The sequence below is a fragment of the Streptomyces sp. NPDC096339 genome, assembly GCF_044762985.1.
Lineage (GTDB): Bacteria > Actinomycetota > Actinomycetes > Streptomycetales > Streptomycetaceae > Streptomyces.
In genome coordinates, this window is record NZ_JBIWFI010000012.1 from 1 (window position 1) to 53,514 (window position 53,514).

At 72.3% G+C, this 53,514-nt stretch carries 56 protein-coding genes (1 of these 56 only partly in view); 21 read left to right on the forward strand and 35 right to left on the reverse strand.

Features of this window, described 5'->3' with window-relative positions:
* The first annotated feature begins 202 nt into the window (after positions 1–202).
* Positions 203–817 carry a hypothetical protein gene (locus ACIQ5Y_RS17600; RefSeq protein ID WP_403880652.1) on the forward strand — a complete coding sequence of 205 codons (615 nt, stop codon included), beginning with the start codon at positions 203–205 and terminating at the stop codon, positions 815–817.
* Here ACIQ5Y_RS17600 and ACIQ5Y_RS17605 read toward each other — a convergent pair.
* From ACIQ5Y_RS17605 to ACIQ5Y_RS17615, 3 genes are read right to left on the reverse strand one after another with little or no spacing between them, the layout of a single operon-like run.
* Positions 810–2,954 (reverse strand): bifunctional serine/threonine-protein kinase/ABC transporter substrate-binding protein, encoded by a 2,145-nt coding sequence (locus tag ACIQ5Y_RS17605; RefSeq protein WP_403880653.1) that lies wholly within the window; start codon positions 2,952–2,954, stop codon positions 810–812. The genes ACIQ5Y_RS17600 and ACIQ5Y_RS17605 overlap by 8 nt on opposite strands.
* Positions 2,955–2,960: 6 nt before the next feature.
* On the reverse strand, positions 2,961–5,117 hold the full coding sequence (locus ACIQ5Y_RS17610) for a bifunctional serine/threonine-protein kinase/ABC transporter substrate-binding protein (protein WP_403880655.1): 2,157 nt from the start codon (positions 5,115–5,117) through the stop codon (positions 2,961–2,963).
* The gene (locus ACIQ5Y_RS17615; protein WP_403880656.1) at positions 5,117–5,962 is read right to left on the reverse strand and encodes a hypothetical protein; all 846 of its coding nucleotides are present in this window, start codon (positions 5,960–5,962) and stop codon (positions 5,117–5,119) included. The genes ACIQ5Y_RS17610 and ACIQ5Y_RS17615 overlap by 1 nt, the downstream gene beginning before the upstream one ends.
* Positions 5,963–6,051: 89 nt before the next feature.
* On the opposite strand from ACIQ5Y_RS17615, the gene ACIQ5Y_RS17620 reads away from it, so the two are divergent.
* Both ACIQ5Y_RS17620 and ACIQ5Y_RS17625 read left to right on the forward strand, forming a co-directional pair.
* On the forward strand, positions 6,052–6,561 hold the full coding sequence (locus ACIQ5Y_RS17620) for a GNAT family N-acetyltransferase (protein WP_403880658.1): 510 nt from the start codon (positions 6,052–6,054) through the stop codon (positions 6,559–6,561).
* A gap of 58 nt (positions 6,562–6,619) precedes the next feature.
* On the forward strand, positions 6,620–7,882 hold the full coding sequence (locus ACIQ5Y_RS17625; protein WP_403880660.1) for a hypothetical protein: 1,263 nt from the start codon (positions 6,620–6,622) through the stop codon (positions 7,880–7,882).
* On the opposite strand, the gene ACIQ5Y_RS17630 is transcribed toward ACIQ5Y_RS17625, so the two are convergent.
* The 4 genes from ACIQ5Y_RS17630 to ACIQ5Y_RS17645 form a co-directional block, all read right to left on the reverse strand.
* Complete coding sequence (locus ACIQ5Y_RS17630) at positions 7,879–8,259, reverse strand: DUF6193 family natural product biosynthesis protein (RefSeq protein WP_403880662.1); 381 nt, start codon at positions 8,257–8,259, stop codon at positions 7,879–7,881. The genes ACIQ5Y_RS17625 and ACIQ5Y_RS17630 overlap by 4 nt on opposite strands.
* Positions 8,260–8,340: 81 nt before the next feature.
* Positions 8,341–8,895 carry a class I SAM-dependent methyltransferase gene (locus ACIQ5Y_RS17635; RefSeq protein WP_403880663.1) on the reverse strand — a complete coding sequence of 185 codons (555 nt, stop codon included), beginning with the start codon at positions 8,893–8,895 and terminating at the stop codon, positions 8,341–8,343.
* Positions 8,896–9,010: 115 nt separating this feature from the next.
* Complete coding sequence (locus tag ACIQ5Y_RS17640; protein WP_403880665.1) at positions 9,011–9,892, reverse strand: alpha/beta fold hydrolase; 882 nt, start codon at positions 9,890–9,892, stop codon at positions 9,011–9,013.
* A gap of 54 nt (positions 9,893–9,946) precedes the next feature.
* Entirely contained in the window at positions 9,947–10,711 is a 765-nt protein-coding gene (locus ACIQ5Y_RS17645) for an MBL fold metallo-hydrolase (RefSeq protein WP_403880667.1), read from the reverse strand.
* 179 nt (positions 10,712–10,890) lie between these two features.
* Here ACIQ5Y_RS17645 and ACIQ5Y_RS17650 point away from each other — a divergent pair, with 179 nt between their 5' ends.
* Positions 10,891–11,001 carry a hypothetical protein gene (locus ACIQ5Y_RS17650; RefSeq protein WP_403881012.1) on the forward strand — a complete coding sequence of 37 codons (111 nt, stop codon included), beginning with the start codon at positions 10,891–10,893 and terminating at the stop codon, positions 10,999–11,001.
* Between the two features lie 68 nt (positions 11,002–11,069).
* Positions 11,070–11,759 (forward strand): TetR/AcrR family transcriptional regulator, encoded by a 690-nt coding sequence (locus ACIQ5Y_RS17655; protein WP_403880669.1) that lies wholly within the window; start codon positions 11,070–11,072, stop codon positions 11,757–11,759.
* Here ACIQ5Y_RS17655 and ACIQ5Y_RS17660 read toward each other — a convergent pair.
* Positions 11,735–12,532 carry an SGNH/GDSL hydrolase family protein gene (locus tag ACIQ5Y_RS17660; RefSeq protein WP_403880671.1) on the reverse strand — a complete coding sequence of 266 codons (798 nt, stop codon included), beginning with the start codon at positions 12,530–12,532 and terminating at the stop codon, positions 11,735–11,737. The two genes, ACIQ5Y_RS17655 and ACIQ5Y_RS17660, sit on opposite strands and share 25 nt — an antisense overlap.
* On the reverse strand, positions 12,519–13,088 hold the full coding sequence (locus ACIQ5Y_RS17665; RefSeq protein WP_403880672.1) for a PadR family transcriptional regulator: 570 nt from the start codon (positions 13,086–13,088) through the stop codon (positions 12,519–12,521). Before ACIQ5Y_RS17665 ends, ACIQ5Y_RS17660 begins: the two co-directional genes overlap by 14 nt.
* Before the next feature lie 97 nt (positions 13,089–13,185).
* On the opposite strand from ACIQ5Y_RS17665, the gene ACIQ5Y_RS17670 reads away from it, so the two are divergent.
* A complete protein-coding gene (locus tag ACIQ5Y_RS17670) occupies positions 13,186–13,617 on the forward strand; it encodes a nuclear transport factor 2 family protein (RefSeq protein WP_403880674.1) in 432 nt (143 codons plus the stop codon).
* Positions 13,618–13,645: 28 nt separating this feature from the next.
* On the opposite strand, the gene ACIQ5Y_RS17675 is transcribed toward ACIQ5Y_RS17670, so the two are convergent.
* The 7 genes from ACIQ5Y_RS17675 to ACIQ5Y_RS17705 form a co-directional block, all read right to left on the reverse strand.
* Positions 13,646–14,578: a GNAT family N-acetyltransferase gene (locus ACIQ5Y_RS17675; RefSeq protein WP_403880676.1), complete on the reverse strand. Its 933-nt coding sequence runs from the start codon at positions 14,576–14,578 to the stop codon at positions 13,646–13,648.
* Positions 14,579–14,711: 133 nt separating this feature from the next.
* Positions 14,712–15,557, reverse strand: coding sequence for an ATP-binding cassette domain-containing protein (locus ACIQ5Y_RS17680; protein WP_403880678.1), 846 nt, complete (start codon positions 15,555–15,557; stop codon positions 14,712–14,714).
* Positions 15,554–16,528 (reverse strand): ABC transporter ATP-binding protein, encoded by a 975-nt coding sequence (locus ACIQ5Y_RS17685; protein ID WP_403880680.1) that lies wholly within the window; start codon positions 16,526–16,528, stop codon positions 15,554–15,556. The genes ACIQ5Y_RS17680 and ACIQ5Y_RS17685 overlap by 4 nt, the downstream gene beginning before the upstream one ends.
* Positions 16,528–17,445 (reverse strand): ABC transporter permease, encoded by a 918-nt coding sequence (locus ACIQ5Y_RS17690; protein ID WP_403880682.1) that lies wholly within the window; start codon positions 17,443–17,445, stop codon positions 16,528–16,530. Before ACIQ5Y_RS17690 ends, ACIQ5Y_RS17685 begins: the two co-directional genes overlap by 1 nt.
* The gene (locus ACIQ5Y_RS17695) at positions 17,442–18,425 is read right to left on the reverse strand and encodes an ABC transporter permease (protein ID WP_403880684.1); all 984 of its coding nucleotides are present in this window, start codon (positions 18,423–18,425) and stop codon (positions 17,442–17,444) included. The genes ACIQ5Y_RS17690 and ACIQ5Y_RS17695 overlap by 4 nt, the downstream gene beginning before the upstream one ends.
* Complete coding sequence (locus tag ACIQ5Y_RS17700) at positions 18,422–20,080, reverse strand: ABC transporter substrate-binding protein (protein WP_403880686.1); 1,659 nt, start codon at positions 20,078–20,080, stop codon at positions 18,422–18,424. Before ACIQ5Y_RS17700 ends, ACIQ5Y_RS17695 begins: the two co-directional genes overlap by 4 nt.
* Positions 20,081–20,160: 80 nt before the next feature.
* Positions 20,161–21,849: an amidohydrolase gene (locus tag ACIQ5Y_RS17705; RefSeq protein WP_403880688.1), complete on the reverse strand. Its 1,689-nt coding sequence runs from the start codon at positions 21,847–21,849 to the stop codon at positions 20,161–20,163.
* 122 nt (positions 21,850–21,971) lie between these two features.
* Between ACIQ5Y_RS17705 and ACIQ5Y_RS17710 the strand changes: the two genes are divergently transcribed.
* Both ACIQ5Y_RS17710 and ACIQ5Y_RS17715 read left to right on the forward strand, forming a co-directional pair.
* Positions 21,972–22,667: a TetR/AcrR family transcriptional regulator gene (locus tag ACIQ5Y_RS17710; protein WP_403880689.1), complete on the forward strand. Its 696-nt coding sequence runs from the start codon at positions 21,972–21,974 to the stop codon at positions 22,665–22,667.
* A gap of 142 nt (positions 22,668–22,809) precedes the next feature.
* Positions 22,810–24,492 carry a flavin monoamine oxidase family protein gene (locus ACIQ5Y_RS17715; protein WP_403880691.1) on the forward strand — a complete coding sequence of 561 codons (1,683 nt, stop codon included), beginning with the start codon at positions 22,810–22,812 and terminating at the stop codon, positions 24,490–24,492.
* A 33-nt stretch (positions 24,493–24,525) separates the two neighbouring features.
* On the opposite strand, the gene ACIQ5Y_RS17720 is transcribed toward ACIQ5Y_RS17715, so the two are convergent.
* On the reverse strand, positions 24,526–26,547 hold the full coding sequence (locus ACIQ5Y_RS17720; RefSeq protein WP_403880693.1) for a prolyl oligopeptidase family protein: 2,022 nt from the start codon (positions 26,545–26,547) through the stop codon (positions 24,526–24,528).
* A complete protein-coding gene (locus ACIQ5Y_RS17725) occupies positions 26,540–27,610 on the reverse strand; it encodes an AI-2E family transporter (protein WP_403880695.1) in 1,071 nt (356 codons plus the stop codon). Before ACIQ5Y_RS17725 ends, ACIQ5Y_RS17720 begins: the two co-directional genes overlap by 8 nt.
* A 152-nt stretch (positions 27,611–27,762) precedes the next feature.
* On the opposite strand from ACIQ5Y_RS17725, the gene ACIQ5Y_RS17730 reads away from it, so the two are divergent.
* A complete protein-coding gene (locus ACIQ5Y_RS17730) occupies positions 27,763–29,040 on the forward strand; it encodes an MFS transporter (protein WP_403881015.1) in 1,278 nt (425 codons plus the stop codon).
* Between the two features lie 369 nt (positions 29,041–29,409).
* Positions 29,410–30,810, forward strand: a complete 1,401-nt coding sequence (locus ACIQ5Y_RS17735) for a nucleobase:cation symporter-2 family protein (RefSeq protein ID WP_403880697.1) — start codon at positions 29,410–29,412, stop codon at positions 30,808–30,810.
* A 61-nt stretch (positions 30,811–30,871) separates the two neighbouring features.
* Here ACIQ5Y_RS17735 and ACIQ5Y_RS17740 read toward each other — a convergent pair whose 3' ends face one another.
* Together ACIQ5Y_RS17740 and ACIQ5Y_RS17745 are read right to left on the reverse strand one after the other, a co-directional pair.
* Positions 30,872–31,540 carry a helix-turn-helix domain-containing protein gene (locus ACIQ5Y_RS17740; protein WP_403880699.1) on the reverse strand — a complete coding sequence of 223 codons (669 nt, stop codon included), beginning with the start codon at positions 31,538–31,540 and terminating at the stop codon, positions 30,872–30,874.
* Positions 31,541–31,756: 216 nt separating this feature from the next.
* Entirely contained in the window at positions 31,757–32,710 is a 954-nt protein-coding gene (locus tag ACIQ5Y_RS17745) for an aldo/keto reductase family oxidoreductase (RefSeq protein ID WP_403880701.1), read from the reverse strand.
* Positions 32,711–32,986: 276 nt separating this feature from the next.
* Between ACIQ5Y_RS17745 and ACIQ5Y_RS17750 the strand changes: the two genes are divergently transcribed.
* On the forward strand, positions 32,987–33,733 hold the full coding sequence (locus ACIQ5Y_RS17750) for a class I SAM-dependent methyltransferase (RefSeq protein ID WP_403881018.1): 747 nt from the start codon (positions 32,987–32,989) through the stop codon (positions 33,731–33,733).
* A gap of 2 nt (positions 33,734–33,735) precedes the next feature.
* Here the strand turns inward: ACIQ5Y_RS17750 and ACIQ5Y_RS17755 are convergent, their stop codons facing one another.
* Positions 33,736–34,557, reverse strand: a complete 822-nt coding sequence (locus tag ACIQ5Y_RS17755; protein ID WP_403880703.1) for an inositol monophosphatase family protein — start codon at positions 34,555–34,557, stop codon at positions 33,736–33,738.
* A gap of 101 nt (positions 34,558–34,658) precedes the next feature.
* Between ACIQ5Y_RS17755 and ACIQ5Y_RS17760 the strand changes: the two genes are divergently transcribed.
* From ACIQ5Y_RS17760 to ACIQ5Y_RS17775, 4 genes are all read left to right on the forward strand, one after another.
* On the forward strand, positions 34,659–35,624 hold the full coding sequence (locus ACIQ5Y_RS17760; RefSeq protein WP_403880705.1) for an Lrp/AsnC family transcriptional regulator: 966 nt from the start codon (positions 34,659–34,661) through the stop codon (positions 35,622–35,624).
* Positions 35,625–35,716: 92 nt separating this feature from the next.
* Positions 35,717–36,922, forward strand: coding sequence for a sensor histidine kinase (locus ACIQ5Y_RS17765; RefSeq protein ID WP_403880707.1), 1,206 nt, complete (start codon positions 35,717–35,719; stop codon positions 36,920–36,922).
* Positions 36,919–37,584: a response regulator gene (locus tag ACIQ5Y_RS17770; RefSeq protein WP_403880708.1), complete on the forward strand. Its 666-nt coding sequence runs from the start codon at positions 36,919–36,921 to the stop codon at positions 37,582–37,584. The genes ACIQ5Y_RS17765 and ACIQ5Y_RS17770 overlap by 4 nt, the downstream gene beginning before the upstream one ends.
* A 133-nt stretch (positions 37,585–37,717) precedes the next feature.
* Positions 37,718–38,017 carry an SHOCT domain-containing protein gene (locus ACIQ5Y_RS17775; RefSeq protein ID WP_403880710.1) on the forward strand — a complete coding sequence of 100 codons (300 nt, stop codon included), beginning with the start codon at positions 37,718–37,720 and terminating at the stop codon, positions 38,015–38,017.
* A 16-nt stretch (positions 38,018–38,033) separates the two neighbouring features.
* Here the strand turns inward: ACIQ5Y_RS17775 and ACIQ5Y_RS17780 are convergent, their stop codons facing one another.
* The 3 genes from ACIQ5Y_RS17780 to ACIQ5Y_RS17790 all read right to left on the reverse strand — a co-directional run bounded on the left by ACIQ5Y_RS17780 (position 38,034) and on the right by ACIQ5Y_RS17790 (position 40,045).
* Positions 38,034–38,492, reverse strand: a complete 459-nt coding sequence (locus ACIQ5Y_RS17780) for a hypothetical protein (protein ID WP_403880712.1) — start codon at positions 38,490–38,492, stop codon at positions 38,034–38,036.
* Between the two features lie 72 nt (positions 38,493–38,564).
* Complete coding sequence (locus tag ACIQ5Y_RS17785; RefSeq protein ID WP_403880713.1) at positions 38,565–39,071, reverse strand: SRPBCC family protein; 507 nt, start codon at positions 39,069–39,071, stop codon at positions 38,565–38,567.
* Between the two features lie 68 nt (positions 39,072–39,139).
* A complete protein-coding gene (locus tag ACIQ5Y_RS17790; protein ID WP_403880714.1) occupies positions 39,140–40,045 on the reverse strand; it encodes a LysR family transcriptional regulator in 906 nt (301 codons plus the stop codon).
* Between the two features lie 148 nt (positions 40,046–40,193).
* Here ACIQ5Y_RS17790 and ACIQ5Y_RS17795 point away from each other — a divergent pair, with 148 nt between their 5' ends.
* Positions 40,194–40,763 (forward strand): dihydrofolate reductase family protein, encoded by a 570-nt coding sequence (locus tag ACIQ5Y_RS17795; protein ID WP_403880716.1) that lies wholly within the window; start codon positions 40,194–40,196, stop codon positions 40,761–40,763.
* A gap of 40 nt (positions 40,764–40,803) precedes the next feature.
* On the opposite strand, the gene ACIQ5Y_RS17800 is transcribed toward ACIQ5Y_RS17795, so the two are convergent.
* A complete protein-coding gene (locus ACIQ5Y_RS17800; RefSeq protein WP_403880718.1) occupies positions 40,804–41,709 on the reverse strand; it encodes a LysR family transcriptional regulator in 906 nt (301 codons plus the stop codon).
* 205 nt (positions 41,710–41,914) lie between these two features.
* Here ACIQ5Y_RS17800 and ACIQ5Y_RS17805 point away from each other — a divergent pair, with 205 nt between their 5' ends.
* Genes ACIQ5Y_RS17805 through ACIQ5Y_RS17815 form a run of 3 tightly spaced genes read left to right on the forward strand, consistent with a single transcriptional unit; the run spans position 41,915 to position 44,910 of the window.
* Positions 41,915–42,532 (forward strand): hemerythrin domain-containing protein, encoded by a 618-nt coding sequence (locus tag ACIQ5Y_RS17805; protein WP_403880719.1) that lies wholly within the window; start codon positions 41,915–41,917, stop codon positions 42,530–42,532.
* Positions 42,533–42,566: 34 nt separating this feature from the next.
* Positions 42,567–43,970, forward strand: a complete 1,404-nt coding sequence (gene lpdA, locus ACIQ5Y_RS17810; protein ID WP_403880721.1) for a dihydrolipoyl dehydrogenase — start codon at positions 42,567–42,569, stop codon at positions 43,968–43,970.
* A 43-nt stretch (positions 43,971–44,013) separates the two neighbouring features.
* Positions 44,014–44,910 (forward strand): SDR family NAD(P)-dependent oxidoreductase, encoded by an 897-nt coding sequence (locus tag ACIQ5Y_RS17815; RefSeq protein ID WP_403880723.1) that lies wholly within the window; start codon positions 44,014–44,016, stop codon positions 44,908–44,910.
* Positions 44,911–44,965: 55 nt separating this feature from the next.
* Here the strand turns inward: ACIQ5Y_RS17815 and ACIQ5Y_RS17820 are convergent, their stop codons facing one another.
* On the reverse strand, positions 44,966–45,472 hold the full coding sequence (locus ACIQ5Y_RS17820; RefSeq protein WP_403880725.1) for a hypothetical protein: 507 nt from the start codon (positions 45,470–45,472) through the stop codon (positions 44,966–44,968).
* Between the two features lie 232 nt (positions 45,473–45,704).
* On the opposite strand from ACIQ5Y_RS17820, the gene ACIQ5Y_RS17825 reads away from it, so the two are divergent.
* Together ACIQ5Y_RS17825 and ACIQ5Y_RS17830 are read left to right on the forward strand one after the other, a co-directional pair.
* Positions 45,705–46,529: a serine protease gene (locus ACIQ5Y_RS17825; protein ID WP_403880727.1), complete on the forward strand. Its 825-nt coding sequence runs from the start codon at positions 45,705–45,707 to the stop codon at positions 46,527–46,529.
* Positions 46,530–46,609: 80 nt separating this feature from the next.
* The gene (locus ACIQ5Y_RS17830) at positions 46,610–46,984 is read left to right on the forward strand and encodes a toxin Doc (RefSeq protein WP_384583513.1); all 375 of its coding nucleotides are present in this window, start codon (positions 46,610–46,612) and stop codon (positions 46,982–46,984) included.
* 6 nt (positions 46,985–46,990) lie between these two features.
* On the opposite strand, the gene ACIQ5Y_RS17835 is transcribed toward ACIQ5Y_RS17830, so the two are convergent.
* The 9 genes from ACIQ5Y_RS17835 to ACIQ5Y_RS17875 all read right to left on the reverse strand — a co-directional run.
* On the reverse strand, positions 46,991–47,377 hold the full coding sequence (locus tag ACIQ5Y_RS17835) for a hypothetical protein (protein ID WP_384583548.1): 387 nt from the start codon (positions 47,375–47,377) through the stop codon (positions 46,991–46,993).
* 348 nt (positions 47,378–47,725) lie between these two features.
* A complete protein-coding gene (locus ACIQ5Y_RS17840) occupies positions 47,726–48,643 on the reverse strand; it encodes a MurR/RpiR family transcriptional regulator (protein ID WP_403880729.1) in 918 nt (305 codons plus the stop codon).
* A 62-nt stretch (positions 48,644–48,705) separates the two neighbouring features.
* Complete coding sequence (locus ACIQ5Y_RS17845; RefSeq protein WP_403881021.1) at positions 48,706–49,338, reverse strand: NADPH-dependent FMN reductase; 633 nt, start codon at positions 49,336–49,338, stop codon at positions 48,706–48,708.
* A gap of 186 nt (positions 49,339–49,524) precedes the next feature.
* Positions 49,525–49,866, reverse strand: coding sequence for a TcmI family type II polyketide cyclase (locus tag ACIQ5Y_RS17850; protein WP_403880731.1), 342 nt, complete (start codon positions 49,864–49,866; stop codon positions 49,525–49,527).
* 58 nt (positions 49,867–49,924) lie between these two features.
* Entirely contained in the window at positions 49,925–50,407 is a 483-nt protein-coding gene (locus tag ACIQ5Y_RS17855) for an SRPBCC family protein (RefSeq protein ID WP_403880733.1), read from the reverse strand.
* 1 nt (position 50,408) lies between these two features.
* Complete coding sequence (locus ACIQ5Y_RS17860; protein WP_376656451.1) at positions 50,409–50,663, reverse strand: acyl carrier protein; 255 nt, start codon at positions 50,661–50,663, stop codon at positions 50,409–50,411.
* Between the two features lie 45 nt (positions 50,664–50,708).
* On the reverse strand, positions 50,709–51,950 hold the full coding sequence (locus ACIQ5Y_RS17865) for a beta-ketoacyl synthase N-terminal-like domain-containing protein (RefSeq protein ID WP_403880736.1): 1,242 nt from the start codon (positions 51,948–51,950) through the stop codon (positions 50,709–50,711).
* Entirely contained in the window at positions 51,947–53,218 is a 1,272-nt protein-coding gene (locus tag ACIQ5Y_RS17870; protein WP_403880738.1) for a beta-ketoacyl-[acyl-carrier-protein] synthase family protein, read from the reverse strand. The genes ACIQ5Y_RS17865 and ACIQ5Y_RS17870 overlap by 4 nt, the downstream gene beginning before the upstream one ends.
* Positions 53,215–53,514, reverse strand: the 3' portion of a protein-coding gene (locus ACIQ5Y_RS17875; RefSeq protein ID WP_403880740.1) for a cupin domain-containing protein. The gene runs 144 nt beyond the window's last position; 300 of the gene's 444 nt are visible here — the last part of the coding sequence; its start codon lies beyond the right edge, outside the window; its stop codon occupies positions 53,215–53,217. The genes ACIQ5Y_RS17870 and ACIQ5Y_RS17875 overlap by 4 nt, the downstream gene beginning before the upstream one ends.

Consider the following 53,514-nt stretch of genomic DNA (forward strand, 5'->3'; position numbering starts at 1 on the left):
TCCTCCCTCCTGCCCGCGATGGGGCGCGGGGGGGGGGGGGGGGGGCGGGGGGGGGCGGGGGGGCCCGCCGGGGGGGGGCGGGGGGGGGCGGCCCCCCCCCCCCCCCGGACCCCTCTTCCCGAGCGGAGACGCGACGATGCGCACCAAGATCGCTTTCCCGGCCGTACGAGCCACCACAACGGCCGCAAGGACCGTAAGGGCCATGGCCGCCGTATTCGCCGTATTCGGCATCGTGTTCCTGACGCCCGTCGCGGCCCACGCCCACGGGGACACCGTGAAGGTGGTGGTGACCGGGCAACGGGAGGGCCGCGTGACCGCCGACATCACCTGGGAGAACGACGGGGACGCCATCGAGGAGGCCGTCGCCGCCACCGTGAACGCGGCGAACCCCGACGGCTCGCGCACGCTCGGGCCCTGGCGCCTCGTCCGCGCCGCCGGCACCTCGCGGGCCGCGTGGACCACCGCCGAGGCCCTGCCTCCCGGTTCCTGGAAGGTCACCGTGGACGTGGGCTTCCCGGCCCTCGGGCACGGAGAACTCGACGTAGCCGTACCGGTGGTGGACCCGGCGCCGGCCACCGGCGCACCGGCCCCCTCGGTGGCGGCTTCGGCACAGCCCTCGGCTCCGGCCACTTCCGCCGCGCCCGTGACCGCTTCCACCCTCGCCGGTGCCCCGGCCACCGCGCAGGCGCCCGACCCGGCCGAAGACGACGCCGATTCCGGCCTGTGGTGGACGACCGCGGGCGTGGCGGTGCTCGCCCTCGCCGGGGCGGCCGCCGGGATCCTGATCCGGCGGCGGCGCCGGCTGCGCCTCAGGTGACTTCGGAGTAGAGGCCCAGGTAGCGGAACGCACCGGATTCGACGCGGTAGAGGTGCGACAGCCGCGTACTGGACAGCTCGTGGGTGTTGGCGTTGAAGGCCAGCGGCTTGGCCAGGCCCTGGTACGTCTGGCGGGGGTAGCGGCGGGCCAGGCCCGCCCTGTCCCGGGCGTCCTCCCCGAGTCCCGTCAGGCAGGCGGCCAGCAGGCCCACGCCGTCGTACGCCTCGGTGGCCCAGCGGGCGGGCGCCTCCCCGTAGGCGGCCCGGTACGCGGCGACGAACTCGGCGGCGGCCGGCACGCCCGCGGGGTCGGTGAAGAAGGCGCCGATCGCCCAGCCCTCGGCCGCCTGGCCGGCGGCGCCGATGAACTCCGGTTCCATGATCTCCTGGATGCCCGCCCGCGGACCCTGGAACCCGGCATCGGCCAGGGCACGGGCAAGCAGCCCCGCGCGCTGTGGCGAGGTCCCGGCGTAGACGACTCCCTCCGCCCCGGCCGCGGTCAGGTCGCGTACGGCCCCCGCGAAATCGGAGCCGCCCTCGGGAATCCGGTGGACGCTCACCGATCCCCCGGCCGGGGGGCTCTGCTGGAGCACGCGGGAGAGCCGCCAGCCCCCGTCTCCCCCGGCCGCGTCCTCCACGACCGCGGTCCGGCGCGAGGGCCGCACGACGGTCAGGTAGTGGATCACGGCGTTGGACACGTAGTCCCAGGGGGGACTGGTGGGGCAGATCGTGCGCCACCTGCGGACCTGCGCGTCCTCCAGGGAGTTGACCGACACCAGCAGCAGGGTGAGACCGGCCGTGTTGCACGTCTCGGCGAGGTCGGGCCCGGCGGCGGCCCAGGTGGGCCCGGCGAGCGCGAGCACCGCGGGGTCGGCGGCCAGTTCCTTGACGGCCTGCGCGGCGCGCGCCCGGTCGCCGCCGTCGTCGGTGACGCGCAGCGCCAGGCGGAACACGGAGTCCTTGGCGGCGTTGTGCTGGTCGACGGCCAGCCGCATGCCGCGTTCATGGGCCTGGCCGGTGGTCTTGCCCGGGCCCGTCAGATCGGCCTGGAGGCCCAGGGTGAGCACGGGCAGGTCCCGCCCGGAACCGGCGGGGGGTGTGCCGGTGCCGCCGCGCCCCCGCGTGGTGAACCAGGCGACCGGTGCTCCGACCGCTACCAGGGCTCCGCCCGCCGCGAGGAGCCGCCTGCGGGTGAACCTCCCCGCTCCGGCCTCCGGGGTGTCGATCCGGGTGGGCTCGGGGGCGGGGAGGTCCAGGGCCCGGGTTGAGCGCTCGGCGATCAGCCGGGGCAGCGGGGCCGGCAGCCAGTCCCGTCCGTCGTCCTCCTCCGGGCGGCCCCCGGTGAGCAGGACGGTGAGTTCCGCGAGGGTGGGCCGGGCCCCGGGCTCCTTCACCAGGCAGGCGCGCACTGCCTCCAGCAACTCGCCCGGCAGTTGCTCCAGTTCGGGTTCGTCGTGCACGGTGCGGAAGACCACCGCGGCCGCGTGCCCGCCGCCGAAGGGACCCCGCGCGGTCGCCGCGTACGCGAGGACGCACCCGAGGGAGAAGACGTCGCCGGCCGGGCCGGGCACCGGGCCGCCCGCGCGGGCCAGTTCCGGCGCCAGGTAGCCGGGGGTGCCGACGACCGCGTCCGCGGCGGTCAGGGTGGTCGCGCCGGCCGCCCGCGCGATCCCGAAGTCGATCAGGCGGGGGCCGTCCGGGGCGAGCAGTACGTTGCCCGGTTTCACGTCGCGGTGGACCAGCCCGGCCGCGTGCACCTCCGTCAGGGCCTCGGCGAGCCGCGCCCCGAGGATCCGTACGCTCCGGGCGGGCAGCGGACCGTACCCGGACACGGCCTCCGACAAGGACGGCCCGGGGACGAACGGGGTGGCCAGCCAGGGCTCGCGGGCCTCCGGGTCCGCCGCGATCACCGGGACCACCCACCGCCCGGTCAGCCCCGCCGCGGCCTCGGCCTCGCGGCGGAACCGGGCGCGGAAGGCGGGGTCCGCGCCGTGGTCGGCGCGGATCACCTTGACCGCGACGAGGGTCCCGGCGGGGGAACGGCCGAGGTAGACCGTGCCCATGCCGCCCGAGCCGAGGCGGCCCAGCAGACGGTTTCCGCCGATCGCGGCCGGATCGGCGGGCAGCAGGGGGCGCATCCGCCGCTACGCCGGCGAGGCCTGGCCGGCCGGGCCGGTGTAGCGGATCCGGCCGCCCTCCACCCGGTGGGCGAAGTACGTGTTGCCCTTCACCTGCCGGTACTCGTCGAAGACGTACTCCTTCGTCAGGCCGCGGAAGGATCCCTTGGCGAGGGCGGACAGCAGCTCGGCGCGGGCCGGCCGGGCGCCGCCGCCCGCCGCCGTCACGAGCCGGTCGATGACCAGACCGGCCGCGTCGTAGGCCTCGGCCGTCCACGCGTCGGGAGCCGTGCCGTACGCCGCCCGGTGGGCGCGGGCGATGTCGGCGACCCCGGGGGCTTCCGGCCCGGTGTACGGGGCGAGGAGTTGCCAGCCCTCGGCGGCCGGGCCCGCGGCGGTCAGGAACTCGGGGCCCACGATGGTGTAGTCGGCGGCCCGGGGCCCCTTGAAGCCCTCGGCGGCGAGCAGCCCGGCCACCTTGGCCGCGCCCGCCGCGGTGCCGGAGTAGAAGAACGAGTCGATGCCGTGGGCCAGCATGTCCTTGACGACCGGCGACAGGTCCCCGGTTCCGCGCGGCACGACCCGTCCGTACGAGGTGGCCTGCGGGGAGACGACGGTCAGGGTGCGGTTGCCCTGCAGGACCGCCTGCCAGCCCTCGACGTCGCCGTCCCGGTCGCAGAGCGCACCGAGGCGGCGCGCTCCCTGGCTGCCGACCAGCTGGAGGTTGACGGCGGAGCCCTGGCCCAGGGAGAGGGCGCTGGTCTGGAAGAAGCTGCGCCGGTCCGTGACGCCGAAGGAGGTCGCCAGGGCCGAGACGGTGAGCAGCGGCAGCGCGGCCTCGCCGTACAGCTCCAGGCAGGAGGTGACCGTGGCGTTGCCGGTCGGGCCGATGACGGCGAGGACGTCGCGGTTGGCGATGAGACCGGCGGCGGCGTCCGCGGAGCGGTCGGCCCGGCCCGCGTCGTCGGCGGTGGCGACGGTGAGCGTGAAGGGTTTGTCCTTGCGGGAGTTGAAGGCGTCGACGGCGAGCCGTACGCCGCGTTCCTGGGCCTGTCCGAGGGCCTTCTGCGGGCCGGAGAGGTCGGCCTGCACACCGATCACCCAGGGCCGGGGCGCGGCCGCCGTCTTCTTCGGCTCTGCGTCGTCGCGCAGCGCGAGCCAGGCCGCCAGGCCGCCACCGGCCGCGAGTACGGCGCCCGCGGCGGCGAAGCCGAGGAAGCGCCTGCGCGAGGGCGCGGGCCCGGCGCCGGGGGCGGGGGCCGCGTCCGGGTCGGCGGCGGTCTCGTCGATGCCGGGCAGGGCGAGCAGGGCGGCGGCCCGCTCCGCGATGGTGGCGACGACCGGGTCGGGCAGCCATGCGGTGCCCTCGCCCGGAGTGTCCTCGGTGAGCGCCTCGTCGAGTTCGGCGGCGGTGGGGCGGATGTCGGGGTGCTTGGCGAGGCAGGTGCGCAGCAGCGCGGTGAGTTCGGGGTCGGCGAGGACCTCCGGGCCGAACTCGGGCTCGTCGTGGACGGTGCGGTAGAGCACCGCCTCGACGGTGCCGTTGCCGAAGGGCAGCCGGCCGGTGGCGGCGTAGGCGAGGAGGCAGCCGAGCGCGAAGACGTCGCCGGCCGGTTCGGCGGGGCGGCCCTCGGCCTGCTCGGGCGGGATGAAGCCGGGGGTGCCGAGGACGGCGTCCGCGGAGGTCAGGGCGGTGTGTTCGCCGCCGCGCGCGATCCCGAAGTCGATGAGCCGGGGCCGGTCCATGCCGAGCAGGACGTTGCCGGGCTTGACGTCGCGGTGCACGAGGCCCTGCCGGTGCATCACCCCGAGGGCCTTGGCCATGGCCTTGCCGAGGACCCGTACGGCGCGCAGCGGGAGCGGACCGTGGGCCGCGACGGCTTCGGCCAGGGAGGGTCCGGCGACGAAGGCGGTGGCCAGCCACGGTTCGTGCGCGTCCGGGTCGGCGCCGGTGATCCGGACGGCCCAGGGGCTGTCGACTTCGGCGGCGATCTCCGCCTCGCGGCGGAACCGCGCCCGGAAGTCGGCCTCGTCGGCGTACTCGGCGCGGATCACCTTCACGGCGGCGAGCGCTCCGTCGTCCGTGCGGCCGAGGTAGACGACGCCCATGCCGCCCGCGCCGAGCCGCCCGAGGAGGCGGTGGTCCGCGATCCGGGAGGGGTCCGAGGGGAGGAGCCTTTCCATCAGCCCGCCGCCTTTCCGAGCTGCTGCCTGGCCTGGAGCATCATGCGGGAGGTGCCCTGGACGACGAGCCCGCTCAGCTCCTCCACCGTGAAGCCCGCCGCGCCCTTGCCGGCCACGGCGATGGTGACCGGCCCGAACTGCCCCTGGGACCAGAGGTAGGGGTGGGGTCCGCCGTCCTCCGCGCTGACGTACTCGCCTGATTCGGTGAAGGCGTCCTCGGTCCAGCCGTTCAGCTGCTCACCCTCGTAGAGGGAGGCTCCCCACAGGCCCTTGAGCTCCTCGCCCTCGCGCAGCCGCTGGTCGGGGCAGCGCAGGACCTCCTCCATGGCGTGGGCGGTCTCCCAACCGGAGTCCCGGCGGTCGCGGTGCACGGTGACGGTCACGTTGATCCGCACCCGTCCGCGGCCCTCCCGGGCGGGGAGCTGGAAGTAGCGGGTGCTGGTGGCGAGTACGTCGTCGGGCAGCGGCGAGGTCTGCCAGACGCAGGCCTCGTCGAGGACGGGCCAGCGGCGCGGATCGCTCTCGAACGGGGTCCTGCGCGTCATCTCGGGGCCGAACGCCTCCTGGCCGACGACGATGCGGCCGAGGAGGGCGCGCGCTTCGGCCGCCGTCCGGGGCTGCTTGGACTCGTCCAGCTCCGGGACGAGGGGGGCGGGCGGCGCGGTCGGCTTCGCGGACGTGGTGGTCCCGCTCGGGCTCCCGCTCGCCGTGCCGGCCGTCGCGGCCGGGGTGTGCTCGCCGGCGGCGCGCTTCCCCCCGCCCCCGGTCGAACAGCCCGCCAGTACCAACAGGCCCGCTGCCGCGCACCCGCAGGCGCGCAGCGCGGAGCCGCCTCTGTAGGTCATGTGTCCCCCCTCGGCAGCGATCGTACCCACCCCCGCAATGGATCAACTGGCTTACGGAAAAGGGATCTTGGGGTGGAACAATGCGGCCCATGCACATCAGAGCTGTACGCCGTGACGAACTGACGGCCCTCCAGGACATCGAGCGGGCCGCCGGGCTGTGCTTCCGGGACATCGGCATGCCGGAGATCGCCGACGACGAGCCGCCGCCCCTCGGGGAGCTGGCCCGGTACGCGGAGGCCGGCCTGGCCTGGGTGGCCGTGGGCGACGAGGAGGCGCCGCCGGTCGCGTACCTGATCGCCGACCGGGTGGACGGCGCCCTGCACGTCGAGCAGGTGTCGGTGCACCCGGACCACGCGCGCCGTGCCATCGGCCGGGCCCTGCTGGAGCACCTCGCGGAATACGCCCTGCTCGAACGGGTGCCCGCGCTGACGCTCACCACCTTCGCCGAAGTCCCCTGGAACGCCCCGTACTACGAGCGCTGCGGCTTCCTGCGCCTGGACGACGGCGCGCTCACTCCGGGACTGCGGGAGATCCGGGCGAGGGAGGCGGAGCACGGCCTGGACCGCTGGCCGAGGGTCTGCATGCGCCGGACGCTGTAGCCGTTCCGTTGCACTGCGCCCCTTCTGGCCTGCGGGGATCGGTCCTCATACTGGCGCCGTGAGCGACAACGTCAAGTACCTGCCCCCGGCCGCGATACCCAAGGAGGGCGTCGCGGACTGGGCCGTGGCCGATGCCCGGATCTGGTGGGCGGCCCGCACGCCGGGCTTCTTCTCGCCCGCCGCGGGCTGCTGGGCGCTCGCCCCGCTCGTGCTCGCCGGGATGATCCTGATCGAGCGGCACCAGCCGGAGGGCGGCGGCCAGGGGACCGGTTGGGCCAACTACTGGTACGTGGTCCTGCTGTTCTGCCTCCCGCTGTGGTTCCGCTTCCTGCCGGCGGCGGCCATGGTCTCGGCTTCGGTGCTCGCGGTGAGGACGGGCATCTCCCTGTCCGCGGCGCCTGCGGGCGACACCGCGGGCCTGGTGGGCGCGTGCCTGGTCATCGGGGGGTGTGCCTACGCCTTCACCGGCGCGCTGTGGCGCATCGGGTCCCGTGACCACCAGCGCAAACTCGCCCTCGCCGCCGCAGGCGACGTCCGCGTTCCGCTCCCCATGACGCTCCCCAAGGCGCACCGCCGCCGGGGCCTGCGGCCGATGCTCGTCGGCGGCGGGCTCTGCCTGGCCGCCGCCGCCCTGATCGGCTGGGGCCTGGTCCAGGACCTCGACGCCCGGCGCGCGGAGACCTCGTACGACGCGGCCGGGTGGCAGAGCCTCGCCATGCTCCTCCTGATCCCCGGCACTCCCCTGCTCGGCCGGGGCTTCACCGCCCGGCTGGCCGCCCGGCGGCTGCACAGGGGGCCGCAGCCCGTCATGCGCGTGGGGGTACGGGCCCGCCGCCCGAAGCACCTGTGGCTGTACCCGGACGCCCGCACCAGGAACGCCCCGGCCCTGATCGCCTTCCGCGACCGGTACGAGAACACCGAGCACCGGACCAGGTCCCTCCTCGGCGGAATGAGTCACCGGCTGCGTATCGACCACCACGACATCGACCGGCACAAGGAGCCCTTCGAGGCGCTCTTGTACGGCGTTCCGTTCGAGGGCGCCGAAGTCGTCCTCGAACACGGGGCGATCTACGGCGACACCGTCGTCGCCGCCGATGTCACGGCCGTCCCGCTGGTTCCCGAGCGCAGGAACCGGCCGGGCAACTGGCACCCGGCCAACAGCTCCTACCGTCTGCGGGAGCGGGCGGCGCAGGCCCGCCGACGCGAGCAGCGGGCGTCGAGCGGCTCCGGTTCGGACGGCGGTTCCGGCTGCGGCTCCTCGAGCAGCTGCGGCAGCAGTTGTTCGAGCAGTTGCGGGGGCGGCTGCGGCGGAGGCGACTAAGACGTGGGGAGGTCGGTCGGCAGCGCGGCGACGACCAGGGAGACGGCCTCGGCCGTGCTCGCGGCCTCCCGCAGCCGGCCGTCGGGCATGCGCACCTCGTAGCGGCCATCCTGCAGCGCCCGCACCAACGGCAGGTCGCCGAGGACAGGAGGGGTGGCACGGCGACTGAAACGGAGCCAGTAGACACTGGTCCCCGGGGACAGCGCGCGCAATCGCGGCTCGGCGAAGGCGGCTTCGACCAGTTCCCGGAGGCGGGACCGGTCCCGAACGCCGAGCCGCCGGCGCAGCCGGAACCACCGCTCCTCGATGGTGTCGCCGAGGCCGTCGACCGTGGACCACTCACCGGGCTCCGAGGTGTGCGGGCTCTCCTCTTGCATGCGGTCGAGTCTGCCGGCTCGGGCTGCTCTACGAGATCCGGAAGCGGCACCCAGTGGTCAGAGCACCGGGGTCTCCGGCGGTCAGCGGCGCGGCCTCGTGGCGAGGGCGGCCGCGGCGGCGACCGGCTGCTCCCAACTCGTGGTCTCGACCCGGGAGAACACCGACTTCGCGAGGAGGTCGGTCAGGTCTTCGAGGCCGTCCGGGGAGGTGATCACGGCGACGCCTCCCCGCGGAGCGAGCACGGTGTCGAGGTCGGCCAGCACCCGTTCCCCGTCCATCCGGTGGAAGGCGCCGCCGATGACGCACAGGTCGATGCGCGGCAGGCAGAGGCGGGTGACCGCGGACGCGTCGCCCTCCAGCCAGGAGACGTTCGCGCGGCCGCGCTCCTCCGCGAGCCGGCTCCCCTCGGCGAGCACGGCCGGGTCCGGGTGCACGGAGTAGACGTGCTCGGCCTGCGGTGTCAACGACAGGGCGAGCACGCCGGGGCCGGGGCCCGCGCCGATCGCGCCCAGTTCCAGTACGGTCTGCGAACCGTCGAGCGCGAACCGGTCCGCGAGCAGCGCGTGGAGCTGCGCCGGGTACGGCGCCCCGTGGCGGGCGTCGTACGGATCGGCGGACGCGAAGGGCGTGATCATGGGGCCTCCTTGGCCGGGTTGCGTCCGCCGATCGTGGAGCAGTTCCGGACGCGCGGCGGAGGTTAACACCTCATGTCCCCCGTATTGATTCCACGTTACGACACGGGATGGACGGTCAGCGCGGTACCCGGCCGAGGAACTCGCGGATGAGCGCGGCTATCTCGGGACCGTGGCTCTCCAGGGCGAAGTGGCCGGCGTCGAGCAGGTGGATCTCGGCGTCGGGCAGGTCGCGGGCGAAGGCCTCCGCGCCCGCCGCTCCGAAGATCTCGTCGTTCTTGCCCCAGGCGACGAGGAGCGGGGGGCGGTGGGTGCGGAAGTACTCCTGGAAGGCCGGGTAGCCGTCGAGGTTGAACTGGTAGTCCCAGAAGAGCTGGAGCTGGATCTCCTTGTTCCCGGGACGGTCGAGGTAGGCCTGGTCGAGGGTCCAGGTGTCGGGGCTGATCCGTTCGAGGCGGTCGGCCGGGACGCCGTGCGTGTACTGCCAGTGGGTGGCCTTGGCGGTCAGGAGTTCACGGACGTCCGCCTCGTGGGTGCCCCGGTCCTCGGCGTGCGCGAAGAGGACGTCCCAGAAGGGGGTGAACCCCTCGGTGTAGGCGTTGCCGCTCTGGCTGATGATCGCGACCACCCGTTCCGGGTTGCGGCTGGCGATGCGCAGGCCGATCGGGGCGCCGTAGTCCTGGATGTAGAGCGCGAACCGCTCGACGCCGATCGTGTCGAGCAGCGCCAGGGTGATCTCGGTCAGCTTCTCGAAGCTGTACGGGAACTCCTCGACCGGCGGTGTGGCCGACTGGCCGAAGCCCACGTGGTCGGGCGCGATCAGGTGGTAGGAGTCGGCGAGTTCGCGCAGCAGGTCGCGGAACATCGCGGAGCTGCTGGGGAAGCCGTGCAGCAGGACGAGGGTGGGGTTGGCCGGGTCGCCGGCCTCCCGGTAGAAGACCGGGAGCCCTTCGATCTCGACGGTGTGGTGGCGTACCCGGGTCAGGGTGTCGATGGACATTCGTTTCTCCCGAAGAGTGAGTGGTGGGTTGCGTGGCGACGGCCGCCGGCCTGGTCAGAGCCGTTCGGCCACGCCCGGCGTCAGGCGGCGCAGACGGCCGGCGAGGTCGGGGGCGGCGAAGGCCTCCTCGATGCGGGCCGGGTCCTCGGTGAAGTGCTCCCAGGACTCGAAGTGCAGGGGGATCACGGTGCGTGCGCCGAGGGTGCGGGCGAGTTCGGCGCCTTCGGCGGCGCTGAGCGAGAAGGCCAGGTCCCCGGTGGCGGGGAAGTGCGCGTCGCCGAGGTGCAGGAAGGCCGTGTCGATGTCGAAGCGTTCGCCGATCTCGTCGAGCGCGTCGTGGCGGACGGTGTCGCCGGAGATGTAGAGCGTGCCGCCGTCGTGGCGGACCACGAAGCCGGTGACGGTCCCCGTCACCGCCTCGGTACCTGCCGGCCCGTGACGGGCGGGGGTCGCCGTGATCCGCACGGTGGTGCCGCCGACGGTGACCTCGCGGGTCTCCCAGGCCTCCAGGCCCTCGGCGTCGCCGCCGAGCCTGCCGGCCGCCTCGGGGGTGGTGAGCACCAGGCCGGCCCCGGCGAGGACCTCCCGGCCCGCGATGTCGAGGTTGTCGGCGTGCTGGTCGTGGGAGAGCAGTACGAGGTCCAGGGGCGGGAGGTCGGCGGCCGCGAGGGCGGCCCCGGCGGTGCGGCGCAGTGGCCGTGCGGCCGGGTAATCGGCCGCGGTCCGGTCGAGGGCCGGGTCGGTGAGGACGGTCAACTCGCCGATCTCCAGGAGGACGGTGGCGGTGCCGAGGTGGGTCACGGTAATCGAGGAAGACATGGCCGGCGCTCCGAGGGAGTGAGGGAAACGATCTCGATGCCCAAAAACTAAACCGATCGGTTCACGATGTCAACTGAACAGTTCAGTCTTGACACTGGACCGTTCGGTGTAGTTCATTCGACGCATGGAAACCACTTCGGAAACCACCGCACCCACGCCCGGATCGCGCCGGCGGGCCGATCCGCGAGCCCGTGGCGCGCAGCGGCTCCGTCGTCATGAACACGGCGGCCGCGCTCCGGCAGGCGCAGCGCGACTACGAGCGGGGCCTGATGGGGAGCGCCCCGGCCTGAGGGCGGCGCCTCTACGAAACGGTTCAGTTCATATACTGAGGCCCCCTCAAGACTCGAAGGACGACCCCATGGACGCCGACAGCAAGAACGCCGCGAGCGCCACGGACGCGTACGGCATCCCGATCATCCCGGACCCCTCCGACAGCGCTCAGCGCAAGCGTCAGGCGATCATCGACGCGGCCGCGGCGGAGTTCCTCGCCGAGGGCTACTCGGCCGCCTCCATGGATACGATCACCAGCCGCTCCGGCGTCTCCAAGGCGACCATCTACAAGCACTTCGGCAACAAGGAGCGGCTCTTCCTCGCCGTCATCGCCGGGATACTGCCCACGACGTACGCGGACCTCGAACCCTGCAACTCCGCCCTGGCGCAGGCCCCCGACCTGCGGGCCGCGCTGATCGGGCTGACCAGTGACTTCGCGACCGTGTTGCTGCGCCCCGACATCATGACCCTGCGGCGCCTGGTCATCGGCGAGATCGACCGCTTCCCCCAGCTCGGCCGGCTCTGGTACCAGGTCACCTACGACATGAACAACGGGCCGCTGACCGAGGCCATCACCGAACTGGGCAGGCTCGGGAGGCTGAACGCCCCCGATCCCGCACTCGCCGCCCAGCAGCTCATCGCGAGCACCGTCGGCATCCTCCAGCTGGTCCGCACCTTCGCCCCCGACTCCGAGATCGACCAGGCGGAACTCGGCCGCGTGGTCGCCTCGGGAGTGGACCTGTTCCTCGCGCGCTACGCCGTCGCGCCCGCCTCGTAGCCGTCCATCGGCAGGAGCCGGGGGCGCTTGGCGGTCCGGCCGTCGCCGGAGGAGCGGCCGCGCAGGCGGCGGCCGAGCCAGGGGCCGAGGAAGCCCGCCAGCCAGCGCGCTTCGTCCACCGCCGTCCGCAGCCCCGTGACGGGCGGCAGGGGCGGCAGCGACCTGGTCCAGGTGTCGTCGCTGCCGGGCAGCCGCAGGGCGTGGGCGAGGGCCGCGGCGATGCGTTCGTGGCCGAGGGGACTGGCGTGGAGCCGGTCCACCGCCCACAGTCGCGGGTCGGTGCCGACGGCCTCGCGGCCGGTCTCGGCGACGGCCACCCCGTGCCGGGCGGCCGCGGCCCGGATCCCGTCGTTCAGGTCGGACACGCGGTGGCGCAGCGGCCGGGCGAGTGGGGCGATCTTCCCGATGTCGGGGAAGGTCACGGTGGCCACCTGGGCTCCGGCCGCCGTGAGCGCGGCGAACATCTCCTCCAGGTGCCCCACCGTCTCCTCGGCGTCGAACGACGGCCGGAGCAGGTCGTTGACCCCGCAGACCACGCTGGCGAGATCGGGCTTCATGGCCAGCGCCGGTGCCAGCTGCTCGGCGCGCACCTGAGCCGCGACGCGTCCCCGTACGGCCAGGTTGGCGTACCGGAGGCGCGGTTCGGCGGCCGCGAGGTGCTCGGCGAGCCGGTCGGCGAAGCCCCGGTGGCCGACGGTGTCGTCGCCGTCGCCGAGTCCTTCGGTCTGGCTGTCGCCGAGGGCGACGTAACGGAGGTACTCACCGCCCGGCACGGGCCGTCCGCCTTTCCTTCAGTACGGTCGCGGCGCGCAGGCACCAGTCCCGGTGGCCCTGTTCGAAAGCGCGGCCGCGCAGGGCGGTGAGGTACCCGCCGACCCCCTCGCCGCGGAGCAGGAACTCCTCCTCGTCCGCTTCGCCGCGCATCTGGCGCAGGAGCGCGTCGAGGAGTTCGATCTTGGCCTCGGCCGCGGCAGCCCGTTCTTCGAGCTGTGCGACGACGGGTGTCGTGTCGATGCCGTCGGCGGCCTGGACCTTCACGAGGAGGTCGTCGCGGATGACCGAGGGTTTGGACGCCGCCTCGGCGAAGGCCTCCAGCTCGGCGAGGCCGGCCTCGGTGACGTGGAACAGGCGCTTGTTGGGCCTGCTCTCCTGGACCACCTCGCGGCCGGCGACGAGGCCTTCCCGCTCCAGCTTGGCCAGCTCGGCGTAGAGCTGCTGTGGCAGGGCGTGCCAGAAGTTGGCGACGCCGATGTCGAACCCCTTCGCCAACTGGTAGCCGCTGAACTCTCCGCCCAGCAGCGAAGCCAGCACGGCATGTCTCAACGCCATGGGAGCAGCCCCTTCCCTTTCCTCGCCCTGCCCTGCATCCTACTCATGAAATTGATTACTCATATTCATGAGTATGGAATGACTTCGAGGAGGGGCCGTGGAGACTGCCGAACGCTTCCGCGAGGCGGTGGAGAAGCGCGATCTGAGCGTGCTGGACGATCTGTTCACCGATGACATCCGGCTGTACAGCCCGGTCAAGTTCAAGCCCTTCGAGGGCAAGCCGATGGTGCTGGGGCTCTTCGGGGTGCTGCTGCGCACCTTCGAGGACCTCCGTTACGTGGGGCACTTCGAGGGCGCCGCGGAGACCGGCCGCGACGGGGAGGAGGCCCCGTCGGTCATCCTGCCGTTCCGGGCCACGGTGCAGGGCAAGCAGGTGCACGGGATCGACCTGCTGCAGTTCGACGAGGCGGGCCGGATCAAGGAGTTCACGGTGATGGTCCGCCCCCAGTCCGCGGTGCACGTCCTGGGCCAGGCCGTGCTGACGGGCCTGATCGCCGACGGGCTCGTGCCCGATCCCGCCGGCGCGTAGGGCCTGCCGTCGAGCGGGGCCCGGTGGCTCACAGGGCCATGCCGAACTCCAACCGGTCGGCGAAGTTCTCGTATCCGGCCCTGGTGAAGGCCTTCGCCATGGCCGTGTTGGCCGCGTCGCAGTCCCCGCGGATCTCGGTGGCGCCGTGTGCCGCGAGGACGCGCGTGCCGCGGATCACGGCGGAGGTGGCGTAGCCCTTGCCCCGGTGGGCGGGAGCGACCCCGACGAAGCCGATGACGTGCACGCTCGGGTTCCGCGCCGGCAGGCTGATGACCGCGGGGGTGCCGTCGGCGTCGTGGCCGATCTCCCACCATCCCGGCTCGTGCTCCAGCTCCGCCGTCTGCTCGAAGAGCTGCTCGGCGGCGCGCCGCGCCCCGCGGGTCCGGACCTCGGCGGCCAGCCGGGCGTCCGAGGTCTTGGCGAGGAGGGCTTCCAGCAGGTCGACGAACGGGGCCGGGCCGAGGTCCGTCAGGGAACGGAACGTCAGCCGGGGATCGTCGGCCGGCAGTTCGGCCGGAACGCGCAGGCCGAACCTGCGCCCGTCGCGGAGCACGCGGAAGCCGGAGCCCCGCAGCAGCTCGCCGCGGCGCTCCGGCTCCCGCTGGAACTGCGGTGCCTGCGCGGGCGAGTCGAGGACGTGCTCCAGTTCCTGCGCACCGAGCTCGCGCGCCGTCCGGGCCGCAGCGTCGAGCAGCGCGGGCCCCACCCCAGTCTCCCCGGCGGGGGCTTCGAAGAGGACGAAGGCGTACGGGACCTCGTGCCCCGGCAGGGTCCACAGCACGACGCTGCCCACCAGCCGCCCCTCGCCGTCCTCGGCGACCAGGCACCACTCGGGCCGGGTGCACTTCGTCTCCAGCAGCCCGTCGAGGTAGCCGCGGGTCGCGGCGTTGCGCTCGGGGTCGTCCGGGTACTCGACCAGCGCGGGGAGTTCGTGGGGGCGGGCGGAACGGATCAACGTCATCTGGCAGCCTTCGGGAAGCGGGAACGGTTCGGGAGCGCCCCGAACCTATCCCCCGCCTCCGCCCGCGGCCGGCGTTTTAGGTGCGGTGCCAACAGACCGGCCGGGGCCCCCGGTACGGGCCCCGGCCCCTGCGTCATGCCGTCGGAACGCCGCCGAGGGGGTCCGACTCGCGGCGCCGGCGGCTGATCGAGTCGGGGTCCCAGCCCGGTCGGGGTACGGAGGCCAACAGCAGCCTCGTGTAGGGGTGGTGGGGGTCGGTGAGGAGCTCGGAGACCGGGCGGTGCTCCATCGTGCGGCCCCGGTACATGACGAGCGCCTCGTCGCAGACGTAGCGCACGACGGCCAGGTCGTGGCTGACGAAGACCAGGCCGATGCCCGTGTCCCGGCGGATGTCCGAGAGCAGGTTCAGCACCTGCGCCTGCACGGACACGTCGAGTGCGGACACCGCCTCGTCGAGCACCAGGACGGCGGGTTCGACCGCCAGCGCCCGGGCGATCGCCGCGCGTTGGCGCTGGCCTCCCGAGAGGCGGCGGGGCAGGGCGGCGGCCTCGCGGTCGCCGAGGCCGACCTGCCCGAGCAGCTCCCGGACCCGCACGGCGCGGGCCGCACGGTCGGTCATGCCGTGCAGCCGGAGCACCCCGTCGATGGTGGCGCCGATGCTCAGCCTCGCGTCCAGGGAGAGGTAGGGGTCCTGGAAGACGATCTGGACGGCCTTGGCCCTCGCCAGCCGCGCCGGCCTTCCCCGTACGGAGGCCGCCAGCGGTGTGCCCTGTACGAGGATCTCGCCGGCGTCGGGGCGTTCGAGGCCGATCAGCATCCGGGCCGTGGTGGTCTTCCCGGACCCGGACTCCCCCACGATGCCGAGCGCGCCGCCCGTGCGCAGGGAGAAGGAGAGGTCGTCGACGGCGACGACCTCCGTGCCGCCCGTGCGGTAGGTCTTGCGCAGGCCGGTGACCTTCAGGAGTTCTCCGCTGCTCATCTGTCCTCCGTGCGGGTGAGTTCGTCGACCCGGTGGCAGGCGACCTCGGCCGGGCCGTGCGGCCGCAGCTCGGGCGGGGACTGGTCGCAGCGCGCCGGTTCGGCGAACCGGCAGCGCGGTGCGAAGGCGCAGCCCGGCGCGGATTCCAGCAGTCCCATCGGGGCTCCGGGGATGGGCGTGAGCCGGGCCAGGGGGCCGGCGAGCGGCGGGGAGGATCCGAGCAGGCCCGCCGTGTAGGGGTGCCGCGGGGAGTCGAAGAGCTCCCCCACGGGCGCCGCCTCCACGATCCGGCCCGCGTACATCACGTAGATCCGGTCGCTGACGGAGGCCGCCAGTTCGATGTCGTGGGTGATGAGCAGGAGCCCGAGGCCGCGTTCCCGCTGGAGCCTTCCCAGGACGGCCAGGATCTCCGCCTGGGTGCTGACGTCGAGCGCGGTGGTCGGCTCGTCGCAGAGCAGCAGTTTCGGTTCGGTGGTGAGGGCCGCCGCGATGACGACGCGCTGGAGCATGCCCCCGGAGAGCTCGTGCGGGTACTGCCCCAGGTGCCGGACCGGGTCGGGCAGGCCCACCGCGTCGAGCAGTTCGGCGGCCCGCCGCGCCGCGCGCGCCTTCGTCCAGCCGTGGACGACGCGCAGCGGCTCGGTGAGGAAGTCCCCCACGCGGTGTACCGGGTTGATGGCGGCGCGGGGATCCTGGTAGATCATCGCCGCCTTGTTGGTGCGTACGTCGCGCAGGCTCGCGGGGTCGGCTCCGACCAGGTCGGTGCCGTCCACCCGGACCCGGCCGCCGACTTCGGCGCCCTGCGGGAACAGGCCGAGGGCGGCGCGGGCGGTGACGGACTTGCCGGAACCGGATTCGCCGACGAGGGCGACGACCTCCCCGGCGGCGACCCGCAGGCCGACGCCGTCGAGGACCGGGCGGGCCATGGCGGGGAGGGTGACGCGCAGGTCGTCGTATGCGAGCAGTGTCATCAGGAGTCCCTCCCCGCGAGGCGGTCGCCGAGGTCTTCCCCGACGATGTTGAAGGCGACGACGACCAGGACGACGGCCACGGCCGGCGCGATCGCGGACAGCGGCTGTCCTTGCAGGACGGCCGCCTGCCCCTGGTTGATCATGGCGCCCCAGTCGGGGGTGGGGGGCTGTACACCGAGCCCGAGGAAGGAGAGCGCGGCGAGGTCGAGCAGCGCGTAGCCGAAGTTCACGGTCGACTGCGCGAGCAGGGTCGGGGCGATGTTGGGCAGCAGTCCGCGGACGGTGACGTACAGGGCGGAGTGGCCCTGCACCCGGTAGGCGGCGATGTAGGGGCGGGACTTCTCCTGTACCGCGAGCCCGCGCACCAGGCGCGCGGTGTACGGCATGTAGGCGAGCGCCATGGCGAGCACCGGAGCCGTCATCCCCTTGCCGAACAGGGCCACCGCGAGGATCGCGAGCAGCAGCGCGGGGAAGGCGAACAGCACGTCGAGGACCCGGCCGGCGGCGGTGTCGATCCAGCCGCCGCGCCAGGCGGTGAACAGGCCGACGGCGATGCCGAGGACGGTGGAGAAGAGGACGACGGCGAGCGGGCCGGCGAGGCTGGTGCGGGTGCCCACGACGAGCGCCGAGAGGGTGTCGTGGCCGCCCTGGTCGGTGCCCAGCCAGTGCTCGGCACTCGGCCCGAGCAGGGTGTCGCCGAGCGCGCCGAAGGTCGGGTCCTGGGGGGCGATCCAGGGGGCGAACAGCGCGACCAGCACGAACACGACGAGCAGTACGAGGCAGGTCCGCTGGAGTGGGCCACCGCCGAGGCGGCGGAGCCCGGCGAACCGGTCGGGCCGGGTGCGTACGGGGCGCGGGGCGTCCGGGGTGCGGGTTCCGCTGTCGGTGTCGGCGCCCGCTTCGTGAAGGGTGTTCATCGGGCGCTCCCCGCGGCCGCCGAGCGCGGGTCGATCAGCGGCTGGACGAGGTCCACGAGGGCGTTGACGATCACGAAGGCGGCCACCACGAGCAGCACGATCGCCTGCACCACCTGGAAGTCCAGCTGATCCACGCACTGCACGAGCAGGGAGCCCACTCCGGACATCCCGAAGGCGGTTTCCACGATCGCGGTGCTGACGAGCATCCCCGAGACGAGCAGCGCGGAGACGGTGACGATCGGTCCCAGCGCGTTGCGCAGGACGTGCCGCCTGATGACGGTCCGCCGCGGGGTCCCCCGGCTGAGTGCGACCTCCACGTGTTCGCGGCGCAGTTCGTCGAGCATCGCCGAGCGGGTCACCCGGGTCACCAGGGCCGTGAAGGTCACGGACAGGGCGGCGGCCGGGAGGATCACGTGGTGCAGCCGGTCCAGGACGCCGGCGCCGTTGCCGATCGTGGGGAACCAGCCGAGCCGTACGCCCAGGACGGACCTGAGCAGCAGGGCCGCGACGAAGGCGGGCGCGGCGGCGCCCACCGTCACCATGAGCATGAGGGTGCGGTCGGTGCGCGATCCGCGGCGCAGCGCGCCGACGATCCCGGAGCCGATGCCGAACACGGCGATCATCAGGGCGGACACGCCGATCAGCAGCAGGGACGACGGCAGCCGCGACCAGATGACCGAGCTCACGTCCTGGTGGAAGAGGTAGGAGCGGCCGAAGTCGCCGTGGAGCACTCCTTCGAGCCAGTTCCAGTAGCGGACCAGGAACGGTTCGTCGAAGCCGTACTGCCGGCGGATCTCGGCCAGTTGTTCGGGGCTGGGGCTGCGGCCCTTGGTGAGGAAGCTCGCCGGGTCCCCGGGTGCCAGGAACAGGGAGGAGAAGACGAGGAAGGAGGTGACGAGCAGGGTCGCCGCCATGCCGGCGAGCCGGCGCAGCGCCCGTCCGGCCCGCGTCAGGGCGACGATCGTCGCCAGGACCATCATCCCTTGGCTCCGATCTCGGCCGCCCACGGGTAGTAGAGGTAGGCGATGGAGGGCTGGACGCCGGTGATCCTCTTGCCGAGGAAGACGCTGACGGGCTGGGTGTACAGGGGCAGCCAGGGCAGTTCCTCCAGGGCGATCTTCTGGGCCTCGGCGTTGGCTTCCGCTCGCAGGCCCGGGTCGTAGGAGGCGATGGCCTTGTCGACGGCCACGTCGAAGGCGGGGTTGGACCAGTTGCCGTAGTTGCTGAAGGCGCCGGTCTGGAGGGCCCCGTACATGTCGAGCGGGTCGGTGATCGACGTGTACCAGAAGGTGAGGAACAGGTCGATGCCCTCGCGTGCGGCCGGGTCGGTGAAGAGGGTGCCGTACTTCTCCGCGGAGAGGGAGTTGATCTCCGGCTTGAGGCCGATGGCCGTGGCGGCCTGGGCTATCGCCTGGGTGATGATGGTGGTCTGCGAGTCGAGCGGGCTCGTCGCGATCACGACCTTCTGGCCGTTCACTCCGGCCTCGGCGGCGAGCGCCTTGGCCTTGGCCGGATCGTACGGGTACTTCGGCAGGTCTTGTCGCAGCTTGTCGCGGGTCGCGTCGGGGGCGTCGGCCCACAGGTTGTCGGTGACGAGCGAGTCGGCGACCTCGCCGACCCCGCCGGCTCCGGCCTTGACGATGCCCTTGCGGTCGGTGGCCATCAGCAGGGCCCGGCGCACCCGGGGGTCACCGAGGGGGCCCTTGAGGTTGCCGACGATCTCGTCGGCGACGGTGGTGTTGCGGCCGAAGTAGAGCGTTCCGGCCTGGGTCTTGCCCAGTTGGGCGTACGCGTTCGGCGGGACCATCCAGCCGCCGTCGACCTCGCCGCTCTGGAAGGCGTTGACGCGGGTGGTGGGGTCGGCGAGGAAGACGAACTTGGCCTGGCCGGACTTGGCCTTCAGCGGGGGGTTCCAGTAGTCGTCGAACCGCTTGAGGGTGAGCGACTGGCCGGCGGTCCAGGTGTCGAAGGCGAAGGGGCCGGTGCAGTTCACGCCGGTCTGCGGATTGCCGTAGTTCTTGCCGGACTTGGCGAGGGTGGCGGCGGACTCGACGGTGCCGGGGCTCGCGGCGAGGTACTTGTTGAATTTGGAGTCGGGCTGCGTGAGGGTGACGGTGACTTCCAGCGGCCCCGTCTTGTCGACGGACTTGACGTTGCGGAAGGGGCTTGCCCATACGCTGGCCGTCTCCGGGTCGAGGTTGCGGCGCAGGGAGGCGACGACGTCGTCGGCGGTGAGCTTCGTACCGTCGTGGAAGCGCACGCCGGGGCGGATCTGGTAGACCCAGGTGGTCGGCGTGGGGTTGGTGTACGAGGTCGCCAGGTTCGGCGAGGTCGTCAGGTCCGGGTTCCAACGCAGCAGGCTCTCGCAGACGTTGGCGAGGATCTGGTTCGGCGGGTAGTCGAACGAGTAGGCGTAGTCGATGGTGGTCGGCTCGGCGAAGGTCGACCAGGTGAAGGAGTCCAGGTTCCCGGCGGCGGCCGGCGTCTGGTTCGTGATCTTGTAGGCGGTGGCCTGGTCCTTCTCGGAGTGCGCGGTGCCGCTGCACGCGCTCGTCACGAGCACCGTGGCGGCGGCGAAGGCGGCGGCGTTGAGGGTGCGGCGGGTCAGCGGGGTTCTCGTACGGGCTGATGACATCGTCTGACTCCCTGAGGGATGAGCTCTGCGGGGTGGGTGACGCGCGACCGGGGCGGGGCGGTCGGTTCAGCTGGGAGTGCTCAGTCGGTGGCGGCGAAGACCGGTTCGCCGTCGATGTAGGTGCGCAGCACGCGGGTGTCGGCGATCTCCAGCGGGGGGTGCTCGAAGGGGTCCCGGTCGAGGACGACGAGGTCCGCGTACTTGCCCGGCTCGACGGTGCCGGTGACGTGGTCGAGGTGGTTCACCCACGCGCTGCCGGCGGTGTAGGCGGTGAGGGCCTGGGAGAGGGTCAGGGCCTGCTCCGGGAAGAACGGCGGCGCCGGTTCGAAGGTCTCGGGCGAGCCCGGGGCCTCGTCCGGTACGGAGCGGTTGACGGCCACGTGGATGCCCCACAGCGGGTTGGGGCTGCTCACGGACCAGTCGCTGCCCGCGACGAGCCGGGCCCCGGCGCGCTGGAGGTCGCCGAACGGGTACTGGAGGCGGGCCCGTTCGGGGCCGAGGAAGGGGATGGTGAGCTCGTCCATCTGCGGTTCGTGCGCGGCCCACAGGGCTTGGATGTTGGCGGCCGCGTCCAGTTCCGCGAATCGGCCGATGTCGTCGGGGTGGACGACCTGGAGGTGGGCGAGGTGGTGGCGGTTGTCGTTGGCGCCGTTGGCCGCGCGGGCCACGGCCAGCGCGTCGAGCACCTCGCGCACGGCGCGGTCGCCCAGCGCGTGGAAGTGGATCTGGAATCCCGAGCGGTCGAGGCGGGACACGGCCTCGGTGAGCACCTCGGGGTCGATGAAGCTGAGACCGGAGTTGCCGGTGGAGCAGCCGCAGCCGTCGAGGTAGGGCTCCAGCATTCCGGCGGTGAAGTTCTCGGCGATGCCGTCCTGCATCATCTTCACGGTGGTGGCGTTGAAGCGGCCGACCTGTCCGGTGCGGCGGCGTTCCTCCAGGTCGGGGATCTGCTCCAGGCCGCGTTCCCGGTCCCACCACAGGGCACCCACGACGCGGGCGCGCAGGGAGCCCTCGCGTGCGGCGCTCAGGTAGACGCCGTGGTTGTCGGGGTGGCCGGGGAAGGCGCCGATCATGGCGTCCTGCCAGCTGGTCACACCGAGCGAGAACAGGTGCTCCTGCGCGGCGAGCAGTCCGGCGTGTGCCTCGTCGGGGGTCGCGAGGGGCACGTGGCGGGCGACCAGTTCCACCGCGCCCTCCTGGAGGGTGCCGGCCGGGCTGCCGTCCGGCTCGCGCTCGATCCGGCCGTCGGCCGGGTCGGGGGTGGCGGCGTCGACGCCCGCGAGTTCGAGCGCCCGGGTGTTGACCCAGGCTCCGTGGCCGTCCCGGTTGGTGAGGAGCACGGGCCGGTCGGGGACGACCGCGTCGAGCATGGCCCGGGTCGGGGTGCCCCCGGGGAAGACGTCCATCGACCAGCCGCCGCCGCGGATCCAGCCGGTGTCCGGATGGTCCTTGGCGAAGGCGGCGACCACCGCCAGGTAGCCGTCGATGGTGTGTTCGGCGCTCAGGTCGCAGCCGAGCATCTGGACGCCGGCCACGACGGGGTGCACGTGGGCGTCCTGGAAACCGGGGATCAGGAGCCCTCCGGCGAGATCGACCACCTCGGTCGCGTCGTCCGCGAGGGCGCGCACCGCCGCCTCGTCGTCCACGGCGAGGATCCGGCCGCCGCCGACGGCCACGGCCGCGTCGATCGGGGTGGGTGAAGTGCCGGTGAAGACCTTCCCTCCCACGAAGACGGTGTCGGCCCGCTGACTGGTCTTGCCCATCGACATCCTCCGGCTCGGCGGGTCGAAACCCGCTCGGCTAGTTCGTTGAGGAGGAGTGAACGGGAGCGCAACAATGTTGTCAACGGTGTTGCGCTGGCTCTGTTCCAAATCGATACACTGGCCGCACCATGCCGAAGTCATCCGAGACCACCACCAGGTCAAAGCGCGCGGGCAGCCAGCTCACACCCGACGCGATCATCGAAGCGAGCCTGCGCATCGCCGCCCGCGGCAGCGAGGACGCCTTCACCGTCCGACGCCTCGGCGAGGAACTCGGCGCCGACCCGACAGCGATCTACCGGCACTTCCGCGACAAGGACGAACTGCTGCTCTCCGTCGCCGACCGCACGCTCGGCGAGGTGCTCGACAGCATCCCCGACGGCCTGGGATGGAAGGACCGACTGCGAGCGCTGGCCGACGGCTCCCTCGAAGTCGCGCTCAAGTACCCGGTCGTCGGCTCCACCATGGCCAGCCGGACCACCCGCCGACCCAACGAGTTCCGGGTCGTCGAGCTCATTCTCGGCGCCGTGACCGAGGCCGGACTCGAAGGGGCCGAGGCCGCCGTCCACTACCGGATGGTCGGCGACTCCCTGCTCGCGTACGTCGGCCAGCGTGCCGCCTACCTGCTGTTCCCCCCGGAGATCCGGGAGGCCGACGAGAGCTCCTGGAGCCGCGAGTACCGCCTGGTCGACCCCGAGGGCTTCCCCAACATCACCCGACTGAGCGGCGAGCTGGCCGAGGTGACGGACGAACAGATCTTCCACGCCCGGGTCGAGGCGCTGATCACCTCCATCGAGACCCGGGTACGCGCGCTGCGCGGAGCGTAGCCCGCACACCGACCGCCCCCCTTCCTCGCCTTCGCACGCCCTTGGTGGCGCAACACCGTTGACAACGGCGTTGCGCCACCGCTTCACTCCCCTCAGTCCGAATCCATGCCCGTCTCCGCAGGATTCCGAGAAGAGGGATCACATGCAGCACGTGCCCCAGCCCGCCCATCGCGCCGGCATCCCCGACCCACTGCGCCTCGCGTTCTCCCTCCACGCCGAAGCCCGCCGCCGCGGCATGCCCGTCGCGGAGGTCGCCGGCGAGAACGCCGAGCGCGCCCGCCGCGAGCGCGCCCGCCGCACCGGGGAACCGGACTCCGGCCGTTCCCCCGTGCCCAGCCGTCGCCGGATGCTCGGCGCTGCGGGCGCGGCGGCCCTCGCCTCCGCCCTCCCCGGCGGACTGCTCGCACCGCGCCGGGCAGCGGCGGCCGGCGGCCCCACCGCTCCGCGCATCGTGATCGTCGGTGCGGGACTGGCGGGACTGCGCTGCGCGCACCGGCTCTGGAACGGGGCGAACCCGGTCGCCACGACCGTGTACGAGGCGGACCCGGCCCGCATCGGCGGCCGCTGCTGGTCCCTGCGCGGCTTCTTCGCGGCCGGCGCCGTCCACGAACACGGCGGGGCCTTCATCAGCTCCACCGACACGGCCGTCCTCCAACTGGCCCGGGACCTCGGCCTCCAGCACGAGATCGCCAACGGCGGCGAACTGCACGCCGGGGACTACGCGGGCTGGGTCAACGGGACCTCCTACCCCGGACTCCAGCAGCAGGACGACTGGATCGCCGCCGCCTACGACGCGTTCAGCGCCTCGTACACGGCCGCCGGCACCGCCCGGTACGACGGCTACACACCGGAGGCGTACCGGCTGGACCGGCTCTCCTGCCTGGACTACCTCGACGAGATCGGACTGGCCCCCGGCTCCCGGCTCGGCCAGCTGATCCAGGCCCTCCAGCTCCAGTCGGGCGGCGAACCCGCCGAGGCCTCCGCACTCGGCATGATCGGCTTCCTCGGCTCCTCGTCGGTCTTCGCCGGCGGCCGCGGCTTCGACGAGAAGTACCACCTGGTCGGCGGCAACGACCAGCTCGTCAGCGGCATGGCGGACCGGCTCCCGGCCGGCACCGTCCGCCTGGGACACCGGCTCATCGCCCTGCGCCGGAACGGCGACGGCTCCTACACGTGCACCTTCGACCACGGCGGCAGCACGGTCTCGGTGCCCGCCGACCACGTGGTACTGGCCCTGCCGTTCAGCACGCTGCGCGACGTCGACCTGTCCGGGGCGGGCCTGTCCGCCCGCAAGCTCACCGCGGTCCGGCAGCAGGGCATGGGGCAGAACGGGAAGATCGTCGTCGAACTCTCGGCCAAGACCTGGCCGCAGCTCGGCTACAACGGCATCAGCAACACCGGCCCGGCCGGCTACCAGACGGCCTGGGACGGCTCGGTCGCGGGCGCCCCGAACGGCACGCCCGCGCTCCTGGTGAACTTCCCCGGCGGCGACACCGCCCGCGACGTGCTCACCGGCGCCGCCCACGGTCCGGCTCCCGCGGCCGACGTCGACTGGTTCCTGGGCCAGATCGAGCGCGTGTTCCCGGGTACCAGGGCCGCGTTCACGGGCCGGGCGTACGAGGACCACTGGTCGCGGGCTCCCTGGCAGCGGGGCGCCTACCACTACTACAAGGTGGGCCAGTACACCTCGATCGCCGGGTGCGAGGCGCTCCAGGAGGGCCGGATCCACTTCGCGGGCGAGCACACGGACGTGGAGAACGCCACGCTGAACGCGGCGGTCTCCTCGGGCGAGCGCGTCGCGGCCGAGATCAGCAGCCAGATCTGACCCGGGCCGCCGCGCGACGCACGGTCCGCCCGGTCACCTCGGCGGGGTCAGCCGCTCCCACAGGAAGGTGTGGACGAGTGCCTCGTTGAAGGCGGTCTGCCCGTGGTCGGTGGCACCCGCATGGCCCCCGCCGAGGTGCTCGTGGAAGAGCACCGGATGCCCGTGCTCGCGCAGCCGGGCCGCCATCTTCCGGGCGTGACCGGGGTGGACGCGGTCGTCGCGGGTCGAGGTCAGCAGGAGCAGCGGCGGGTACGCGGGCCCGTCCGTCCGGACCTGGTGGTACGGGGAGATCCGTTCCAGGTGGGCCCGGTCGGCCGGGTCGTCGGGGTCCCCGTACTCGGCGATCCAGCTGGCGCCGGCCAGCAGTTTGTGGAAGCGGAGCATGTCCAGCAGCGGCACGTGGGCGACGACCGCCCCGAACAGCCCGGGGTCCCGGGTCAGCATCGCGCCCATCAGCAGCCCGCCGTTGCTGCCGCCCTCGATCCCCAGCTGGGCGTGGGTGGTGATGTCGCGGGCGACGAGGTCCCGGGCCACGGCGGCGAAGTCCTCGTAGGCCCGGACCCGGTTCGCGCCCAGGGCCGCCTTGTGCCAGGCGGGCCCGTACTCGTGCCCGCCCCGGATGCCCGCGACGACGTACGTTCCGCCGCGCGCGAGCCAGGCCCGGCCGGTGACCGCGCTGTAGCCCGGGACCATGGAGATCTCGAAGCCGCCGTACCCGTAGAGGAGGGTGGGCCCGGGGCCGGGGCGGTCCTCGGGGCCGACGACGAAGTACGGCACGCTCGTGCCGTCCGCGGAGGTCGCGAAGTACTGGTGCACCGCGAGGCCGGAGGTGTCGAAGAGGGCCGGCTCCTGCTTGAGGCTCTCGCTGTCGCCGCCCGCGGTGCCCCGGTAGAGCGTGGAGGGCTGGAGGAAGCCGGTGACGTGGTGGAAGTACTCGTCGCCCGCGTCCGGGTCGGTGCAGGTGACCGAGGCCGTGGACAGCGGCGGCACGCCGGACAGGGGTGCGCGGTCCCAGCCGTCGGCGCCCGGGGTGAGGAGCTCCATCCGGGAGGAGACGTCGGCGCGGGTGCTGAGGATGAGGTGGTTGGCGGTCCAGCTGTAGCCGGCGAGCGCGGTGCGCTCGTCCGGGGTGAACAGCACCTCGGCCTCCCGGCCGCCCGCGAGGAAGGCCTCGAACCGGAAGGCGAGCAGGGTGCCCTCGGGGTGGCCCAGCCACGGAGACTTTGTGGTGACGGTCAGCCAGTCGCGGTGGACGTGCGCGCCCGCGTCGTCCGGTACGTCGATCCTCACCGGCCGGGCGTCGGCGTCCTCGGGGAGCAGGAACAGCTCCTGCTTCCAGAAATCGATCTGACGGTGGACGAAATCACGTTCGAAGCCGGGGGTGTCGTCGTGCCAGCCGGAGGCCGACAGGTCGGAGTCCCGCCCCTCGTAGACCAGCTCCGCCTCGGCGAGCGGGGTGCCGCGCCGCCAGCGGCGCACCTGGAGCGGGTAGCCGGACCCGGACATCGAGCCGGGGCCGAAGTCCGTGCCGATCCAGATCCGGTCCCGGTCGATCCACCCGATCCGGGTCTTGGCCTCCGCCACCGTGAACCCGTCCTCGACGAACCGCAGGGTCTCGAGGTCGAACTCGCGCACCACGCACGCGTCCGCGCCGTCCCGCGACAGCATGACCAGCGCGTGCCGGTACTCGGGGGCCAGCACGGCCGCGCCCGCCCAGGCCCACTTCTCCCCCTCCGCCTCGGCGAGGGCGTCCAGGTCCAGGAGCACCTCCCAGGCCGGCCGCTCCGTGCGGTACTCCTCCAGCGTGGTGCGGCGCCACACGCCGCGCACCCGGCCGGCGTCCTGCCGGAAGTCGTACAGGTGCGCGCCGCGGCGGACGACGTAGGGGATCCGGCCGTCGTCGTCGAGGACCTCGCGGATCTCGCGTTCCAGCACCTTGAACCCGGGTTCCCCGGTCAGTGCGGCGACGGTCTCGGCGTTGCGCTCCCGCACCCAGGCGAGGGCTTCCTCGCCGGACACGTCCTCCAGCCAGAGGTAGGGGTCTTCATCACTCATCCGCCGATTGTGCAGGATGCCTGGCCCTGCGGCGGTCCTCGCGCAGGGCCGTGTGCACCGACCAGACCACCGAGACGAGGGGGACGGCGACCACGGCGCCGACCACTCCGGCCGCGATGGTCCCCGCGACCACGGAGATCGCCACCACCAGCGGGTGCAGTTGGACCGCCCGGCTCATCACCAGTGGATGCAGTACGTGCCCCTCCAGCTGGCCGATGACGACGATCAGCGCGATCACCACCCCCGCGATCAGCGGCCCCTTCGCGGCCAGCGCGACCACGGCGGCGACGGCCAGCGCGACCGGCGAACCCACGAGGGGGATGAAGGCCGCGAGGAACTCCAGCAGGGCCAGCGGAACGGCGAGCGGGACGCCGAGGAGGAACAGGGCAAGCCCGACCAGGACGGCGTTCGTGGCCGCGATGATGACGATGCCGTGGGTGTAGCCGGTGAAGGTACGCCAGGCCACGCTCCCGGCGATCTCCACGCGCGCCCGCGCCGGTGCGGGGAGCTGCTCGCGGAACCACGCCCACTGCCGATCGCCGCCGTAGAGGAAGAGGACGGAGCAGAAGACGGCGAGGGCGATAACGGTGAGCACGCGCACCACCTGCCCGGCGCCGCTGACCGCCCGGCTGAGCAGCATGGAGCGGTGGCTCGACAGGTACTCGCCGACCCGCTCCTGGAGGTTCGACAGCGCGTCCCGGTCCAGCCGGAACGGCGGCCGCCCCAGCCATTTCTGGATGCTGTCGAGTCCTTCCCGGAATTCGCGGACCAGGGTGGTGCTCTCCCCCGCCACCGCCTCCCCGACCAGCGTCAGCACGCCCAGCAGCAGCACCGCGCTGCCGAGGAGGCTGAGGGCGACGGCGATCGAGCGCGGCAGTCCGCGCGCGAGGAGGCGTGTGGGCGCGGTCAGCAGCGCCGACACCACCAGGGCGATGAAGAGGGCCACGGCGATCTCGTGGAACCGGCCCAGCACGGCGAAGACCGCGTAGACCGCGGCGCCGACGACCAGCAGGCGCCAGGCGTACGACGCGGCCGTACGCAGGAGGGGTGACACCGGCTGCATGGTCCATGGCTGCCACGCCGGAGCCGCGTTGCCACGCACCGGGCGGCGGATTCGCCCGTCCGGGGCGATGCGGGCGCGTGGCCCGCACCGAATATTCCGTTGCCCCGCCCCTGGAGGGGCCACGAGGATGGCCGGTCGTGAGCAGATCCCGTTTGGCCGCCGTCCTCCCCGATCTCGCGCCGTGGCGGTCCAGCCCCGATTTCCGGCTGTTGTTCCACCAGGGCACGGTCACCTACTTCGGCTCGTTCATGGCGATGATCGCGCTGCCGCTCCAGATCAAGCACCTGACGGACTCTCCGTTCGCCGTGGGGGCCATGGGTGCGGTCGAGCTGGTTCCGCTGGTGGTGTTCGGGCTGTACGGGGGCGCCCTCGCCGACGCCGTCGACCGGCGGCGGATGATCCTCTTGACCGAGGCCGGGCTCGGGGTGCTCGCGCTCGTACTCCTGGTGAACGCGCTGCTGCCGCACCCGATGCTGTGGCCGCTGTACGTGGTCGCGGCGGGCGTGTCCGCGCTGACCGGGCTGCAGCGGCCCGCCCTGGACTCGCTGATGGCACGGATCGTGCCGCACGACCAGCAGACGGCCGCCGCCGCTCTGAACGGGCTGCGCCACCAGTTCGGCGCGATCGCCGGGCCCTCCCTGGCGGGGGTGGTCGTCGCGTACGCCGGTTACCCCGCGGCGTACTCGGTCACCGTCGTCGGATTCCTCGTCTCCGTCCTCCTGTGCCTGCGGCTGCGTCCGGCTCCTCCCGTGGCGGGCGCCGCGCGCCCCTCGCTGCGGGGGATCGCGGAGGGAGCGCGGTACGCGTGGAGCCGGCCCGTGCTGCTCGGCACCTACGCCGTCGACCTGGCGGCGATGTTCTTCGCCTTCCCGAACGCCGTGTACCCCTTCCTCGCGGACGAGCTCGACGCGGTGTGGGCCCTCGGCCTGATGTACGCGGCGGGCGCGGTGGGCTCCCTGCTGCTGGGGCTGACCAGCGGGTGGCTGTCGCGGGTACGCCGGCACGGGCTGCTCGTGGTGTGCGGTGCGACGGTGTGGGGGCTGGCGGTCGCGGCCGCCGGCTGGTCGCCGGACATCTGGCTGGTTCTGGTCTGCCTGGCGGTTGCGGGCGCCGGGGACATGCTGAGCGGGCTGGGGCGCGGCACGATCTGGAACCAGACGATCCCCGAGGAGCTGCGGGGGCGGCTCGCGGGCATCGAGGTGCTCTCGTACAGCGTCGGACCGCAGCTCGGCACGGTCCGGGCCGGCGCCATGGCCGGCTGGACCGGTACTCGTACGGCCTTCTGGAGCGGCGGTCTGGCCTGCGTGGCTTCGGTGGCGCTGCTCGCGGCGCTGCTGCCGAAGCTGGTCTCGTACGACGCCGGCACCGACGAGGACGCGCGGCTGCGGCGCGCCGAGAAGGAAGGGGAGGAGCCGGTATTTCAGCCGTAGTGCGCGCCCGCCGCCGGCGGCCGAACTGGCCACGCCCCGGCGCGAACTGACGGATGACGGCCCCGGCGGGGCCCCGCTCCTACGCCCGTAGACCCTTCCGCGGTTACTCGCGAGGAAACACGGGCTTTGGCTATGGTGAGCGCCCGCCGATCAGGCGACCTTCGGATCCCATGAACAAACACGGATCCGACGCCATGATCGAAGGAAGTCCCGCCAATCCGGGACGCAATTCGTACCGTGCGGAGCGACGTGGTGCCGGCAACACCGCCCGGCGTCGGCTCCGTACGATCCGGCCTGCCCTCGCCCTGCCACCCAGGGCTCGAGAGGCGGCGGTCTTCTCATTCACCTACCTCGCAAGGCAAGGCAGAGATGGCACGCATCACCCGACCGTCTTCACGGCGGCCCTCCCCGCAGCAGTCCCACCCTGTCGACGAACTGCTGCCGGCCCCCCAACTCGCGCTCTACGGCTTCCAGCACCTCCTCGCGTTCTACGCGGCGGCGGTCATCGTCCCGATCCTGGTCGGCAACGCGCTCGGCCTCTCCCACCAAGAGCTCGTCCACCTCATCAACGCCGACCTCCTGACCTGTGGCATCGCCACGATCATCCAGGCCTTCGGCGTCTGGAAGGTCGGGGCCCGGCTGCCCCTGGTCCAGGGCGTCACCTTCACCGCCGTCTCCCCCATGATCGCCATCGGGACGGGCGCGGGCGGCGGCACGGCCGGCCTGCTCGTCGTCTACGGAGCGGTGATCACGGCGGGCATCGCCACGTTCGCGTTCGCCCCGGTCTTCAGCAAGCTGGTCAAGTACTTCCCGCCGGTCGTCATCGGCACGATCCTCACCATCATCGGAATCACGCTGATACCGGTGGCCCTCCAGGACGCCGCGGGCGGCGCACACCTGATCGGCACCCCCGCCTACGGCACTGCGAAGAACCTCGCCTACGCCCTGGGCACCCTGCTCTTCATCCTCTCGATGGTCCGGATCGGCAAGCCGTTCCTGTCCAGCCTCGCCGTCCTACTCGGGCTCGTCGGCGGCACGGCGGTGGCGTGGGCCTTCGGCGACGCCGACTTCTCGGCGGTCGGCGAGAGCGACTGGTTCGGGGTCACCACGCCCTTCCACTACGGCATGCCGCGCTTCGAGCTGCTGCCGATCGTCGCGATGCTCGTCGTCATGCTGATCACCATGGTGGAGACCACCGGTGACGTGTACGCCATCGGGGAGATCACCGACAAGGAGGTCGACGCCGACACCGTCGCGCGGGCGCTGCGCGCCGACGGCGTGGCGACGGTCCTCGGCGGTGTCCTCAACTCGTTCCCCTACGTGGCCTTCGCCGAGAACATCGGCATCGTGCGCATGTCCAAGGTGATGAGCCGGTACGTGGTCGTCGTGGCCGGACTGTTCATGGTCGTGCTGGGACTGCTGCCGAAGGCGGGCAGTCTGGTCGCCTCGATCCCGCATCCGGTGCTGGGCGGCGCGGCCATCTCCATGTTCGGCATCGTCGCCGCGGTCGGGGTCCAGATCCTGGGCAAGGTCGACCTGCGGGAGGAGCGCAACACCCTCATCCTGGCGGTCAGTCTGGGCGCGGCGCTGCTGCCGACGACGGTCCCGTCGTTCTTCGACCGGATGCCGGACGACGTACGGGCCGTGCTCGACAGCGGGATCACCCTGGGCGCCCTCACCGCCATCCTGCTGAACCTGCTGTTCAACGTCTTCACCAGCCGCAGCACGATGGAGATCGACTGGGACGACGTCGGGGAACCCGCCCACTGAGGCTTCTCACCCCGTCGGCCGCGCGCCGGGACCCCCCCTCCCGGCGCGCGGCGCGCTGCCGTCAGCCGCCCGCGGGGAAGGGCGAGGCGTCGCCGGCCTCCCCGATCAGCTCCCAGAAGTGGTCGACGAGCCGGCGCAGGAACGCGGCCCGCTCGGCCGCGATCTCCTTGAGCCGGGCGTCGTTGTTGCGGGCGACGAGATGGCCCATGTAGCGCTCCGAGAACCCGGAGAACTCGGCGTTCATCGCGCGCAGCGCGTCGCCCACGCTGGTCTCGTCGACGACGACGATCTCGGCCACGGGCTCGACGTAGGTCTTCCAGCGTCCGGCCACGGCGGCGCGCAGGCACTCCTCCAGCTCCTCCACCCGTCCCATGATCCCGACGAGCCCCCGCAGGGACAGCCCCAGCGCCTCGACCAGGGCCCTGGTCTGCCGGGCGTCCCCGTGCCACTGCCGCGCGTCCTCGGCCGCGCGGTACTCGAAGGGGTCCATGCCTATGCGGTACGCCAGCCGCTCCACGGTGAGCTGCCGGGCCAGCCGGTGCTCGGCGAGGGTCCGCGGGCGGATGCCCATGAGCGTGGTCGTGTCGCACCACAGGGCGGCGGCCAGGGCGAAGAGCTGCTCGTCCGTGGGCACATGGGAGCCGTGCTCCCAGGCCACGACGAACTGGGGGTGGACGGGGACGCCGCAGGCCGCCATGGACTGCGCCACCTGTTCGGATGTCAGACCCATGCGCTCACGCGCGGATCTGGCCTCTACGGGGGAAAACGGAGTGCTGTACACGTACGAGACACCTCGCAACACCCTCGGACGCGGGGGCGTGCGAGGAGGGACGGATTGATGGATGAACACCAAGCGCGGGCACACTAACAGATGTTCAGCAGGGTGGAACCATCAATTCACCTTGGATTTGAAGGCTGTAGGGACGTACAACCTCCTGACGCAAAGTCAGGGCAGGCGGACGCCGCGAGCCGTGGTCCAGAGTTCGTACCACTCCTCGTGCGTGAGGTCCGGTTCGCGCGTCGCCGCGTCGCGGCAGGCTCGGATCCGCTCCGGGCGCGTGGTGCCGATGACCGGCGCGATGGCGGCGGGATGCCGGGTCAGCCACCACAGCAGCACCGACTCGGGGGTCGTGCCCTTGCGCCCGGCGAGTTCGGCGAGGAGCGCGGCGGTGGCCCGCTCCTCGGGGGTCTCCTGGAGGCCGGTGTACCGGCCCTTGGCCAACGCCCCCCAGGCCTGGAGCCGGATGCCGTGGTCACGGCAGTGCTCCAGCGTCCCGAAGGGGAAGCCGTTGCCGGCGAGGTGGGGCGTGTTGAGCAGCACCCCGGCCTCGACCCAGTCGCGCCGGTACAGGCTCATCTCCAGCTGGTTCGCGACCAGCGGTACGTCGAGCCGGGCCTGGAGGTGGGCAATCTGCGGGGCGCCCATGTTGGACACGCCGAAGTTCCGCACGAGGCCCTGCCGGTGCAGGGAGGCCAGGGCCGACGCGATCTCGTCCGGGTCGGCCAGCGGGTCGGGGCGGTGCAGCAGCAGTACGTCGACGTGGTCGGTCCGCAGCCGGGTCAGGCTCTCCTCCACCCGCCGCGCGATGGTCCCCGCGCGCAGGTCGTACATGCCCGGGCGGCCCCCTTCGGGCAGCCGGATCCCGCACTTGGTCTGCAGGGTGATGCGTTCCCGCAACCCCGGGGTCCGGGCCAGGACCTCGCCGAAGACGGCCTCGGACTTGCCGCCGCGGTAGATGTCGGCGTGGTCGAACACGGTGATCCCGCTGTCGAGCGCGGCGGCGACCGCCGCCTCGGCGGCATCGATGTCCCCCGTACCGTACGGCTCGGGCCCCCAGCTCCCGCCGAGCCCCATGCACCCGTACAACACCCGCTCGCCCACACCCGCGTCCGCGCTCACGCCGCCCACCCTAGGTCCCTGCCGCCCAGGGTCCACACGGTTCCCGGGAAAGCCGCTCCGGGGCGGCCCCGAACGGGCCCGTGGCGGGCTTCCGCGGGGCCGGTGGCCGCCTCGCGCCCCCGGGGCGGGGGGCGGGCACCGGCGCCCCGGCCGCAGGACGCCCAAGAGGCTCCCAGAGCCCCCGGGCATAGCCTCTGACCTGGGGTTTCTTGTCTTTCCGGGATATGATTGCGGTCTCGGAAAGGGGACTTGATGGACCAGTACTCGGACCAGTCGGTGGACCGCCGCATTCGCACGATGGAGGACGTACTCGACCTTCTCGACGGCCTGTTCGCGCCGGAGGCCGACCGGTGGACCTCCGGTGGCGCCTCCTGGTGGGACGGCTTCTACGCCGACCGCTCGAAGCCGGTGCCCTTCTTCGTCGCGAAGCCGGACGAGAGCCTCGTCTCGTACCTCGACCACGGCCTGGTCTCCCCCGGACGCGCCCTGGACCTCGGCTGTGGCCCGGGCCGCAACGCGCTGTACCTCGCCTCCAGGGGTTTCGAGGTCGATGCGGTGGACCTGTCGCCGACGGCCGTGGCGTGGGCCGAGGAACGCGCCCGCGAGGCGGGGGCCGACGTCCGGTTCCACTGCGGGGACGCCTTCGCCCTCACCCGGGCCGAGTTGAGCGGCCCGTACGACCTGATCCACGACTCCGGCTGCTTCCACCACCTGCCCCCGCACCGCCGTGTCGGCTACCTCGCCATGCTGGAACGGGCCCTGGCACCCGGCGGACACCTCGCCCTGACCTGCTTCGCGGCCGGCGGGATGGGATCCGAACTGCCCGACGCCGAGTTCTACCGCACGTCCGGCCTCCAGGGCGGCCTCGCCTACACCCCCGAGTCGCTCCGCTGGATCTTCTCCGACTTCACTGAGGTCGAGCTGCGCCGGATGCGCGACGAGCCCGCGGATTCGGCGCGGTTCGGCGAGGAGTTCCTCTGGACGGCCCTCTTCCGCCGGCCCGCCGCGCCGGCGGCCGCCTGACGTCACGACCCCGTTCGCACCGGGCGGGGCAGCAGGGCCAGCAGCGGCTCGTGCAGTGCGGCCGGGGCGGCGACGAAACCGGTGGCCCCCGCCCGCCAGTACGCGCCCGACGGGTCGGTGACCTCGACCCCCGCCTCGCGGGCGAGCAGGGCCCCGGCCAACAGGTTCGAGTCGTCACGGCCGTACTCCCAGAAGGCGTCGAGCCGGCCGGCCGCGACGTCCGCGATCTGCCAGGAAGTCGGCCCGAGGTTGCGGACCGCGGCGACGGCGGGCAGTACGGCGGCCAGCGAGCGGCCCGCGAGCTCCACCGCCTCCGACCGGCCGTCGGGGAACGGCGGATGCGTGTGCGCGAGGACGGCCGCCTCCAGGGCCCGCTTGCGGGACGGAGAGACCAAGAGGCCGTCGCGCCGGGTCCCGTGGCCGAGGGCGGCCGTGTACGTCTCGCCTAGGACCGGGGAGTGCAGTACGGCGGCGACCGGCTCGCCGTCCTCGACCAGGGTGACGCTGACGCACCAGGAGGTCAGTCCCTGGAGGTACTGGACCGCGCCGTCGACGGCGTCGACGACCCAGGCCGCCCCCTCGGCGGGCAGCACGGTGTCCAGTTCCTCGGCCCAGACGGCGTCCGGCCGCAGCGCCGACAACCGGCCGCGCAGCAGGTCGGTCGCCGGGTCGTCGACGGCGGCGAACGCGGTGCGCAGTTCGTCCATGGTGCCGGCGGCTTCGGGGCGGGGCCTGGCGTGCACCCAGGCCCCGGCCTCTTCGGCGGCGTACGCCATGGGGGCCAGGAGAGCGAGGTGGGCGGGGTGGGCGGAGGTCTCGGGCATCAACGGCTCCTCGGTTCAGGTGGGTGGCCAGGCACACACCTTCGCCCGCGGCCGGCGCTCGGGGAGCGGTGCGGGGCCCCGGGTGAGCGAAACTCGCCTCCATGACCGGTGAAGCGATCGAAGACGTACTCGACCTACGGGACCAGCGGCTGATCTCGGCTCTCCAGTGCGACGGCCGGCTGACCGCCGAGCGGGCCGCCGAGGTGCTGGGGCTGAACACCCGTGTCGTGCACCGCCGTCTGGCGGCGTTGCTCGGCAGCGGGACGGTGCGCGTCACGGCGCGGGCGGGCGGCGGCGGCTTCCCGCCCGCGATGCTGCTGCGGATCAGAGTGCTGCGGGGGAAGGCGGAGACGGTTGCGACGGCGCTGGCCGGGCGGGACGACATCCCGTTCGTCGACCTGTCGGCGAGCGGCGACGAGATCGGGGCCGTCCTGCTCGCCGATGCCGGGGCGCCGAACCGGCTGGTCTTCCGGCAACTGCCCGCGACGAGCTCCGTGGTGTCGGTGGACGCCCAGACCGTCCTGCACGTCTTCGAGGGCGGGACCGCGGCCGACTGGCGCCTCGACGTCCTGACCCCGGCCGAGCGCGCCGCGCTCACCCCGCTCCACCCTCAAGGCCCGGCGGGCCGGCCCGACCGGACCGACCTCGACATCCTCGCCGCCCTCGCCGAGGACGGGCGGGCACCGGCATCGGCCGTCGCACGGCGCACGGGGGGTGCGGAGTCGACCGTGCGCAGGCGGCTGGCTTCGCTCAGGGAGCGCGGGCTGCTGCTCACCGAGGTCCACGTCGATGCCCGCAGGCTGGGGTTGCACATCGACGCGAACCTCCGGATGCGGGTTCCGCCGGGTGAGCTGGACGCCCTGGGCCGGCGGCTGGCCGGCCACCCGGCCGTGCACGGGGTGCTGGCGACCACCGGCTCCGCCAATCTGCACGTCGCCGTGTGGCTGAGGAACCTCGCCGAACTCTATGGGTTCCTGACCCGGGACATCGGCGGCCTGGGCATCCCGTCCGTCGACACGTTCCTCGTCGGCCGGGCCGTCAAGCGCCCCACGGGTCCCGCGTGGTGAGGCGGGCGTGACCTCGTACTACCTGGGGAGTACGGCGGAAACGCTACGCCGGGGTGACGCGGGTGACGGCGGGAGCGATCTAGCGTGGCTTCATGGACGAGCAGTACGGGCGCCCGGGCCCCCCGTGGCGGCGATGGGTGGAGCGGACCGGGCGGAGCCCGGCCTGGCGCTCCGCGCTGATCGTCGCCGTCGCCGCCCAGGTCGGCTCCGGATGGGCCGAGCGGACACAGACGGGGCGGGTGTCGCTGGACTGGTTCGGGCGGCTCCTGCTGCTGCTCGGGCCCGCCCTGCTCGTCGTACGGCACCGCCATCCGGTGCTCGTGGTGTACGCGGTCGCCGCCGTCGACCTGGTGTACATCGGGGCCGGATATCCCTACGGCCCGGTCTTCATCAGCCTGGCCGTGGCCTGCTTCGCCGCCGTGATCGCCGGCCGCCGAAGAGCCGCCTGGGGCGCCGTCGGGCTCCTGTGGGCCGGGCACCTGCTCATCGCCCACTGGCTCTACCGTTGGCTCCCGCCCACCGGGGACGGACCGGCGCCCTGGGCCCAGGAACTGGGCATCACCGCGTGGGTCCTGGCGATGCTCGCCCTGGCCGAGGTGGTCCGCGCGCGCCGTGAGCAGTGGGCCCGCGAGCGGGCCGAGCGGGCGGCCGCGGAAAGACGCCGCGTCGGGGAGGAGCGGCTGCGGATCGCCCGCGAGCTGCACGACGTCCTCGCCCACAGCATCTCGGTCATCAACGTCCAGGCGGGGGTCGGGCTGGCCCTCCTCGACACCGATCCCGAGCAGGCCCGTACGGCGCTCACCACCATCAAGGCGGCCAGCAAGGAGGCGCTCGGCGAGGTCCGCCAGGTCCTCGACACCCTGCGCGCCCCCGGGGACGCCCCGCGCACCCCGGCCCCCGGTCTCGACCGGCTGCCCGAGCTGGTGGAACAGGCCGCCGCGGCCGGCCTCACCGTCGACGTGGCCGTCGAAGGGTCCCCGCGGGCGCTCGCGCCCGGCATGGACCTGGCCGCCTTCCGCATCCTCCAGGAGGCGCTGACCAATGTGGTGCGGCACTCCGGTTCGCGTACCGCCCGCGTCCGCATCGGCTGGCAGCCGGGCGCGCTCGAACTGTGCGTGGACGACGAGGGCCCGCCCACCGGGGACCCGGCGGGCGGCAGCGGCAACGGTCTGATCGGCATGCGCGAGCGCGCTTCGGCCCTCGGTGGCGGCATCGAGGCCGGTCCGCGTCCGGACGGCGGATTCCGGGTGGTGGCGCGACTCCCGCTGAAGGCCGTTTCGATCCAGGAGGACCCGTGATCCGAGTACTGCTCGCCGACGACCAGTTGCTGGTGCGGGCGGGGTTCCGGGCGCTGCTCGACGCCCAGCCGGACATCGAGGTGTCCGGCGAGGCCGCCGACGGGGAAGAGGCCGTACGGCTGGTCGGGGAGCTGCGCCCGGACGTCGTCCTGATGGACATCCGCATGCCGGTGCTGGACGGGCTGGCGGCCACCCGCAGGATCACCGCGGACGAGGCGCTGGCCGGCGTCCGGGTGGTCATGCTCACCACCTTCGAGCTCGACGAGTACGTCTTCGAGGCCATCCGCTCCGGCGCCTCGGGTTTCCTCGTCAAGGACACGGAGCCGGCGGAGCTGCTGCGCGCGGTCCGTGCGGTGGTCGACGGCGACGCCCTGCTGTCCCCGGGGGTCACGCGCAGGCTGATCTCCGAGTTCGCGGCCCGTTCCAAGCGGCCCGCCTCGGCAGCCGGGCTGGAGCGGCTCACCGACCGGGAGCGGGAGGTGATGGCGCTGGTGGGCATGGGACTGTCCAACGAGGAGATCGCCCGCCGGCTGGTGGTCAGCCCGCTCACCGCGAAGACGCACGTCAGCCGGACGATGGTGAAACTCGGCGCCCGTGACCGCGCGCAGCTGGTGGTGCTGGCCTACGAATCGGGGCTGGTACGGCCCGGCTGGCTCGGCTAGCCGGGGCCTGGGCCCCGCCGTACTCCCTCGGAAGCAGCCCCGGTGCAGCCGGCCGTACGACGACCCGGCCCCCCACCCGGGGCCACTCTCGAAGCAGGACGAGAAGTCCCCCTTCCAGAGGAGCTGAACCACCGTGAACACTCTCGATTCCCTCACCACCCTCGCCTACGACGGCCCCGGCCCGTGGATCCTGTTCTTCCCGCTGATCTGGGCGGCGGTCGTGGTCACCGTCGTCACCGTGCTGCGCAGGACGGTGTGGCGCGGCCGTCGGGGGCCGTGGCAGAGCCGGGGCGCCGTCTACGGCGAGCGGTCGCCGATCGCGATCCTGGGCCGCCGCTTCGCCTCCGGCGAGATCGACGAGGACGAGTACTGGCGCCGGTTGTCCGTACTGGACGAGCAGTTCGGCCGCTCCCTCAAGGACGGCGCCGCATGAGAGCGGATTCAGGCTGTCACCGGAGCACGGAGGCCGCGTCGTCGCTCTGGGCCCGGTAGACGGTCACGATCGCGGCCACGGCGTCGACTTCGACCGGTCCGGCGACCCTCAGCCAGACCAGTTCGGGCAGGTCCTCGGACCGTTCGAGTCGGCCGACCGCCTCGGCGGGCCAGGGCAGCGGCAGCGCCGGCAGGTGCACGAGGGAGATCCCGTCGATGAAGGACGGGCACAGTTCCCGTTCCCACGGGCGGACCGAGTGGAGATTGGCCAGCGAGATCACCACATCGGGCCTCCACGGCCCTTCACAGGGCAGCGGCGAGAGCAGCCACACGTCCAGCGTGTTGTCCTTGCGGTTCTCGTTGGACTCGTCCACCGAGATGCGATCGATGGTGTAGTCGGCGCAGGATTCCAGCGTCAGCGCCGCATTCACGCACCGGTTCTTGAAGGCGTCGGGTGCCCTGTGTTCGTAGACCACGGCGCGAGACTACGGTGAGTGGAACGGTCCGCGGCAGGTGGTTCGCCGGCGAGCATCGCGGCGAGCCGGTCCTCAGTCCGCCCGGGGTCCGCATGCGGCGGCCAGCCGGGTCAGCGTCGTGCGCATCCCCTCACGGTTGATCTCGACCCGGCGCTGCGGGTTCGTCCCGGCGAAGACGGAGCCGAGGAGGTCGGTGAGCCGTGCGCCCCGGCCCCGGCGCAGGTCCTGCCAGGTCTCGGTGACGAGCGTGCCGTCGCCCTCCGGCTCGAAGCGATAGCCCCACCGGGCGATCGGCAGCCCGAAGATGCCGACGTCGAAGGTGAACTCGCCCTGTCCGGCGGGACCTTCAGGGGCCCGCAGGGCCACGATCCGGCCCACGGTGAACCAGAGGAACGGCCCGCGCCGGTTGATGCCGACGAACCGGCTGCCGACGCCGGCGGGCGGGCGCGGCACCCACACCGTGCGGCATTCCGGGCTCCACCGGCCCATGTTCCGCAGGTCGGACACCATCCGGTGGACGTCCGAGGGCGTGGCTTCCACCAGGATCCGCTCCTGCAGGCTCCACAGGCGCTCAGACACCGGCGTGGGCGGCGACGAGAGAGGTGATCATGTCCATGCCCGGAGTCTAAGGCCGGCCGGCCCCCGGGTCACTGGGCCGTGCGCGCCGCGTCCGCCACCTCGATGATCGTGTCCATGAAGAGCTGGGCGCGGGCGGATTCGCTGCCGGTGGGCCACATCAGCCCGTACCGGACGGGCGGGGCGTCCCGGAAGGGGACGAAGGCGACTCCGGGGTGCATGTGATGGTGGACGGCACGCGCGCAGACCGTGGTGACGCCCTTGCCCGCGCTGACGTCGGGGAGGACCTCCTGCCAGTACTTGACGGCGCGACCCCGCGCGACCGGCTTGCCCGAGGGCGTGCGGGAGGGGAAGTGCGCCTCCAGCCAGTAGTCCGGAACGGCCCCTTCGATGGTGATGAGCGGGGCCAGGGCGTAGTCCTCCAGGGAGACGGTCTCCTGCCGGGCGAGCGGGTGGTCCGCGGGGACCAGGAGGGCCCGGGGTTCGTTGAGCACGACGGGGCCGGTGGTGATGTCCGGCTCGATGATGGGGAACTCGGACAGCTGGAGGTCGAGTTCGCCCGCGCGCAGGGCGCTGATGGGGTCGTGGATGAGGACTTCCTGGATCCGGATGTCGACATCGGGGTGGCGCATGCGGTAGACGTCCGCGGCCCTGACGACGAGGTCCCCGCACCACAGGGTGGTGTAGCCGACGCGCAGGGGGCCGCTGACCGTGCCCGTGGCGGCCATGGCCTTCTCCAGGCCGGCCTTCATCTGGTCGTAGGCGGGCCGCAGGTCGTCGTGGAGCTGCCGGCCCGCGGCGGTGATGGTCACCGTACGGCTCGTACGGGTGAACAGCGGGGTCCCGACACGCCGCTCGATCTGCTTGAGGGTCTGGCTGACCCGGCCGGTGCTGACGTGCAGCCTGGCGGCCGCCCGGCCGAAGTGCAATTCGTCCGCGAGGGCGAAGAGCGTCTCCAGCTCGAACCGTTCCAGCATCCGACGCTCCCATCGTTGAGTCTGCCTAAAGGACGCGTTCCATGATCGCTCCTTGATGCTCGGAAAACCAACCAGCAAGGTATTCACGGGTGTTCCGCGGACAGGGCTTTCCGGAAAACACCGACGAACCCTTTCTGGAGGCATGGGCATGAGCAAGCTGGTGGCGGTGATCTACCTGTCGATGGACGGGGTCGTGGAGGAACCCTCGTGGACGGCGCCGTTCCGGAACGACGATCACGGCAAGTTCCACGCGGGACAGCTGGCCCGCAGCCGGGCGCTCGTGCTGGGCCGCAAGACCTTCGAATGGATGTCGAAGGTGTGGCCCACGATGGGGGACGCCGACGAGGGCGCGGCCCGGATCAACAACATGCCCAAATACGTCGCTTCGACGACCCTGGAGAATCCGCGGTGGAACGCCGCGGTCCTGAAGGGGGACGTGGCCGGGGAGGTCGCCAGACTCAAGAGCGAGCCCGGCCGGGACCTCTTGGTCTACGGCAGCGGCCGGCTCGTCAACCACCTGCTCGGCCACGGCCTCGTCGACGAGCTCAAGCTGTTCCTCCACCCCGTCGTCGTGGGTGGCGGGCGGCGGCTGTTCCCCGAACACGGCGATCCCGGGACGTGGACCCTCGCCGGCACGACCACCTTCGACTCGGGCGCGATCGTCCTGGACTACCGACCGGCCTCGGTGGCCGGGCCGGCGGTCGGGCCCTCGCCGTGACCCGCCCGCACCGGCGCCCCGGAGGACTCCCGCACCGGTCTCAGCGGGTGGCATCGGTGATGTGGCGCGGCTCGAAATCCTCCGCCGTCCGGACGAAGGCCTCCAGCAGCGCGCTCTCGTCCGCGGTGGGCCAGACCAACGCCCACTCCGTGACCGGGGCGTCGTGGATCGGCAGGAAGGAGATGCCGGGCGGGGTGTAGTACCGGGGGACGTGCGCGTTGACGGGACAGGCGATCTGGCCTGCCACGACGAGGGCGAGCACCTCGTGGAAGGTACGGGCGACCGGCCCTCGCTCGATGCGGCGTCCGAGCGGCGTGCCGCTCGGCACCATGGCGTCGAACCAGTACCTGGGCACCTCCGGGCCCGGGTCGAGGACACGCAGGTCGCCGAGGTCCTCCATGGACACGCTCCCCCGCTCCACGAGGGGCGAGTCCGCGGCGATCGCGAGCACCCGGTCCTCGGTCAGCAGGGTCGGACCGACGCTCAGGTCCGGTTCGTGGACGGGCCGCCACATCAGCTGCACGTCGGTCCTGCCGGTGCGCAGCGGTGCGAACGGTTCACTGAAGTGGATTTCCAGGACTTCGACCTCGCATTCGGGGTAGCGGTCCTGGAAGGCGTCGATCACAGGACGCACTTCCTGCCCCAGTACACCCATCACACCCAGTCGCAGTGTCCCCCGTACGCCCAGCGCGGCCTCGCTCGCCCGGGCGAGCCCGCCCTGGATCAGGTCGTACGCCTGCTGGAGCTCGGCGCGCAGCACCTTGCCGACGGGAGTCAGCGTCACCGCGCGGCTGGTCCGGTCGAACAGCGCGGCGCCGATGCGACGCTCCTGCTTCTTGATCGCCTGGCTGACCCTCGGCGGGGAGACCCTCAGCCGTTCGGCCGTCCTGCCGAAGTGCAGTTCCTCGGCCAGAGTCAAGAAGATCTCTATGTCCCTCAGTTCCATGGCCGCCCCCGTACCGCGATAACCGCGAGGTTATTGATCAACTCACGAATTCTACGTTGATCGCGGGGTCGCGGCATCGGAGGGTAGAGACGCCCGGCACATGCCCTGCCCGCCGGCGGGGACTGCTCCACCACCCCCCGCTCCCCTATTCCCTGGAGGAATCGATCATGCGCAGCCGCCCATCCGCGGGAGGAGAAAGACAGCCGTGAGCGACAGGCTCGACATGACCGTGATGTACGCGACGCACAACAAACTGCGACGGGAACTGACCCACATCACCCGGGCCAGCGCCCGGTTCGACTCGGATCCCCGGTACATCCTGCGGGTGGGCGCCGACTGGGAGATGTTCAGGCGGGCGTTGTCCGCACACCAGTCGGCCGAGGACGACGCGCTGTGGCCGCATCTGCGGCGGGCCCTCGAGGACAGGCCGTTCGATCTGGCGCGGCTGGAGGCACGGGAGGCCGAACACGCCGCGATCATCTCCCTGGTGGGGGCCATCAACGGGGCCCTGACCGCCCCCGGTATCGAACTGGACCTGTTCGGTGAGCTCACGGAAGCCCTGCTGTCCGGCCTCGTCGGGCATCTCGACCGCGAGGAGGAGTCCGTGTTCCCGCTGGTGCAGTCGGCCTTGGGCGCCGACCTGTGGGGACACTTCAGGCAGGTGCACGCCCTGCGGGTCGGCCCGTACGCCCCGCAGCTGCTGCCCTGGCTCCTCGACGGCGCCGACGAGCGGACGGTCGACTTCGTGCTGGCCTCGTTCCCGGCGCCCGCCCGTCAGGCGTACGAGCACCGGTGGCGGCTCTCCTCCAGGACAACCATCTGATTTCCGTTCGTCCACAACCCTCAAGGAACTCCTTATGTGCAAGCGCTTCGACGTCGTCGTCCTCGGTGCGGGGCCCGGCGGTTACGTCGCCGCCATCCGCGCCGCCCAGCTCGGCCGGCGGGTGGCGGTCGTGGAGGAGAAGTACTGGGGCGGTGTCTGCCTCAACGTCGGCTGCATCCCCACGAAGGCGCTGCTGCGCAACGCGGAGCTGGCCCACCTCTTCACGCACGAGGCCAAGACCTTCGGCATCGAGGTGGAGGGCAGCGTGTCGTTCGACTACGGCGCGGCGTTCCGCCGCAGCCGCCAGGTGGCCGACGGCCGGGTCAAGGGCGTCCACTACCTGATGAAGAAGAACGGGATCACGGAGTTCGACGGCCGGGGCACCTTCCTGGACGCGAACACCTTGGAAGTCGCCCAGCCGGACGGCACCATCTGCACCATCTCCTTCGACAACTGCATCATCGCGACCGGTGCCACGCCGCGGCTGCTGCCGGGCACCCGGCGCAGCGAGCGCGTCGTCACCTACGAGGAGCAGATCCTCAGCGACGGCGTCCCGCGGTCGATCGTGATCGCGGGCGCCGGCGCCATCGGCATCGAGTTCGCCTACGTCCTGCACAACTACGGCGTGAAGGTCACCATCGTCGAGTTCCTCGACCGGATCGCCCCGCTGGAGGACGCCGACGTGTCGGCCGAACTGGCCAAGCGCTACCGCAAGCTCGGCATCGACGTGCTCACCTCGACCCGGGTCGAGTCGATCGACGAGTCGGGCCCGCAGGTGCGGGTGACGGTCACCGGGAAGGACGGCGCCCAGCAGGTCCTGGAGGCCGACAAGGTGCTGCAGGCGATCGGCTTCGCGCCGAACGTCACGGGCTACGGCCTGGAGGCCACGGGCGTACGGCTGACCGAGCGCGGCGCCATCGAGGTCGATGGGCGCTGCCGCACCTCGGTGCCGCACCTGTACGCCATCGGCGACGTCACGGCCAAGCTGATGCTCGCGCACACCGCCGAGGCCATGGGCGTGGTCGCCGCCGAGACGATCGCGGACGCCGAGACGATGGAACTGGACTACCCGATGATTCCCCGGGCCACCTACTCCCAGCCGCAGATCGCCAGCTTCGGCTGGACCGAGGCGCAGGCGAGGGAGAAGGGGTTCGACGTCGCCGTGGCCAGGTTCCCCTTCACCGCCAACGGGAAGGCGCACGGCCTGGGCGACACGGCCGGCTTCGTGAAGCTGATCGGCGACGCCACGCACGGCGAGATCATCGGGGCCCACCTGATCGGGCCGGACGTCACCGAGCTCCTGCCCGAACTGACCCTGGCGCAGCAGTGGGACCTGACCGTGCACGAGGTCGCCCGCAACGTGCACGCCCACCCGACCCTGGGCGAAGCCGTCAAGGAGGCCGTGCACGGACTCGCCGGACACATGATCAATTTCTGACCGACCGCACCGCCTCCCACTACACCGAAGGCAGGAACCCACCATGCACACCTCGGACGGAAGCGCCGACCGGGTCTGGTTCATCACCGGCGCCAGCCGGGGCCTCGGCCGCGCCTTCGCCGACGCGGCACTGGCCGCCGGCGACCGCGTGGCGCTCGCGGCCCGTACCGTCGGACCGCTGGAGGAGATGGCGGCCGCACATCCGGGGCGGGTACTGCCCCTCGCCCTGGACGTGACCGACCGGGACGCGGTGTTCGCGGCCGTCTCCGAGGCGGCGGGGCACTTCGGGCGGCTCGACATCGTCCTCAACAACGCCGGCGCGCTGTCGATGGGCATGGTCGAGGAGTTCACCGAAGCCGAGGCCCGGGCCCAGCTCGACCTCAACTTCTTCGGTGCGCTCTGGGTGGCCCAGGCGGTGATGCCCACCCTGCGCGCCCAGGGCTCCGGGCACATCATCCAGACGTCCGGCATCGCCGCCCTGGGCGGTTTCCCCTCCACCGGCCTCTACAGCGCGAGCAAGTTCGCCCTGGAGGGGCTGAGCGAGGCCCTCGCAATGGAGGCCGCCGGTTTCGGGGTGAAGGTCAGCATCATCCAGCCCGGCGGTTACTGGACCGATCTGTACTCGGCCATGCACAGCACGAGCCCCCTGGAGGCCTACGCGCCGCTGCGGGCCGAGCCGGCGACGCGGTTCGCCAAGGGGTCGGCCGACAGCGACCCGAAGCTCGCCGCGGAGGCGCTGCTCCACCTCGTCGACAGCGACGAGCCGCCGCTGCGCCTCCTGCTGGGCAACATGGCCTACGACCTGGCCTTCGACATCGCGCGCAAGCGCGTGTTCACCTGGGCCGCGTGGGAGCACGTCAGCCGCGCCGCGGAACACGCGATCCCCGCACCCGGACGCACGGCCTACGCCGCCGCGGCGGCAGAGGCCGCGGCGGGCTGAGCGGTCCGTCGGGGGCCGGGCCGGTCCCGGACGGACCACCGCTCGGCGCCGGGGCTCAGGGGCGGCCACCCACGGGGGTGGTGGCCGCCCGCCGGGTCGGGGCGCGGAACGTCGAGGGGTCGGGGTACGTCGCCTTCTCCGCCTCCAGCGCCTCCTCGATCGCCTCCCCGAAGGACGGCTCGAAGAGGTCCACGGAACCCAGCAGCCGCAGTCCGCTCACGGTCGGGTCGAGCAGCGGGCGGGCCATCCTGGCCGCCCCGCCCGACAGCGCGGTGAAGCCCTTGCGCGCCATCTCGTACCGGCCGGCCACCCGGTCCTCGAAGCCCGCGCTCGCGTAGCCGACGACCAGCGCGAGGTCGGCGAGGAACTTGCGGGCGCCGCGGGCCATCTCCTCCGCGCCCTGGAGGGTCTGGACTGAGCCGCCCGCCACCTTGAAGTCGTCGCCGTTGCGCTGGAGACCTCGCGCCTCGTACACGGCGAGCGCCTCCTCGAAGAGCCGGCCCGCCTCGTCGACGCTCTTCATCGCCGTCACGAGCTGCTCGATGTCGATCTCGCGCTTCACGCTGCCTCCTGATCCGGGACTGTGCTGCACCGACCGTAGGAGGCGAGGCATCCGCTGCGGAACACCCCTGCGGGGACGAGATCTCCGGGCCCGGCAGACGCCCCTGAGCCCTCCCCCGTCCCGGGCGGCCAACTCCCCACGCGGTCTTGCGGGTTGAGCCGGGGATCCCAACAATGCGCATGACAACCGAAGGATCTTCGGTCGCGTTCTGTCCTCAGAGGGGAACCCCCACATGAAGAAGCCTCTCGTCGGCGCGTCGCTCACCCTGCTCCTGATCGGAGCCGCCGCCGCACCGGCCGTGGCCGCACCGGAGGAGACCGCCGTCGCGGTCGACTTCGCGGGCACCGTCGCGCTCAGCAACTGTTCCGGCTCCGTCGTCCGCGCCCCCGGCTCCCAGCCGAACGACCCGGCCCTCGTCCTGTCCAACGGGCACTGCCTGGAGACGGGCTTCCCCGCGGCCGGCGAGGTCATCAAGGACCAGCGTTCCAGCCGCTCCTTCTCGCTGCTCAACTCTGCCGGCTCCAAGGTCGCGACGCTCCGCGCGAGCAAGGTCTCGTACGCGACGATGACCGACACGGACATCTCGATCTACCAGTTGACGAAGACGTACGCCCAGATCCAGAGCCAGTACGGCATCGGCGCGCTCACCCTGAACGACACCCACCCGGTGCAGGGTTCCGCGATCAGCGTGGTGTCCGGGTACTGGAAGCGGATCTACAACTGCGACGTCGACGGCTTCGTCTACCGCCTCAAGGAGGGCGACTGGACCTGGAAGGACTCGGTCCGCTACACCTCGTCCTGCAACACCATCGGCGGGACTTCCGGTTCGCCGGTGATCGACAAGACCACGGGCAAGGTCGTCGCCGTCAACAACACGGGCAACGAGGACGGCGCGAGCTGCACCGTGAACAACCCGTGCGAGGTCGACCAGAACGGCAACGTGACGGTCCGCCAGGGCATCAACTACGCGCAGGAGACGTACATCATCGTCCCCTGCATAGGCCCCAAGAACGTGATCGACCTGAACCGCCCCGGCTGCACCCTGCCCAAGCCGTAGCGGCCTCCGCCCGGCCCGGAGTCTCCCCGCCCGACCCGAAAAGCCCCACGGCCGGGTCCCGGGCGGGGATACTCGGACGCGTGGAACTGCACATCGATCACCGCTGGCTGCTGGAGCGGCAGGAGGCCCTGTTCAAGGACGTGGCAGTGGCCGACCACTCCGCGCTGGTCGCGGCCGTCGCCCGGCACCGGGTGAACACTCCCAGCCTGGGCGTGGACGATCCGGACGCCTACTGGCGCGCGGCCGCCCTTCTGGAGGCGATCGTGCTGCTCCGCCCGCTCCCGGGCTCCAACGAGTACTTCGCGTACGGGGTCGCCGTCGCCTACATCGAGGCGTCCGGCCGGACGGTCGAGGCCTCCTACGAGCAGTGGCGCGAGCTCATCACGGACATCCGCACGCTCCGCGCCACCGTCTACGAGGTCGCCGACCGCCTGCGCTCCTGGCGCACGGCCTGACCCGGCTCAGCGCCTGCGCTGGGCGGGGGTCCCGACGAGGAGCGCGTCGCTGACGAGCCGGGCACCGCGGGCGAGACGGCCCAGCTGTTCGAGCTCCACCGCGTACATCCGGATCGTGTTCTCTATGACCGACTCGGCCATGCCCATCATGGGCAGTTCGGCCCGGCTGGTCTGCATGGCCACGCGTACCGCGCGCATCTCGTGCTGCAGCTGGAGCTGTACGTGCCGGGCCAGGAGCGCGTGATGGCGGGTCAGGGTCAGATAGCTGCCGTAGCGGGCCGGGAGGAGGTCCCGCAGCCAGCGCGTGGCGCTGCGTTCCCAGTCGTGGGTCCCGGGGGCCTTGACCTGGAGGGGCCAGTCCGGGCTGCGCGTGAGGGTCGCGGTCTGGGGCATTCTCGTCACTTCCGAGTGGTGTCGAACTCTGATCGAGACGTTGCTTGGGGGCGGCCTCGGCCCAGGGGTTGACCGAGGCCGCCATGGGCGCCCTGCGGGATCCGAAAGCCTGGACTCGGCACCCGGCCCGACGTGAGGAGGTTCGTCGTACCGGGCGCCCGTTCAGGAGGACCTGGGGAGGGTCCTCCTTGGCATCGTGGTGGATCCGGAGCGCCGCCGTCAGTAAACATATATACCGTCGAGTAGGCAAGGGTATGAAAAATTTCATGCACCGCAAGGCATGAATATGTCCAGGTCCAAGCCGTTTCGAACGGGCCCGGGACGCCGCCGGCAGAGGGCCGGCCGGTCCTACAGGAAGAAGTGGTGCTGCTCCGCGGCGTGCTCGTACTGCTCGAGCCGGGCCTGGGTGCGCTCCGGGTCGGCGTCGGCCATCGACTGCAGCAGGGCCGCGGAGAGCATCCCGGGGGCCGCGTAGGAGTCGAACACCAGGCGCGAGCCGGTGCCGGCGGTCAGCACCACGTCGGCCTCGTCCACCATCGGCCCCACCGTGGGGTCGGTGATCAGTACGACGCGCAGCCCCGTGCTGCGGGCGGACCGGAGTGCCGCCAGGGTCTCCTTGGCGTGCCGGGGCATGGCGAAGGCCAGCACCCACGTGCCGCCGGCCTCCCTGGACTGGAGCAGGGCGTCGAAGGCGACGCTGCCGCCGCGGGTCACGAGGCGTACGTCGGGGTGGATGCGCCGGGCCGCGTACGCGAAGTACTCCGCCAGGGAGACCGAGATGCGCAGGCCCAGGACGGTCAGGGGCACCGAGGCCGCCAGATCGCGGCCGATGTCGAGCACCTGGTTGGTGTCGGCGAGCAACCGGCGTACGTTCTCCAGGTTGTCGATCTCGGCGTCGACGGCCGCCTGCAGTTCGTTGCGGCGGATCTGCTCGCGGGTGTCGGGGGCGCCGGCGACCGCGCTCAGCGCGATCGGCTGGAGCACGTCACGCAGGGCCGGGTAGCCGCTGAAGCCCAGGGAGACCGCGAAGCGGGTCACCGACGGCTGGCTGACGCCCACCCGTTCGGCGAGCTCGGTGATGGAGAGGAACGCCGCCTCGGTGAGGTGGTCGATCAGGTACTGCGCGATGCGGCGCTGGCCGGGAGACAGCCGTCGACCGTCGAAGAGCGCGAGGACCCGGTCGGCCGGGGGCCGGACCGCCTCGGACGACTGGCTGCTCGGCTTGATCGCCGCCGCCTGCGCGCGTGCCTGCTGCCCCGATGACACGGGAGGGCCTCCTTCTCACCACACTCGCGCTCCAACATAGCTCACCGGCTGTCACACGAAGATCAATCCTGGGCCCTGGAGGTCACCGGGGCGTCCGTGCGGTCGCCCAGGAACTCGTACCAGCGGCGCTGCAGGCACAGGTAGCGGGTGTCGGCCTCGACGAGGTCGAGGAAGGAGTCGATGGTGGCACCGAGCCGTTCGGCGAGCCCCAGGTCGGCGAGGGAGCCGTCGTCCTCGAAGGCGTGGTGGGCGCCCGCGAGGCTGAACATGTCGGGGTAGACGCGGGCGCCGAGGTGTTCCAGCGGTACCCGCAGGGCCCAGAGCCCCCGGTTGCCGCCGACCATCGAGGGCGAGGCCGAAACCAGCAGGGCCTGCTTGTCCTTGAAGGGCTGCGGGCGGTAGCGCGAGACCCAGTCGATGGCGTTCTTCAGTACGCCCGGCACGGAGGCGTTGTACTCCGGGGAGGCGATGACCAGCGCCTGCGCGGCCTCGATCCGCGCGCACAGGGCCAGCGCGCCCGGCGGCAGCCCCTCGTCGGCCTCGGCGTCACCGTCGTAGGGCGGCATGGGGAAGTCGCCGAGCGTGGCGGGCTCGGCGACCGCCCCGGCCCGGCCGATCCGGGCGGCCACGAGCGCCGCGAGGCGGGCGTTGACCGAGCCGGTGCGCGAGGACCCGGACAGGACCAGCACGCGCAGCGAGCCGCGGCCGTGGTCACCGTCGTGCGGACGGGCCGGATCCGCCGGGAAGTGGTCTTTGCCGTGGTCGTTGCCGCTGTCGGTCGGGGTCATCGCCGTCTCCTGGTCTTCCGGTCTTCTGATGGGGCGGGGGTACGCGGCGGGACCCGCACACGCGGGTGTGCGGGTCCCGTCCGGGCCGCCGGGTCACTTGGCGCGGGGGTTCTCCCAGCGGTAGAACTCGTGGGCCATCGCGTCCTTCGGACTGCGCCAGGTCTCCGGGTCGTGCGCACTGACGTACGCGGTGAGCCGGTCGCTGAGCTGCCGGAACTCGGGGTGCTCGGTGACCTTCGCGATGGCCGGGCCGGGGGGCCGGTCCGACTCGATCAGGTGGAGGTACACGTCGCCGAACTGGAACAGGCTGCGGTGGGTGACCCCGACCAGGTGCGGGAGTTCACCGGCGTCCGAGTCCGCGAACAGGCCGGCGATGTCGGGGGCCGATCCCGGCGCCATGCGGGCGACGATGAGAGCGCGGTGCTTGCTGTGCATCCGGGTGTGCGCCTTTCGCTTCTTTCGCTGCTTTCGCTTTCCTTCGTTGCTTGCGTTCCTACCGGCGGCTGCTGACCGAGTCGCGGCTCTCGCGCTCGCGCTGCTCGATCTTGTCCCGGATCAGCGCCATCTGGATCTTGGAGTTCTTGTTGATGTTGTCGGTCATCCACGCGTCGTCGACCGGGGCCGTCGGCTTCATCGCGAAGTCCTGGGTCCACTTCATCCGGGTACCGCCGCCCGGGACCTCGGAGTACTGCCAGTGGATGTCCATGTGGGCGAACGGACCGGTCTCCACGCGCCGCGCCTTGACCTGGAGGCCCTTGCGGTCGACGGTCCGCTCCGAGACCCAGCTCCACACGGTGCCGTTCTCGTCGGGGTGCATGGTCAGGCGGAAGCGAGTGGTGTCCCCCTCCTGTTCCAGGATGTCGAGGGAGGCGTACTCGCTGAACAGCTTCGGCCAGTTCGGCAGGTCGTTGGTCACCTCCCACACGAGGTCGACGGGCGCGTCGACGTGGATCTCGTTCTCGGTGTGTCCTGCCATCTCAGGCTCCAGTCATCAGGCTGTTGTTGACGAGGTCGAGGAATTCCCCGGGGGTCTTGCAGCGGTCGGCGTCCGTGGGCAGCGCCCGTCCGCGCCGGTTCTCCAGCTCGCCGACGATGCCGAGCAGGCCCAGCGAGTCGAGGCCGAAGTCGTCGAAGGCGGAATCCGGACGGTTCGCCATCTCGGAGGGGTCGACGGTGATGCCGGCGGTCTTCATCAGCGCCGCCAGCTCCTCCAGGGTCAGTCGGTCGGACATGGTCGCTTTCTCTCTTCCTGGAAGGGGACTCATCGAGTCCCCGGACTACTGGGTCGCCGAGGAGCCCTTGCGGAGCACGAGGGCGGAGTTCGAGCCCATCCGGCCCCGGCTGAGCACGAGCGCGGTGCGCAGCTCCGCGGGGCGGGCACTGCCCGTCACCACGTCGAGGTCGTGGCACACGTCGAAGACGTTCGGGGTCGGCGGGACCACTCCGTGTTCCAGTGCCAGGGCGGCGGCGGCCGTGTCGAGGGCGGGCGCCGCGCAGTAGGCCCGTCCCGTACCGGACTTGGGCGCCGTGACCGCCACCTTGTGCCCGTGTGCGCCGAGGGCCGCCGCGATGGCCGCGGCCTCGGCGGCGTCGGCCTCCGGGGTGCCGAGCGCGTCGGCGAAGACCACGTCGATCTCCTCGGGGGCGCAGCCGGCCTCGCGCAACGCCCCGCGGATCGCGTGGGCGAGGCCCTCTCCGGACTCCTCCGGCCGCAGGGTGCCGGTGAAGGTCGCGGCGTGGCCGGCGAGTACGGCGCGCGCGGTGGCTCCGCGGCGCCGGGCGGCCTCCTCGTCCTCGACGACGAACATCGCACCGCCCTCTGCGGGGACGTACCCGCAGGCCTTGGCGGTGAACGGCCGGTAGGCCCGCTCGGGGTCGTCCTGGGTGCTCAGCCCTTCGTACTGCAGCTGGCAGACGATGGAGTAGGGCGCGAGCGGCGCCTCGGTGGCGCCGACCAGCATGGCCCGGCTGCCCTGGCGGATGGCCCGGGTGGCGTGGGCGAAGGCGTCCAGTCCGCCCGCCTCGTCACTGGCCACGACCCCGCAGGGGCCCTTGAGGCCCCGCCGGATCGAGATCTGGCCGGTGCTCGCGGCGTAGAACCAGGCGATGGACTGGTACGGGCCCACGTAGCGCGGCCCCTGCTCCCAGAGGTGCTGGAGCTCGCGCTGTCCGAACTCGCCGCCGCCGGAGCCGGCCGCGGTGACGACCCCGATGGAGTAGGGGTCGCCCTCGTAGTCGGCGCGGCCGAGCCGGGCGTCCTCCAGGGCGAGGTCGGCCGCGGCCAGCGCGTGGTGGGTGAAGCGGTCGGTCTGGACGAGGAAGCGGTCCTCGACGAGGGTGCCGGGGTCGAAGCCCCGGACCTCGCCGGCCACGCGCAGCGGCAGGTGCTCGCACCCGGCCCTGGTGACCCGGTCCAGCACGCTGGTGCCGGACTGGGTCGCCTTCCAGAAGGCATCGGCTCCGATGCCGTTGGGCGCGACGACCCCGATGCCCGTGATGACCGTACGGCTGCGGCTCATGACACCTCTTCCTTCGGCCGGGACATGACGACGGCGGACTGGAACCCGCCGAAGCCGCTGCCGACGGACAGGACGTTGCGCAGGGTGCGGGCGCGGGCGGTGCGGGGGACGTAGTCCAGGTCGCACTCGGGGTCGGGCGTCTCGTAGTTGGCGGTCGGCGGGACCACCTGGTGGTTCATCGCGAGGACGCAGGCGGCGAGTTCGATCGCGCCGATGGCGCCGAGGGAGTGGCCCACCATGGATTTGATGGAGGTCATCGGCGTCTTGTAGGCGTGGTCGCCCAGGACCCTCTTGACCGCCGCCGTCTCGTGGCGGTCGTTCTGCTTGGTCCCCGAGCCGTGCGCGTTGACGTAGTCAATCTCCTCGGCGCCGACCCGCGCCTGGGCCAGGGCGGTTTCGATGGCCCTGGCCATCTCCAGTCCCTCGGCGGTCAGCCCGGTCATGTGATGGGCGTTGCCGAAGGTGGCGTAGCCGCCGATCTCGCAGTAGACGGTCGCACCGCGGGCGCGGGCGTGTTCCATCTCCTCCAGCACGAGGACCGCTCCGCCCTCGCCGAGGACGAACCCGTCCCGGTCCGCGTCGAACGGGCGGGAGGCGTGGGCCGGGTCGTCGTTGTTCGGCGAGGTCGCCTTGATGGCGTCGAAGCAGGCCACGGTGATCGGCGATATGGGTGAGTCGGAGGCGCCCGCGATGCACACGTCCATCCGGCCCTCCGCGATGGAGTGCACGGCGTACCCGATGGCGTCGAGTCCGGAGGTGCATCCCGTGGAGACGGTCTGCACCGGGCCTCGCGCCCCCGTCTGCTCCGCGACGGCGGAGGCGAGGGTGGCGGGCGTGAACGCCCGGTGCAGGTGGGCTCCGGCGAGCTTGTGGTCGACGTCCCACCATGCGCCGGACTGGCTCACGGCGACGTAGTCGTGCTCCAGGCGGGTGGTGCCGCCGACGGCGGTGCCGAGGGAGACCCCGGTCCGCCAGGCGTCGTCCGCGGTGAGGTCGAGTCCGGAGTCGCGCAGCGCCTCGCGGGCGGCGACCAGGGCGAACTGGATGTACCGGTCCGCCCGGGCCGCGTCGTCCCCGGTGAGGCCGTGCGCGGCGGGGTCGAAGTCGACCTCGGCGGCTATCCGGGAGCGGAACCCCTCCGGGTCGAAGAGGGTGATGCCCCGGGTCGCCGTACGGCCGTTGGAGAGCAGGTCCCAGAAGGCCGAGACCCCGATCCCGCCGGGGGCGACGACGCCGACCCCCGTCACCGCCACCCGGCGGCGGGTCACGAGACCGCTCCCGTGCGGTCCGGAGGCTGCTCCCAGGCGGTGCCCTCCGGGTGCGGGGCCTCCTCGGTGTCGACGTGGCCGAGTTCCGGTCGCGGGGCGAGCGGGCCGAGGTGGAAGACCATGCGGGCTTCGGTGTCGCCGATGTTGCGGAACCGGTGGCGCACGTTGAGGGGGACGAGCAGGCCCTGGTCGGTGCGCAGGGGATGGGCCTCGCCGTCGAGGTCCACCTCCAGCCGGCCGGCGACCACGTACACGAACTCCTCGGAGTACGGGTGGTAGTGCTCGGCGATTGACTC

Excerpts from the sequence above, each read along its gene's own strand:
- ACIQ5Y_RS17600 (WP_403880652.1), top strand. The coding sequence starts at position 203 with ATGGCCGCCGTATTCGCCGTATTCGGCATCGTGTTCCTGACGCCCGTC.
- ACIQ5Y_RS17605 (WP_403880653.1), bottom strand. The coding sequence starts at position 2,954 with ATGCGCCCCCTGCTGCCCGCCGATCCGGCCGCGATCGGCGGAAACCGT.
- ACIQ5Y_RS17610 (WP_403880655.1), bottom strand. The coding sequence starts at position 5,117 with ATGGAAAGGCTCCTCCCCTCGGACCCCTCCCGGATCGCGGACCACCGC.
- ACIQ5Y_RS17615 (WP_403880656.1), bottom strand. The coding sequence starts at position 5,962 with ATGACCTACAGAGGCGGCTCCGCGCTGCGCGCCTGCGGGTGCGCGGCA.
- ACIQ5Y_RS17620 (WP_403880658.1), top strand. The coding sequence starts at position 6,052 with ATGCACATCAGAGCTGTACGCCGTGACGAACTGACGGCCCTCCAGGAC.
- ACIQ5Y_RS17630 (WP_403880662.1), bottom strand. The coding sequence starts at position 8,259 with ATGCAAGAGGAGAGCCCGCACACCTCGGAGCCCGGTGAGTGGTCCACG.
- ACIQ5Y_RS17635 (WP_403880663.1), bottom strand. The coding sequence starts at position 8,895 with ATGATCACGCCCTTCGCGTCCGCCGATCCGTACGACGCCCGCCACGGG.
- ACIQ5Y_RS17640 (WP_403880665.1), bottom strand. The coding sequence starts at position 9,892 with ATGTCCATCGACACCCTGACCCGGGTACGCCACCACACCGTCGAGATC.
- ACIQ5Y_RS17645 (WP_403880667.1), bottom strand. The coding sequence starts at position 10,711 with ATGTCTTCCTCGATTACCGTGACCCACCTCGGCACCGCCACCGTCCTC.
- ACIQ5Y_RS17655 (WP_403880669.1), top strand. The coding sequence starts at position 11,070 with ATGGACGCCGACAGCAAGAACGCCGCGAGCGCCACGGACGCGTACGGC.
- ACIQ5Y_RS17665 (WP_403880672.1), bottom strand. The coding sequence starts at position 13,088 with ATGGCGTTGAGACATGCCGTGCTGGCTTCGCTGCTGGGCGGAGAGTTC.
- ACIQ5Y_RS17675 (WP_403880676.1), bottom strand. The coding sequence starts at position 14,578 with ATGACGTTGATCCGTTCCGCCCGCCCCCACGAACTCCCCGCGCTGGTC.
- ACIQ5Y_RS17680 (WP_403880678.1), bottom strand. The coding sequence starts at position 15,557 with ATGAGCAGCGGAGAACTCCTGAAGGTCACCGGCCTGCGCAAGACCTAC.
- ACIQ5Y_RS17685 (WP_403880680.1), bottom strand. The coding sequence starts at position 16,528 with ATGACACTGCTCGCATACGACGACCTGCGCGTCACCCTCCCCGCCATG.
- ACIQ5Y_RS17690 (WP_403880682.1), bottom strand. The coding sequence starts at position 17,445 with ATGAACACCCTTCACGAAGCGGGCGCCGACACCGACAGCGGAACCCGC.
- ACIQ5Y_RS17695 (WP_403880684.1), bottom strand. The coding sequence starts at position 18,425 with ATGATGGTCCTGGCGACGATCGTCGCCCTGACGCGGGCCGGACGGGCG.
- ACIQ5Y_RS17700 (WP_403880686.1), bottom strand. The coding sequence starts at position 20,080 with ATGTCATCAGCCCGTACGAGAACCCCGCTGACCCGCCGCACCCTCAAC.
- ACIQ5Y_RS17705 (WP_403880688.1), bottom strand. The coding sequence starts at position 21,849 with ATGTCGATGGGCAAGACCAGTCAGCGGGCCGACACCGTCTTCGTGGGA.
- ACIQ5Y_RS17710 (WP_403880689.1), top strand. The coding sequence starts at position 21,972 with ATGCCGAAGTCATCCGAGACCACCACCAGGTCAAAGCGCGCGGGCAGC.
- ACIQ5Y_RS17715 (WP_403880691.1), top strand. The coding sequence starts at position 22,810 with ATGCAGCACGTGCCCCAGCCCGCCCATCGCGCCGGCATCCCCGACCCA.
- ACIQ5Y_RS17720 (WP_403880693.1), bottom strand. The coding sequence starts at position 26,547 with ATGAGTGATGAAGACCCCTACCTCTGGCTGGAGGACGTGTCCGGCGAG.
- ACIQ5Y_RS17725 (WP_403880695.1), bottom strand. The coding sequence starts at position 27,610 with ATGCAGCCGGTGTCACCCCTCCTGCGTACGGCCGCGTCGTACGCCTGG.
- ACIQ5Y_RS17735 (WP_403880697.1), top strand. The coding sequence starts at position 29,410 with ATGGCACGCATCACCCGACCGTCTTCACGGCGGCCCTCCCCGCAGCAG.
- ACIQ5Y_RS17740 (WP_403880699.1), bottom strand. The coding sequence starts at position 31,540 with ATGGGTCTGACATCCGAACAGGTGGCGCAGTCCATGGCGGCCTGCGGC.
- ACIQ5Y_RS17755 (WP_403880703.1), bottom strand. The coding sequence starts at position 34,557 with ATGCCCGAGACCTCCGCCCACCCCGCCCACCTCGCTCTCCTGGCCCCC.
- ACIQ5Y_RS17760 (WP_403880705.1), top strand. The coding sequence starts at position 34,659 with ATGACCGGTGAAGCGATCGAAGACGTACTCGACCTACGGGACCAGCGG.
- ACIQ5Y_RS17765 (WP_403880707.1), top strand. The coding sequence starts at position 35,717 with ATGGACGAGCAGTACGGGCGCCCGGGCCCCCCGTGGCGGCGATGGGTG.
- ACIQ5Y_RS17790 (WP_403880714.1), bottom strand. The coding sequence starts at position 40,045 with ATGCTGGAACGGTTCGAGCTGGAGACGCTCTTCGCCCTCGCGGACGAA.
- ACIQ5Y_RS17795 (WP_403880716.1), top strand. The coding sequence starts at position 40,194 with ATGAGCAAGCTGGTGGCGGTGATCTACCTGTCGATGGACGGGGTCGTG.
- ACIQ5Y_RS17800 (WP_403880718.1), bottom strand. The coding sequence starts at position 41,709 with ATGGAACTGAGGGACATAGAGATCTTCTTGACTCTGGCCGAGGAACTG.
- lpdA (WP_403880721.1), top strand. The coding sequence starts at position 42,567 with ATGTGCAAGCGCTTCGACGTCGTCGTCCTCGGTGCGGGGCCCGGCGGT.
- ACIQ5Y_RS17815 (WP_403880723.1), top strand. The coding sequence starts at position 44,014 with ATGCACACCTCGGACGGAAGCGCCGACCGGGTCTGGTTCATCACCGGC.
- ACIQ5Y_RS17825 (WP_403880727.1), top strand. The coding sequence starts at position 45,705 with ATGAAGAAGCCTCTCGTCGGCGCGTCGCTCACCCTGCTCCTGATCGGA.
- ACIQ5Y_RS17835 (WP_384583548.1), bottom strand. The coding sequence starts at position 47,377 with ATGCCCCAGACCGCGACCCTCACGCGCAGCCCGGACTGGCCCCTCCAG.
- ACIQ5Y_RS17850 (WP_403880731.1), bottom strand. The coding sequence starts at position 49,866 with ATGCACAGCAAGCACCGCGCTCTCATCGTCGCCCGCATGGCGCCGGGA.
- ACIQ5Y_RS17855 (WP_403880733.1), bottom strand. The coding sequence starts at position 50,407 with ATGGCAGGACACACCGAGAACGAGATCCACGTCGACGCGCCCGTCGAC.
- ACIQ5Y_RS17860 (WP_376656451.1), bottom strand. The coding sequence starts at position 50,663 with ATGTCCGACCGACTGACCCTGGAGGAGCTGGCGGCGCTGATGAAGACC.
- ACIQ5Y_RS17865 (WP_403880736.1), bottom strand. The coding sequence starts at position 51,950 with ATGAGCCGCAGCCGTACGGTCATCACGGGCATCGGGGTCGTCGCGCCC.